A 55,797-nucleotide genomic window follows, 5' to 3' on the forward strand; every position below is an offset into this window, starting at 1 on the left:
CCCAACACTTTCCGAGAGTGCCCGTCCCGGATCGCACACAGGAACATCGCGCCCTCACCACACGTCAAATACGTGATGTCGGTCAGCCAGACCGCGTCCAGCCGGCCCCGGTCGAAAAGCCGGTCGACCAGATCCGGCGGGAACGACGCGGCCGGATCGACCACCGTCGTCTTCACCTTGAACGTGCGCGGGCTGATGCCCTCCAGCCCGATCGAGGCCATGATCTTGGCGACCGTCTTCGCTGTGACCACCTCGCCCTGGTCACGCAGTTCGGCGGTGATCCGCGGCGACCCGTAGGTTCCGCGGGAGTCCTTGTGCGCCTCGGTGATCTTCACCTCGAGGTCGGCGCGGCGTTGCTGCCGTGGCGTCAGCACCCTTGCCGCGGCGCGTTTGGCGTGCGCGTAGTAGCCGGCTCTCGACACGCTCAGCAGCCGCGCCATCCGCCGGACCGAGAACCGGGTGTGCTGCGGCGAGGTGGAGCCGGCCGTCTCGGCGAACTCGTCGGGGCCGGCGTACTTGGCCATCAGAGCGAACCGGGCCGGTTCTTCTGCATCGCGGCAAAGTACGCCGAAGCTTTTACCAGGAACGCGTTGTCCTTCTCCAGTTCGGCCACCTGCCCGCGCAAGCGCAGCAGCTCGGCCCGCTCGGCCGCCTGCAAGGGGTTGTCCCCGTGGACCTCAGCCGCGGTGATCCGGCGTCGTTCGTCTTTGACCCAGACACTCAACATGCCCGCGTCGATGCCCAGCTCGCGGGCGACCTCAGCGATCGTGCGGCCGGAATCGATCACACGGTGAGCAGCCTCGACCTTGTACTCAGCCGGGTACGACCGGCGCTTGCGAGCAGGCATGAGGACATCCTTTCAGCAGGACATCTGATCCTGCTAACTCGGTGTCCACTACCCGGGGTGAACCTCACACGGTTCCGGTGTTCCTGGTGTGGTTACTGCGGCGGCATGCCGCACTGCCGCTGTTCGCCTCGACCGGCCGGCGCGCTGAGGTTCCCTAGCCCAGAGTCGCAATGAGACACCGTCGCCCGTGCGACGACCGTTCCTAGTCTTTAGCCAAAGCCGTCGTCTAGTTCGTCAAGGACGCCCATCTCGCGAGCCAGCGGGCGTTTGCCCGCGTACTTCGAGTCCGAGCGATCCACTCGCTCACACTCCTTGGTCGTGACTGCAGGTAAGACCGCAGGCGTCAGTCTCTGACCAACCAGGAAATCTCGGGAGAGCAGTTCTGTTCACGCGGTGGCGCCGTGGCAACCAGCTTTACCTCCCCTACTCCGCGCAGCGGAACGTCCAGGTCGATCGACGATCCCGCATGCACGAAATCTCCACTGCGCCAGGGAACGCCGTCCAATGTGATCTCCCAACGGGACTTCAGGTCGCAGAGGGGTCCTGACCTGAGCGTGCTGCGGAACGTGTCTCCACCGGTCGCAGTGAAGGTAGTGCTCAAGCTTTCCTTGAACCAATGGAAGTTGCCGTCCTCGCTGCAGCTCGCTGCCCGACACGGCCGTAGGTCAGGTTTATCTCCGGACAAGTATTCGATCGGTAGGCTTGTGGCGGTCTGGTAGATCAGCGTCGCGGCGACGGCCACGACGACGATGGCTGCGCTGGCGATACCGCCGTAGCGCAGCCTCGTGCGGCGTTTGTCCGCATGTGCTCGCTTCGCCTGGTCCGCTACCTGGGCATGGCGTTCGGCCCTTTCGATCTTGACGATGGCCTCACCGATCTGAGCAGCAGTTTCTGCTGGATTGCCGCGCAAGGTTACGTGGAACACGCGGTCGTAGACTGCCGTGAACTGCCTGCCTTCGCAGGAAAAGATCGTCTCGATGCGTTCCTCGGTCGCACCGACGTTCCACTTCTCGGGTGTAGCCGGGCGGTAGACCGGAGTGACGTCGGTGAGGGTGACACCCAGTTTGTCTGCCCACTTGTCGAGCAACTCCCGGGATCGCTCGTACATCTCGATCACCCGTACATCGGTGTCGTCGGACTTCCCTTGTCTGTTCCGGTCCGCCGCCGCCTTACTGCGCTCCCATAGGTTCATGTCACCTACGTCGTCACCGCCAGTCTCGTTCACGGGTACTGCGTCGCGGCGCGAACGAAAGTCGTTACGACGCTGACCGCCTGGCTGGGGTCGACGAGACGGACGCCTGCCGCGGTGCTGGTCTGACGCACCAGCACCGCAGGTCAGTTGCTGGTGACGAGCGCCGACGACGGCGCGTATGAGAGACCCGTCTATGTCGGGTATGGGTCTGCCCAGACTTCGGTTGACACCGGGGGCTGACTGTTTCAGGCCGCTGACGCGGTGGTGTAGATGGTCTCAAACTCGACTGGGGTGAGTTTGCCCAGGGCGCGCTGGCGGCGTCTGCGGTGGTACTTCGTCTCGATCCAGGACACGATCGCCAGCCTCAGCTCTTCGCGGGTGCGCCACCGCTGCGTGTCGAGAACGTTCTTTTGCAGCAACGAAAAGAACGATTCCATCGCAGCATTGTCTCCGCAGGCACCGACTCGTCCCATCGACCCTGTCAGCCCGTGGGCGCGCAGCAGGCGCCGATAGGCCACCGACCGGAACTGGGCGAGTTCAATCGGTCGATGCAACACCGGGTGTTTGTAGTGAGCGTAGCTGCTCGGCGAAGACCTCGGCCGGGGTGCGCCAGCTGAGGATCTTGCGGGGCCGGTTATTGATCGTGAAGGCGATGGCCTCCAGCTCCTCGGCGGACCACCGGGAAAGATCGGTGCCCTTCGGGAAGTACTGGCGCAGCAGGCCATTGGTGTTCTCGTTCGTCGGTCGCTGCCATGGCGAGTGTGGGTCGGCGAAGAAAACCTTCGTCCCGGTCTCGAGGGTCAGCTGTGCGTGCCCGGACAGTTCTTTCCCGCGGTCCCACGTGATCGTCCGCCGCAACTGCTCCGGCAGTTGCGTGATCGAGGCAGCCAACGCGGCGTTCATCGCGACGGCGCCGTAACCGCCGAGCGACGGCCCGTTCTTCACCGGCGGGGTCTCACCCCAGCCCTCCAGCCTGGGCAGATGCACCAGAAGCGTGGACCGGCTGCTGCGCTCGACCAGCGTGCCGATCGCAGACCGGCCCGTCCCGATGATCAGATCCCCTTCCCAGTGCCCGGGAACGGCGCGATCGGCAGCCTCGGCGGGGCGTTCGCTGAGGACGACGTCCGCGCTGACATGCCCCTGCGGCTTGTTACGTGATCGGGCTCGCGGTTCCCGCAAGGCCCGACCGGTGCGCAGACACGCGACCAGCTCCCGCTTGAGCGCGCCGCGTCCCTCGATGAACAGCGACTGATAGATCGCCTCGTGGCTGATGCGCATGGACCCATCATCGGGGAAATCAACCGGGAGCCGGCGAGAGATCTGCTCCGGGCTCCACGCCATCGCCCACCGCCGATCCTGCCGATGCGGCTTGTTCAGCCCCTTCCACACAGGTGCCTCAGGCCCCGCGACGACCGTGCCGTCGGGTCGGCGGACGGCACCGTCCAACCGCTCTTGCACGTACTCACGGAGCCTGTCGTTGCCGGCCAGCTTCGCGGTCTTCGGGCGTTTCGCTGCCTGCTGCGCTTTCCACTGTGCGACCACGGCGCGGTAGACCTGCTTCCCGCTCCTGGTCGCCGCGTTGCGGCGCAGTTCGCGGGAAATCGTTCCCGGGTCGCGGCCGATGCGGCGGGCGATCTCGCGCACCCCGTGCTGCTGGGCACGCAACAGCGCGATCTCCTCACGCTCGGCGAACGACAGATACCGGCCCGTGGGCTCGGCCAGGCTGATCGGCGGCATGCCGCCAGCGTGACGGAACCAGCGGGCCGCGACCGGCCAGGACACACCGACATTCTCCGCCGCCTCAGCCGTCGTCACGCCCAACGCGATCTGTCGCCAAAAATCCCGCTGCACTGCCCGAGACGGCTCCGGCCGGCCCGGTGAACGCATCGGTGCCCGCAACGCCCGATCCGCTGCCCACTGCCGTCGCGCACCCACCGGCGCCTCCGGCACCTGCTTCCGACCGCGCCCCATCGCAAACCTCCGTGATGAAGGTGTTGCGACGACCAGTTGAATCCGCCCTGGGCTCCGCGGTCGGAGTGGACGACGGTGCCGGCCGGGTCGCGAAGCGCGATGGCGTTGCGCAACGCGCTGAGGGCGAGTGAGGCCCGCATGTGCGAGGCGATGGAGTATCCGACGATCTTGTTGGAGTAGCAGTCCTTGACCGCACACAAGTACAGCTTGCCCTCACCGGTGGGATGCTCGGTGATATCGGTCAACCACTTGGTATTCGGTGCGGTGGCGGTGAAGTCGCGACGCACGAGGTCGTCGTGCACCGGCGGCCCTGTTGTACGGGAACGACCTTTCTTCCTGGCGTGCAACGAGAAGATCTGCTGCATCGAGCAGATCCGCCACACCCGGTTCTCCGACGCGGTGAACCCGAGCCGGGCGAGCTCGTCGGCGATGAACCGGTACCCGTCGGCCGGGTCGTCAGCGTGGATCTCGAGCGCTGCGTTGATCAGATGAGCGTCGTCGAAGTCCCGCTGCGAGACCGGGGACGAACACCACTGGTAGTAGGCCTGCCGGGAGATGCCCAGCACCCTGCACGTCACCGCGACCGACACCCTGATCGGGGCGCCGGCCGCGGCCAGGTCACGGACGAGCGGGAAGGCTATTTTCCCGGCAGGTTACCCTGCGCCAGGTAGGCCGCGGCCTTGCGCAGGACCTCGTTCTCCTGCTCGAGCAGCCGGTTGCGCTTACGCAGTTCCCGCAGCTCAGCGGACTCCTCCCGGGTCACGCCGGGCCGCGCGCCGTCCTCGACGTCGGCGGCACGCAGCCAGTTGGCCAGGCACGACTCGGAGATCCCGAAATCCTTCGCGACCTGCTTCAACGGGGCCTCGCCGCGTCGGGCCACAGCGATCACGTCGTCACGGAACTCACGGGGATAGGGCTTGGGCACGGTGACATCCTTCCAGGCGAGGCCGGAGCCTCACAGGTGAGGTGTCAACCAAACCCTGGGCAGACCCTATTCACCTCATCTAAGGGTAGCCAGCGGCTCGCTGCGCGCAGGGCACCTTTGCCGCTGCGGGCACTAGCCCTACGTTGCGCAGCCTCAGACCTGGTCTCAAAACTTAAGGGTGTGTCACTGCGTAACCTGCCGGTCCTGGTCGTCGATCGTGAACAGTCGTGGCGAAGACGACGCAGCAGCGGCGGGTCGAAGACCGGCTCTGGGAGCTGATCGAACCCCTGATCCCGTCCCGACCAGCGCCGCGCGGTCCGGGTGGGCGGCCCCGGATCGATGACCGTGCCGCGCTAGAGGGGATCTTGTTCGTGCTCGACACCGGCTGCCGCTGGCGAGACCTACCCGAGCAGCTCGGATGCGGTTCCGGGCACACCGCGTGGCGGCGGTTACGTGAGTGGCAGGACGCCGGCGTGTGGGACCGGCTGCACCAGCTCGTGCTCGACGAGCTGTCCAACATCGACGAGCTCGACTGGACCAGAGGCTGCATCGACGCGGTGTCGGTGCGGTCGAAAAGGGGGGCGAGCTGACCGGCCGCAGCCCCACTGACCGGGGTAAAGCCGGCTCCAAGTACCACGTTCTGTGCGACGCGAACGGGCTACCGCTGCACATCATGTTGTCGGCGGCAAACACCCACGACAGTATGCTGTTCGAGCCGCTGCTGGACACGAACCCGACCGTGCGCGGCCACCACGGCCGGGCGGGCCGGCCACGATGCCGACCGGACAAGCTGCACGCCGACAAGGGCTACGACTACCGCCGCTGCCGCCGCTACCTGACCCGCCGCGGTATCAAGGTCCGTATCGCCCGGCGCGGGATTGAGGGCAAGTCCCGCCTCGGCCGGGTCCGCTGGGTCGTCGAACGCACCATCTCCTGGCTGCTGCGGTTCAAACGCCTCGGGCTGCGCTACGACCGGACCGAACGCACCACGCTGGCGCTACTCACGCTGGCCTGCACCGTGATCAACGTCCGCCGGCTCATCAAGATCGAGCTCTGCGACCAGGTCTAACGCATCCATTCACTCGTTTGGGATACATCGGTAGCCCCGTGTCGTTGGGTGGGGGTGACTGGTGAGCTTCTGAGCGCGGATCAGGTCCTCGGGTCGGCACGGGCCCAGCCGCGTTGCTGACGGCACCATCGACGGGGATGAACGAGCACTCTCGTCGGGAAGTGATCAGCCATCGGTGGGGCCGCCTCTTCAGAGGCGTTCGATGCGGTCGGCCTGCGGGCCCCGGTCGCTCTGACGCACCGCGTACCGGACCCGGTCACCCTTCTGCAGCGGCTCCGACCCCATGATCACGGACACGTGGGCGAAGAGATCGTCGCCGCCTGCGTCCGGGGTGATGAAGCCGAAGCCGCGGTCGCCGTCGTAGCGCGCGACGACGCCCTCGCCGCCTCGTACGGGCACGTCCCGCGCCGCCGGCCCTGCGGCCGCAGCAGGTGCCGACCGCTGCGGCGCCGTCTGGGGCTCGGCGCCCCGGACCAGGTGCACGTCGCGGGCCTGCGGGCCCTTGTCTCCACTAGCCACCTCGTAGGCGACGCGGTCGCCCTCCGCGAGCCACGTCAGCCCCTCGGCCAGGGCCCGGGCGTGAACGAAGACGTCCCCGGCGCCGGAGTCGGGGTTGATGAAGCCGAAGCCCTTGTCCTCGTCGTACCAGGCCACCGTGCCGTCGGCACCGTCCGCGATACCAGCCGCAGCGGGTGAGCCGGCCCCTGCTCCCAGCGGGATCACGTGCCCGGCCTGCGGGCCGCGCTCGCCTTCGACGATCAGGAAGGCCACCCGCTGCCCCTCGGTGACCACGCCGCCGGTCACGATGGCGGAGCTGTGCACGAAGATGTCGGCGCCGCCGCCGTCCGGCGACGCGAAGCCGTACCCCTTGCCCGGCTCGTACCAGTTGACGGTGCCGAGCAGGCCCACGGCGCTGCCGGTGGCCGCATCGGCGGTGACGCGAACGCGCAGCGCCTGGGGCCCGCGGTCGTTCTCGCCGACCTCGAACACGACGGCCTGACCCTCGCGGAGCACTTTCGCGCCGCCGTCCCCGACGATCTCGGAGGCGTGCACGAACACGTCCGGCGAGCCGTCCTCGGGCGCGAGGAAGCCGAAACCACGTTCGGCGTCGAACCAACGGACGGTTCCTTGCGGCATCAAAGGCTCCAGGTCGAGAGGGCGGGCACTGGCCCCCAGTCTCTCTGACAGACCTCCGGTCCGTCGGGCCGGGCCCACAGGCGGGCGGTGCGGAGCCAGGGGCGGGCCGTTGGTTCACCTAGCGACACGCGAGTTTTGAGACCAGGTCTCAGTCACGGACTCCGGAGACATCGCAGTGATCAAGCGGCGATGGTGAGTGAAGTCTCCATCTCTGCGGCGGCTGGGCCCTCGCTGAGCGAGTGGCCACCTGACTCAACTTCTTCGAGGCGGGTCTCGACGCAGTCGCAACGACGGGCGCCGCGCGGCTCACGTCCCATTGGGTACCTGGAACGAGCAACTCCGCCAGTGGACAGCTCCGCCATCTCGTTCAGCGAGCCCCGTACATAGCCTGCCGCTGCCTGCCGTCGAACCGTGCCTACCGGTCGATCCTCTCACCAATTTACTGGGGCACAGCTGGGGCAAACCCCTGTCACAACTGCACTCAACAACACACAGTTGCAAGCAACGACGATCAAGCGCATCATTTCACTAGGCGATTCTCGATCGCCGCAGGTCAGGGCCATGATCGGCCCCTGGCAGTGAGGGGGTCAGGGGTTCGAGTCCCCTTAGCTCCACATCGCAACGAACCCCTTCGCTTCAGCCGTCGTGGCTGGTCGGAGGGGTTTTCTGCGTTCCGGGTTCGATCTTCGATGATCGGTTTACCGTGCGATCTTGTGCTCCTGCTGGGGCAGAACTGGAGCACTGCCCCAGTCCCGGCATGGCGTCCGCGCGGTGTTCCCGCTGCTCCCGGGTCCGGCCGTCGGGCGACCTGTGGCGAAGAGGGGGACAACCGGCGCCATACGCCCACCGTCGGCCACACTCGGTGACGGCGGTGGCGGTGGCGCTCGAGGTCCTCCAGCAGCCGTTGCTCGACCTCCGGGCGACGTAGGAGTAGATCTCGGTGACCCGGTTGTCCAGGTGGTGACCGAGCCGGCGGGCCTGGGCGATCTCCGAGCGCCGCAGGCGATCAGCCGTGTCTTGTGGCTGTGCCGCAGCCCGTGGAAGGTCAGCCCTGGCCGGACCGCCGCGCAGTCCGCCTTCGCCCCTGACGCCTCGCTGCCGCGATCGTCCGCGCGGAGGCTCGGGTCTTCGGCGGCCCCAGCCACCGCATCGACCCCGACTCATGCAACGCCCCCCAGCGGATCGATCATCAGCAGACCACGCCGGAGATCGACATTGTCCCGATGCAGACCGGCCAACTCGCCCCACCGGCACCCGGTCCAGAAGCGGAGCTGCGCAAACTGGGGCACTCGACGACGCCGCGGCCAGATCTAACATCGCCACCTACGCGACCGCATCGCGGAGACTCGAATGAACGGCCGGCTTGGTACTCCAGCCGTAGATCGTGAACACGGATGGGAAGGTCAGTCCCGGGACGCTCCGAGGAACCGCAGCACGGCCAGGACGCGGCGGTGGTCCGCGTCGACCACGGGCAGGTCAAGCTTGGCGAAGATGTTGTTGATGTGCTTCGCCACGGCGCTCTCGCTGACCACCAGCGCCTGCGCGATGCCGGCATTGGAGCGCCCCTCGGCCATCAGGCCGAGCACCTCCCGTTCGCGGGGGGTCAGCCGCGCGAGCGGGTCGCTGTCGCGCCGCAGCAGCAACTGGGCGACGACCTGCGGGTCCAGGGCCGTGCCCCCGTCCGCCACTCGCCGGACCGCCGCCACGAAGTCGGCGACATCGGCAACCCGCTGCTTGAGCAGGTAGCCCACACCGCTGGTGTTCGCAGACAGCAGGTCAGCCGCGTACCGTTCCTCCACGTACTGCGAAAGCAGCACCACCGGCGTCCCCGGCCAGCGCCGACGGATCTCCATCGCCGCCCGCACCCCCTCGTCGGTGAAGCCGGGCGGCATCCGGACGTCGATCAAGGCGAGTTCGGGCCGGTGCTCCGCCACGGCCGCCAACAGCCCCTCCGCGTCGCCGGCTTCCGCGGCGACCTGGAACCCGCCCATCTCCAGCACCTTGATCAGGCCGACCCGCAACAACACCGAATCCTCGGCGATCACCGCGCGCACGGCAGCTCCGCGGTGATGGTGGTGGGCCCGCCAACGGGGCTGCTGACGTGGAAGGCCCCGTCGAGGGAGCCGACCCGCTTGGCCAGCCCGGTCAGCCCCGTGCCGGCGGCGTCGGCACCGCCCAGCCCGTCGTCGGTAACGCGCACTCGCAACACCTCGCCGACCTGACGGACTATCACCTCTGCACGCATCGCGTTGGCGTGCTTCGTTGCATTGGTCAGCGCCTCAGAGATCACGAAGTACGCGACCGACTCCACGTTGGGCGCCACCCGCTCCTCCAGATCGACCCGCAGCCGCACCGGCAGGGGCGTGCGAGCAGCCAGCCCGGACAACGCCGCGTCCAGACCTCGGTCTTCGAGCACGGCCGGGTGCAGCCCCCGCACCAGGTCATTGAGTTCGGCGATCGCCTCCTTCGCCTCCAGGTGCGCTCTCGCGATCACCTCGCGGGCATCACTCGGCAGGTCCGGGCGGGTGGCAATGGCCAGACCCAGGTTGACCGCGAGAGACACCAACCGCTGCTGGGTGCCGTCGTGCAGGTCGCGCTCGATCCGGCGGCGCTCCGCGTCGACGGCCTCGATCAAGTCGGTCCGGCTCACGGCCAGCTGATCGACCCGCTCCTGGAGCCGCTGCGCCCGGCTGGGCCCGAGCAGGCCCAACGCCAGCCGCGCCTCGGCCCGGGCTACTGCCCGCCCGGTCCAGGGCAGGGCGCACAGGAGGAGGAATCCAGCCGCTGTGTAAGCCGGCAGCTGGGTCAGGTAGCCGAACCAGTCCTGGCGGATTCCGGTCGGCAGCGCCCATGACCAGGCGTAGGCGGTGACGCCCGCCAGGCACGCGGCTGCCACCGCGAGCACCAGCAGCTCCAGCAGCGCGAGCAGCGGGCCCAGCAGGAGGTGGTAGCCGATCTTGCGCCAAGGCCGCGTCGCCGCGACCCACCGGGCGGTCGAGGCCCACGTCCATCGTTCCGGCGCGGTGGGGGTGAGCCGGGGGACGTCCACCCCGATGAGCACCCGGTAGCGAGCCCGCTGAACGGCCGTCAGCACCGGGGTGCCGAGCAGGGCCAGGGCGGACGACACGGAACCCGTGAGGAGCCAGTTCCCCGTCCTGGCGGTCGTCGTCGCCGCCCAGGCCCACACGGGCACCAGCGCCAGGTGCGGCAGCACACCAGCGGCAAGAAAGCCGGTGTCCCGCTGCGCCCGGAGGACCGTGCGTCTCAGTCCAGCTGGAATCGTCATGGCACGACGCTAGGGCACCGCAGGAGGACGGTGCCATGAAACCCGTACCCGATCTCATGGTGAACCTAGTACCAGCTGCAGATCTTGATCTCGGCCTGTGGGCGGACAGCATCTCAGGGCGGCAGGTCGGCTTCCTGGCACCGGACGCCGAAGCTGCCGCTGCTGTCGCGGAGGGTGGTCCCGACGGGGGTCTTCGAGTCCCTGACCTTCGGCAACTTCGATGTCGAGGAGGCTCTGATCGAGTGGGAGGGCATCTTCACCGGTCGGAGCTTTGAGGAAGTCCTTGACGACGATGTTCCCGAGACTGTTGTCGACCCGGACGACAGCGACGGTCCGCTCGTCCTCGCCGCCTGCCGGCACCTTTCGAGATGCCCTGTGCACTGCCGTCGAGCACCGGCTCGCTGAAGTCAGCCGGCTGTGGGTGGCCGAGCGGGCGGCAGACGGCGAGGTCTTCGACCTCGAGATCGCCGTGTGGATCCTGAGCGGCTTGGCGTGGTAGCCGAGCTGCCGCCCGGTCGCCGTGAGGCCGCGCCAAGTCCACCTTCTGGCGGTGACCGGCGGAGGTCCACGCCGAGCACGGCGCGCAGCCGGTTCCGCTGCACCACGGTCAGTACCGGGGACACGGCCAGCAGCACGAGAACCGTGAAGACCACGCCGCCCAAGACGATGTCCCGGGCGAACTTCACCTCGGTCAGGTGCAGGCCGAGCCAGAGTGCTGTGGTGATCCACAGGGTGGTCAGCTGCACGGACACCCCAGCCGCGACGAACCCGAAAGCCGCCGAACCACCGGCCCGCGTACGTCGCGGGCGTGTCCATGATCCAACGCTGATCGAGACCGGGCCGACGGCACCATCATGCAGGCACCCGGGTCGGTGCGGTAGCAGGCACCACCACGAAGTCGGAACCACGGGCTACTGATCTCGGCAGGCCGCGGCGGCAAGGTTTCGCCGCAGGGCCGCCGACGCCGGCGGCATCACCACGACTTCGGTGGAGGAATCCCATGACCGTTCGGACGATGCCCCGGCTGCCACGCACGGCGAGGACGCCGGATACGCGGGCGCGACCCCGCAGCAGCTGGGCGCCCAGGGTGCTCGGCGCGATCGCCGCGGGCATGGTGCCGTGGGTGTTCGTGCTGGGCCGGTCCCTGCCCGAGACCGCGCAGGTACGGCACTGGCCGGCCGTGTGGATCGGACTCGACCTGGCCACGGCGCTCGGCTGCGCGACCACCGCGCGCTTGGTCCACCACGGCGATGACCGCGCCCGCCTGTCGGCATCGGCCGTCGCGGCGCTCATGGTGATGGACGCCTGGTTCGACGTCCTCACCGCCCAGGCCGGCGCCGAATTCACCCAGGCCCTCGTCTGCGCGGTTCCGGAGCTGGCCTTGGCCGGCCTGTGTACATGGCTCGCCTTGCGCAACACTGAAAGGCTGTCATGAAAACAAGAACATCCGCGGCTGCGACGGCATACGTTTTCGCCGCAGTGATGTACGTTCCAGGAACCGCCGAAGCCATCGTCGGCGGTGAAGGAGCCGATCAGCTCCTACCCGGTCGGTTCGTTGCAGTACGACAACGGGACCGACCCGAACTGGCCCGCGTGTGGTGTGTGGATCCACGACGTCTGGCACGTCGCGACCAACGCGCACTGTGTGACGAACATGCCGGTGTCGGGCGTTCGAGCTCGGTCGGCACGTCTTGCGTACGGCGCCTGGGCGGCCACCGAGGCAGCAAGCCTGTCGATCACAGCGATCCGTCCACCTACCACATCCGGCTCGGCTCGCCGGACCGTACGAGCGGCGGGCAGGTCCATCACGTCCGGGCGATCGCCGTGCCGGACTCGTGGTCCTGGGGAATGCGGGATGCCGAGGGCCGGGTCGGCGACGTCGCCTTACTTACCCTCGACCGCCCGGTGCACGGCCTCGATCCTGCGCTGACACCAGCCATGCTGCGGCACTCGACAAGAAGGGGCTAGTCCGCGAGCTCGGCTGGGGAACCGCTGCGGACGACGCCGCGCCACCCGCACAGGTGCTCCGCCAGCTCGACGTCGCACCGCTCGCCTCCTCGGCCTGCGACAGCGGGCAGGCTCCCATCGGCATCGACGAGGTATGCCTCGACCACGCGCCCGGCGGAGGAGGCGCCTGCCACGGCGATTCCGGGACGGCGGCCTTCCAGCGCGTCGACGGCCGCCGATGGGCGGCGGGCGGCTCGGCCGGCCGCACAGGTGCCGGGAGGTCGGTGCCTTGTTCGCAGTCGCCCGCCGTCTATACGAACCTGGCCTATTACGCCGCCTGGTTTCGGCAGCACCAGCAGGTCGGTCAGTAGCTGAGGGTGATCTGTAGAGACTCCATGTCACCGGCGTACGCCTCCGCGCTCAAGCGGCTCGAGAACCCCGGCACCGACCCCACAGTCCCGTGCGCACGGCGGTACCGGACCCGCCACGAAACCTGACCCGTCTGCTCGACCCACTCCATGACGACCTCCACTCCACCAGATCCTGGACAAGGCCGTACCAGCATCACCCTCGAAGCGGGACAAACCGACATGTGAATACCGTGACCTTCCAACTTTCCATCCGGTCAAGTTGCAGGTGTCCGACATGCACCACGTCAGCTCACCCAGTCACCGGTCGCGGCCTCCCCTGGGAGGCGCGACTCGTCAATGCCGAAATGGCGCAAGAATGCCTGAACGAACTTCTGTGACTGAGCGGCCATCTGCGGGCTCTGGCTGCGAGCGAAGCCTGCGAACTCCGCCAGCGCGTCGATCGCATCCCTCTCCCGGTCGGCCAACGCCAGCGCGACCGCCAGGTGCCTGCTCTGCGCCTGGTACCTGTTCGGAACCCGCTCGAGCCGTTGGATGATGTCCTCGAGGGTCGACAAGGAGCGGAAGAACGGCATCGCGTACGTCGCGATGTCGTCGAGAAGTACTCCGACGACCGCAGCCACCTCCGAGGATTCGCGAACCAGCCAACGCTCCAACGGTGCGCGAGGAATCCCGTTCTCGTTGAGGACATCGGTCAGACCACGACCGAAGGACGCAGAGCCGGACTGCGGCCCTTCCGGAAGACCGCAGAACCTCGTCACCAGCCGGCTTGTTTCCGGATGCCAGACCCCCAGCGCCGGAAAGAGAGCGACCCCGTAATCCCGGGACATGTGGTTAAGACCGATATGAAAATGAACTTCATCGTTTTCCGCCAGCGAGAAAGCAGGCTCCTCGAAGTCAATCTGCTTCCACCCATCCGCCTGCAGCCGACGCGCGATCGCTTCGACCACTTCCTCTTCTAAGGGGTGCACGTCGGACATTCCCATGCGTCGATCTCGAGGTCCATCTGAACCAAACTGCCCTTCTGCAAGCCTTGATCACTCAGCTTGGTCGTGTCCAGCGTGGCGCCACCGGAAGTCAGTTCCGGGTAGCCGGCGGCCTGACCGGGAGTAATTTGCGCACCCCCACCGGTCTTCACCTCCACCGCGACCCACCTTCCGTCCGGATGTTGTGCCACGAAATCGGCCCGGAACCCGACGCCTCTGCTGTTCTTGAAGCGCAGTCGGGGGTGATGTTCGTCCACCCCTCCCTGATCAGGCGGTCAAGCGTCCCGGCTTCGCCCAGCTTACGGTGCGGAGGACCGTTCACCGGGCATTCCCCCACGTTGTGGACCAGCACCGGACTCTCACCGGCGACCACGTAGTAGGTGTGTATGGCGTCGACCGCGAGGTTGTATGTACGCAGGCCAGCAACGAAGTGCCGGGCCGAGACGACCGGAGCGCGACCTTCCCCAGGCGTGTCAAGCTCGTCACCGACATGAAGGTCAACGGCGTCGACCCAGTTGCCCAAGGACACGTCGTAGAACCGGTGGTGGGCGGTGGCGGTGATCGTGCGCGCTCCCGCCGGCGTCCCGATCACGAGCTCGACGAAGTCCCGGTCGGCATCGGTGACATGGACTGCCGTCACGACATGTTGCTCGGTCGCGGCCTTGCCCGGCACACCGGTCGTGACGCTGTCGCCGACCTTGACGGCTTCGATCGGTTCCTTCCGGTCACCTTGGACCAGCACTTCGGTGGATCCGACGAAGCTGTTCATGCATCCGGCGACGAGGCCGCCCGGCTCGGCGGTCTTGGCTTCGGCCAAGCCCTTGCCCACCGCGAGCGCGACGCCGGCAGCGGACTCGGCCGTCGCGAGGAAATCGGGACCCGCAGTGGCATAGTCGCCGTTCTTGACGTCGTTATACACCTGCCGCGCGCGCCGGACCGTGCTCTGACACAGTGAGGAGGTCAGGGGTTCGAGTCCCCTTAGCCCCATAGTCACGAACCACCGCACACCAGGACAGAAGTCCTAGGTTGGGCGGTTTTTCGCGTCGGCGAAGAGCCAGTGCTCCTCCTCGACGAGATCGGCCGCAAGCTCTGGACCCGCGAAAGCCGGTTCACCTAGCGCAGCCGTCATGATGAAGAACCAACGCGCCAACCGCACGGCGCAAAAGACTCCCAAGGCAGCGCATTCCGGTGTAAGCGAGGCCGTATCTGATGGCCGTTCGCGCTCGGCCTACACCGCGGCACTTGCCTTGGTGATGACCAAAGTCCCGCGCCCACAGCCGGAAGTCCGGTCCGGATCACCGTCGGACCGGTGACCAAAGGCCCTGCGGCCCGCCACGGTGCGGCTGGCATGGTCAAGCGGTGATCAGTTCTTCCGCCACCGTCACCGCTCAGGTCGGATCGGGTATCGACCCGTCTTTGCTCGACGACGCGATCGAGCGTGGCCGTGCCGCCTGCGCGCTGTACCCGGTCGGCACCCTCGACATCTCGGTGCGCCGGACCGGGCACCCCGCCATGCCGGACGCCGTGCTGGCTGACATCCGTGCCTCGATGCGCGGCCGTCGCTTCCGGTCCCGCGCCGTCGCCTCGACCTTCGACAGCGCCCTCGACCACGCCCTCGAGCGGCTCGCCGAGCAGCTCGACCGTCACGCTACACCCACCGCCGTCTGAGTCCCCGTAAGGATCGCCATGCTCGACACCACCCTCACCGGACAGCCGACCACCGAACAGCGACGCCTCGCCATGGCGGCCGTGAAGCGGCACGCCCACGACAGCCGGGACGAGACCGAACTGATGGCGATGCTCGGACTGGACCACGAACCCGCCGCACCGCACGACTCGCTGTCAGCTACCGAGTTGTTCGAGCTGTTCGCCCCGTTGGCCGACGAACGCGCCGACGCACTCGCTCACTGACCACTCGATCACCGCAGCGGCACGGACCAGCGAACCGCGCGATCGTCCAGTTCGGCAGCGCCGCCGCGGTGTCGGGCCCGCTCGGCCACCGCCGGCCACTCGGCGATATCGCCGCGGCGGAGGTCGCCGCCGCCGTGGTGCTCCATGACCAGGCTGACCTGCTCCTCGGTACAGGTCAGCACGAGATCCACGGCGGTCGCCGCGGCGTGCCGGACGATCAAGCCCAGTGTGTCGCGCAGAACGACGATCAGGTCGTCGGCGAGTTCGCCGGAGCCGATGACGTCGAGCTTGCCGGCGAACCGCGTCGACACCGACAGCCGGTGTTCGGCCGTGACGTCGGCGAGGACCTCCTCGATCCGCTCCCGCACGCCAGGCCGGTGCGCCGAGTCGGCCGCGTCGAGGCGGCGGACGGCGTCCTGGACGTGGGCGATCACGCCGTCGAGGTCGCGCACGGCCGCCCGGACCCGCTGCGCCACCGTCGGGGCCTTCGCCAGCCCGATGACCGTCTGCAGTGACAGGCTGACCGCGTACACGCGCTGGATCACCTGCTCGTGCAGTTCGGCGGCGATCTGGTCGCGTTCTTCGTAGAGTTCGTTCTGGTGCTGCTCCGCGCGGGCGTCGGCGATCTCGATGGACACCGACGCCTGGGTGGCGAACCCGGCGGCCATCTCCAGATCCTCCGCGGTGAACCGGGGACGGCCGGGCACCCGCGCGGCAGTGAGCACCCCGTTGATCTCCTGGGCGCCGGTCAGCGGCACCACCAGCACCGCGTCGACGTTGACCCGGCTCGCCACCGCCGGCTCCTGGTCCGGGTGGTCCTCCCACGAACCCAGATGTGGCTGCCCGCTGCGGAACACGCGGCCCGACAAGGTCCGGTCAGCGGGCGCTTCGAGCCCGATGACGTCCTCGGCGTGGGCGCCGACGGCGACTTCCACGCGCAGCCGGTCCTCGCCGGCGGGCCGGAGCACCGTGACCAGGTCGGCGTCGGCGAGGTCGCGGGTGTACTCCGCGATCAGCGCCAGGGCGCGCTCCGGGCCCGAACCCAGCAGTTCCCGGCTCACCACCGCGGAGGCGCGCAGCCATTCCTGCTGCTTGCGGGCGGTCTCGTACAGGCGCGCGTTGTCGATCGCCTGCCCGGCCGTCGCGGCCAGCGCGAGAGCCAGCTCCTCGTCCTCGGCGGTGAATCCGCCGTGTTCGCACTCGGTCAGGTAGAGGTTGCCGAACACGACACCGCGGACGAGGATCGGCACGCCCAGAAAGCTGTTCATCGGCGGGTGGTGGTCCGGGAACCCCGAAGACCGCAGGTCGTCGGCGATGCGGGAGAGCCGGATCGGCCGCGGGTCGTCGATCAGGGCGCCGAGCAGGCCTTTCCCCTCCGGGAGCCGCCCGACCAGGGCGACGGTCTCCGGGTCCATGCCGGTGTGCACGAACTCGGCCAGCTGCCGCCCGCCCGGAGCGATCACGCCCAACGCGGCGTACCGGGCGCCGAGCAGATCCCGGGCCGCTTCGGCGATGCGGCGCAGCAGCGTCGGCAGCGCCAAGTCGGAGGTCACCATGCGGCTCGCCCGCAGCAAGCCCCGCAGACGCCCTTGGGTGCCGATCACTTCCTGGGCGCGTTCGACCAGCTGCCCCAGCAGTTCGTCCAGCTCCATCCGCGGAAGATCCGGGAAAGTCAGCCGGCCTTCGTCGTGGTCGCTCATGTCCGAGCCCTCCGGCCCTCGCCCGCCTGCGTCGCCGCTTCACTCGGTAGTAGTTGTCTACCACAAATAGTGGGCGGCAAACGAGCTGCGACCGGAGCATCGCCTGCGGTGCCGGGCGAGCGGCTGCCGAGCCGGTTCGCTCAGTTGTCCGACATTTCGTCGACCTCGAGCCGGTACCCGGGCACCAGCCGGGCATGCCCGGGCGTGAATTCGACCCACACCGAGCCGGGCCGGAGATCAGGAGTGCAGTCCACGACGATCCCGGTCCGTCCGTCGAACTGACCGCTGTGCACGCGAACGTGCGTTCCGGCGGGGAATCCACCCACGCGAGCCGGCCCGGGGTCGCGGGTGCGATGAGCGAAAGTCATGTCGCCCTCCTCTCCGGAAGGAAGCTGCCGGTCTGCTGTCGGCTCTTCGATGGTGCCGCTCGCCGGGTCGACGCGGTCAGGGCCGAAAGCCAAGAGCCGCAGGGCCGATGCGCCCGTCCGCTCAAGCCGTTCGACCTCGCGGACAGTCCGGCCACGGTTGTGCCCCGGGTACCCGGCCGAAGCCGGGTACCCGGGGCACCGGCGGCGCTCAGTCCTTCCGCTCGGGGCGGACCACGAGCACGGGGCAGTCGGCGTGCTCGACCAGCGCCCGGCTGGTCGAGCCGAGCAGCATCCCGGTGAACCCGCCGCGACCGTGGCTGCCGACGACGACCAGCTGGGCTGCGCGGCTCGCCTCGAGCAACGCGTGACGCGGGCGGTCCCGGACCAGCTCCGGGCGGATCTCCACGTCGGGGAACTTCTCCTGCCACCCCGCCAACCGCTGCGAGAACAGCCGGTTTTCTTCCTCCTCGAGCGTCTCGGACGGGGTCAGGATCCGGGCGCTGCCGTAGGTCTCGGCGTAGCTGGCGTCGATCCAGGCGTGGACCGCGACCAGCGGCACGCCGCGCAGCGAGGCCTCCTCGAACGCGATGGCCAGCGCCTGCTCACTGTTCGGGCTCCCGTCGACACCCACGACGACCGGTCCCGCCTCGGGGACCTCCGCGGCCCCGGCCCGGCCGCGGACCACCGCGACCGGGCAGTGCGCGTGGGTCGCGACCGTGGCCGCGGTACCGCCGAGCAGTGCTTCGGCGAATCCGCCGGTGCCGGTCCGGCCCACGACGAGCATCCGGGCGTGCCGGGACTCGTCGATCAGCGCCGGCACCGGCGAATCGGTGAGCGCCTCGGTGGTGATGACCAGGTTCGGGCCGATCGACGCGGCCAGGGCGCGGGCATCGGCGAGGGCCCGTTCGCCGTCGGCCCAGACGGCTTCGAGCAGCACACCGGTGCCGACGCCGGAAAGACCGCCGCCGTAGTAATAACCGGCCACCTGGAGTCCGTGCACGATCCGCAGCTCCAGGTGCCGCGCGGAGGCGATCTTCGCGGCCCACGTGACGGCGGCGGCCGAACCCGCCGAGCCGTCCACGCCCACGGTGATCCTCGGGTCGATGGCGGTCATCGTGCCTGCTCCTCACCCGCGTACGCGGTGTCGGCGGCGACGACGCCGGGCACGGCCAGTGCCAGCAGCCGGGCGACGTGCCGGTCGGTGTCGTCGTCGAACTCGTCGGTGATGTGTGCGCAGCCGTCGCGGACGTCGACGTTCCAGCGGCCGCTGCCGCCGTAGATCTCCAAGCGCTGCTTGACGTCGCGGGCGATGTCGAGGTCGTCCCGCGCGAGCATCCGCACGAGGTCGCCCCGGGTCACGATGCCGACGACGGCCGACCGGACGACGATCGGCATCGCCCGGATCCGGGCCTGCACCAGCGTCTGGCACAGCTCGGCGACATCGGTGCCGGTGCCCATCGCGATGACCGGACTCGACATCAGGTCGCCGACCGTCTTGCCGGCGACGGCTTCGCGGGTGGAGCGCGGGCCGGCCGGCAGGCGACCGCGGATCAGGTCGGCCTCGGTGACGATGCCGGCCAGCCGGTCGTCGTCGTCCACCACCGGCAGTGCGGTGAAACCGTGCATCGACAGCAGCTCGGCCGCCTCCTTGGCGGACGTCCACGGGTGCACGGTGATCACCGGCGCGGTCATCAGGTCGCGTGCGCGCATCGGCTGGTCCTGCCTCTCCTGTCACGTCCCAACCTACGAAGGCGGCGGCCCGGAAACCGTTGGCGTCGGTCACCGGTTACGGGGCCTTACGTCCTCGCGTGCGGACGCCGGGTCACGCGGGCTTGCACGATGGGGACTCCGCGGCCGACGGTCTGCTGAACCAGGCACCGAAGGACACCCCGGACGAGGACCTTCGGCACCAGATGCGCCGGCGTCACCCGCCGAGACTGGCCGCAGCACACCTTGGAGGTTGTCATGTCCATCCGACCGGATGAGAAGAAGACCAGCACGACCCAGGTTCCGGTCCAGCGGACCACTGAACCGGCCCCGGTGCCCGACCTCGTCGCCGAGCCCACGGCCGCCGGGAAGACCCTGGCCGTCCTGCGGGTCGTCACCGGGTTCGTGTTCCTGTGGGCGTTCCTGGACAAGCTGTTCGGCCTGGGCTACGCGACCCCGTCGAAGGGCGCCTGGATCAGCGGCGGCTCGCCGACCAAGGGCTTCCTGAGCGGCGTGCACGTCGGCCCGTTCGAGTCGATGTTCCACTCCTGGGCGGGCACCTGGTGGGCCGACTGGCTGTTCATGCTCGGCCTGGGCGCCATCGGCATCGCCGTGATCGCCGGAGTCGGGCTGCGGCTGAGCGCCGCCGCCGGCTCGCTGATGATGCTCATGATGTGGGCCGCCGAATGGCCGTTCGCGCAGAGCATGAGCACCGGCGAAGCGACGCACTCCACCAACCCGATCATCGACTACCACATCATCTACGCCCTGATCCTCATCGTGCTCGCCGCCGCGTCGGCCGGGCACACCTGGGGACTCGGCCGCCGCTGGGCCGACCTCGTCGGCGACCGCAAGTGGCTGCGCTGACAGCGATCCGCTCCACGGGCGCCCGCCGGCCGGCGGGCGCCCTTCCCTTGTCCCGGGAGACCGTTCACGGCGTCCCGGCCACCACGGCCGCACGGCGTTGCCGACCGCTTCGACCTGCTCGTCCGGCTGGGTCGGCACGGTGCCGATCGGGCCGGGGGTCCGGTCCGTCTCCCCGGACACGGTGCCCGCCCCCTCCGCATCGCTCGGATCGGGCGCACCGCTGGTGACCTTGTGCCCTTTCCGGGACCCGGTGACCCCAGGGATCCTCGCAACGAACCTTTCGATCCACAGTGTGCCGCGCCGCGGCGCGAGGGGAACCATGACGTCAGCCATCACACCGATCGGCCTGCTGGACTCCGACCAGGTGAGGTCCGTGATCGGTGCCGCCACGCTGGCCCCGTCGACGCACAACACGCAGCCCTGGCGGTTCCGGTGCACCCCCGTGGGCCTCGAGCTGCACGCCGATCCGGACCGCGCGCTCCCGGTCGTCGACGCCGACCAGCGGGAGCTGCTGCTCTCCTGCGGGGCGGCGCTGTTCAACCTCCGCACCGCGGTCCACGCGCTGGGCGCCCATCCGGCCACGACCCTGCTTCCCCGCCGTGACGTGCCGAACCTGCTGGCCGTCGTCCGGCCGTTCGCCGTCCGCAGTCCCGATCCCCGCCTGGTCGAGCTGGCCCACGCGATCCCGCGCCGCCACACGAACCGCACCCCGTTCCAGAAGGCCGTCGTCCCCGCGTCCGTGGTCACCCAGCTGCGCCACGCCGCCGAGGTCGAGCAGGCGTGGCTGCCCCGGCTGGACGCGGTCCAGCTGGAACGACTGCGTGAACTGGTCAACAAGAGCCACCACGCCCAGCTGGCCGATCCGGCGTTCGTCGCCGAGTGGCGGTACTGGACCGGCCGCGGCCGGGACAGCCGCGACGGCGTCCCCGACTACGCGGCCGGAGCGATGCCCGCCGACGACGGCGGCTGGATCCTCCGCGACTTCGGGACCCGGACCTCTGCCCGGCGCGGCCGCATCGACGAATCCGACCCGCTGGTCGTGGTCATCGGCTCCTTCGGCGACACCCGGCTCGACCAGCTCCGGGCGGGTCAGGCCATGCAGCGCGTCCTGCTGACCGCCACCGCCGCCGGGCTCGACGCGTCGTTCATCTCCCAGCCGGTCGAGGTCCCGAGCGTCCGAGACGAGCTGCGCGAGCTGCTCGGCGGCGGACTGTGGCCGCAGATCGTCCTGCGGCTGGGCCGGGGCCGGCCGGTGGCGTGGACACCTCGGCGGTCACTGGCCGATGTCCTGCTGGAGCCCGACCGGCACGGCGCCTAGTGTCGTGCGTCTGAGGTTCGTTGACAGCGGCCCGGCCCTGCGCGCCAAAGTGGCATCGGGTGCATCGGACCCGCATCTGCCGAGAGTCGCGGCGGCTGGTCCGGCGACATGAATGAGTCATTCATGTCGCCGGACGAGGTGAATGGGTCATTCACGGCATCGCGGCCGGGACTGCACGGACCGGGCTCTCATGACGCAGGCTCCCGCCGCCCCGAACGTCAAACACCTTGCCACGCGCGACACTAGTTTCCCCGGCAATCAGGGCGGTACTCACGCACGGTGGTGCTGGTGCAGCGAACGCCGGGCCACGGTCGTGGTGAACCCGAGGGCGGCCGCGGCGACCAGGGCCAGTGCGGCGAGGCCGAGGGCGTACGAGCCCAATTCGCCGTAGAGCGCACCCATCACCAGTGGTGGGACGAAGCCGCCCAGGCCGCCCGCGGCGCCGACGATGCCGGTGACCGAGCCGACCTTGTTCGCCGGGGCCAGCAGCGCGACGAGCGCGAACACCGCGCCGCTCCCGGCGCCGAGCGCCGCCGCCATGGCCAGGAACGCGACCGTGCCCAGGGGCATCAGGCCGGGGGTGAACGCCTGCACGACGGCGCCGGCGGTGACCACCCCGAAGACGCCGCCCAGCACCCGCACCGGTCCGAAGCGGTCCGACAGCCAGCCGCCGACCGGGCGCATCACCACGGCGAAGAGCACGAAGCCGGCCATGCGGTTGGCCGCGTCGGCCTGGGCGAGCCCGTAGCCGCTCTTGAGGTAGGCGGGCAGGTAGACCGAGAACGCGACGTAGCCGCCGAACGCGATCGCGTAGAGCGCCGACGCCTGCCACGTCACCGGGAGCCGGAGGGTGTCCCGCAGGCGACGCGCCAGCGGCTCGGTCGGCACCGTGCGACCGGGGGCGTCCCGCAGCACCACGGCCGCGAGGATCGCGTACAGCGCCAAGACCGCTCCGGTGAGGACGAACGGGGTCGCGATCGTGCCCGCCTTCACCAGCGGCACGGTGGTCAGCGCGCTGATCGCGGTGCCGCCCATGCCGGCACCGAAGATCCCGATCGCCAGGCCGCGCCGCTCGGGCGGGAACCAGGCGTTGACGAACGGGACGCCGACCGCGAACGACGTGCCGCCGAGGCCGAGGAAGAAACCCCCGACCAGGAGTGCGGTCAGGGAGGAATGACCGGCGAAGCCCAGGAACACCACGGGCAGGATGGTCAGCGCCGAGATCACGGGGAACATCACCCGCCCGCCGAACCGGTCGGTCAGCGCACCGACCGGGATGCGTCCCAGTGAGCCGACCACGACGGGCACGGCGACGAGGAGCGCCTGCTGGAACGCCGTCAGCTTCAGGGAGTCCTTGAACAGCGGGCCGAGCGGGCTCAGCAGGGCCCAGGCCCAGAAGTTGACCGCGAACCCGGCGGTGGCCAGGCTCAGCATCAGCGCCCGCCGCCCGGTGGTGACCGGGTGGTCCTGTGTCGAAGTCATCGCGTCTCATTCGTCGTGCCGCACGGCCCACCGGACGGCGAGCCGACCCAGCTTCGGTCACGCACCGAGGTCGCGGACAGAGCCGAAGTCCTCCCGGCGGGGGACCAAGGTCCATTCCGGACCGGAACGCCGGGAATGCCGGGAATGCCACAGTGGCAAAGGAAACCGGGCCCCACCGCGGTCCGCGTGCTCACGTGCCGCGGCCCGCGGCCCGCGCGGCGACGTCCGCGTCGCCGCAGAACCCGGTGAGCCGGCGCTTCAAGCACAACAGACCCAGCAGGACGCCGTCGTCGTCGACCACGGCGAGACGCCGCTGTCCCCTGCTCAGCATGAGCCGGCGCGCGTCCGTGGCGGACACGTCCGCGGGAATCGTCCGGCCGGCCATGTGCGAGTGGGCCAGGGCCGGGCCGCCGGCCGCCTCGGCCAGGTCGTCGCGCACCAGGGTGCCCAGCAGGCGCCCGGATTCGACGAGCAGGAGCAGCTGGACGTGGTCGTCGGCGAAGCAGCCCCGGGCTTGGGCGACGGAGGTGTCGACCGGCAGTGTCTTGGGCAGCCGCACCACCACGTCGCCGACGCTCGGCCCGGGCTCACGCACCGTTTCGCCCTTCGGCAACGGCTCGGTCGCGCACGACAGCGGGCGCGGGGGCCGGCGCGATCGGTGCTCCGCGGCGCGCGCGGTAGACCACGTACGGGCGCCACAGATACGCCAGCGGCGCCGACCACACGTGGACCAGGCGCGTGAACGGCCACAGCGCGAGGAACAGGAACCCGCCGATCGCGTGCAGCTGGTAGACCAGCGGCGCCTCGGTCATGAGGTGGCTTTGCGGGGACAACCAGAAGACGCTGCGGAACCAGACGGCGATCGTCTCGCGGTAGTCGTAGCCCTCGCCCAGCAGGTTCGTGCCGACCGTGGCGGTCATCCCGAGGAGCACCATCGCGGTCAGTGCCCCGTACAGCACCCTGTCCATCGTGGTCGTGGTGCGGCGGACGCGGCCCTTGACGAAGCGGCGGGCGATCAGCAGGGTCAGGCCGGCCACGAGCATGACGCCGGTGAGCGTGCCGCCCCACACCGCGGTGGCGTGGTAAAGACCCTCCGGGATGCCGAGCTTCGCCGTCAGCGACGCCGGGACCAGCAGGCCCATGGCGTGGCCGCCGATGACGCCGAAGGCGCCGAGGTGGAACAGCGGCGAGCCCCAGCGCAGGATGCGGCTCTCCAGCAGCTGGCTGGTGTGGGTGGTCCAGCCGAACTGGTCACGGCGCCACCGCCACACGTGACCGCCCACGAACACCGCCAGGCAGGCGTAGGGGACGACGATCCAGACGAACGTGCTCACGGGGCACTCTCCAGGGACGGGCACGAGCCGGGACTGAGGTCGGGGCCGAAGCCGATGGCGTCGGCATCGGTGCCGTAGGGCGCGAGACCGACCGACTCCACGGGCGGGCCGTCCACCGCGAGCGCCCGGACCGCGTCGCGGTCGGCCTCGGTCAGCGGCGGCAGCGCGGCGACGACGGCGTCGAGCAGGTGGCGGTAGGGCGATCCCGTTTCCGCCAGCGCGAAGCGCAGCAGTTCCAGGCCGCGGCGGTGCTGACGCAGCGGCGCTTCGCCGTCACCCGGTCCCGCGACGGCGGCGAACTCCAGCACCACCGGCAACAGGTCGGGCAGTTCACCGTCGGCCAGGCGCAGGCCGTGGACGCGGTAGCGCTGCTTGAGGGTGAGCAGCGCGATGCCGCGCTTGCGGGTGTCGCCGTGCAGGTAGTACGTGAGGTACAGCCCGCAGCGACGGCGCAGGTCGAACGTGCGCACGTAGTGGGCTTCGACGTCCACGGAATCGGTGCTGAGGAACCAGTCGAGGAACGCCGTGAGCTGCTCGCGCACCTCGGGGTCGGCGATGTCGCCGACGGCGGCGCACAGCTCCTCCTCCGCGCCGGACAGCCGGGCGTCGGGGTAGGTGAGCAGCACGGAGGCGAGGTCGAACAGCCGGGTCCGGTCCGCCGGGGACACGGTCATGACGCGCCTCCCGCCGGGTCGATGGTCAGGCCGAGCCGGCCGTCGGACCGGCGGCTGAAGAGGCTCCGGCGGCCCGGGCGGACCCGCTGGTCGTCGGCCACGAGGTGGAACCGCTCGCCGGTGGCCGCTTCGGTCATGCCGGGCCCGCCCGCGCAGTCCAGCGAACAGTCCGATGTGGACGCCGCCTGCGCTTCCAGCGCCGCCGCGTCCTTGCTGTAGGCGGCGGGGATGACGTAGCGCTCGTCGTACTTGGCGATCGCCAGCAGCCGGTACATCGCCTCGATCTGCTTCCCCGACATGCCGACGGAGTCGCAGAGTTCCTCGGCGACGGTGCCGTCGAGGGTGCGGGCCCGCATGTAGGAGCGCATCGCGGCCAGCTTCATCAGCACGCCGGCCACTGCGTCGGCGTCGCCCGCGGTGAACAGCTCGGCCAGGTACTCCACCGGGATGCGGAGGTCCCGGATGGTGTGGAAGACGTCGTCGGCGTCGGTGTCGTCGCGCCCGGCCGCGCCGACGGCGTCCAGCACCGGCGAGAGCGGCGGGACGTACCAGACCATCGGCAGGGTGCGGTACTCCGGGTGCAGGGGCAGGGCGATCCGGTAGTCGCTGATCAGCTTCCACACCGGGGACGCCTGGGCGGCGAGCACCCATTCTTCGGGCAGCCCGGCCTCGGTGGCCAGCCGCACCGTTTCGGGGTCGTTCGGGTCCAGGAACACGTCCCGCTGCGCGGAAAGCAGCTCCCGCTCGTCCTCGACCGAGGCGGCGGCGAGCACGGCGTCCTCGTCGTAGAAGACCAGGCCCAGGTAGCGCAGGCGGCCGACGCAGGTCTCCGAGCAGATCGTGGGCTGCCCGGCCTCGATGCGCGGGAAGCAGAAGGTGCACTTCTCGGCCTTGCCGGTGGCGTGGTTGACGTAGACCTTCTTGTAGGGACAGGCGGAGACGCACATGCGCCAGCCGCGGCAGCGGTCCTGGTCGACCAGGACGATGCCGTCCTCCTCGCGCTTGTACATCGCGCCCGACGGGCAGGCCGAGACGCAGGCGGGGTTGAGGCAGTGCTCGCAGATGCGCGGCAGGTGGAACATGAAGGTCTTCTCGAACTCGAACTTCACCCGTGCGGCCGCTTCGGGGTCCATCGCGGTGATGTTCGGGTCGGTGCCGGCGCGCTCGTGCGCGCCGCCGAGGCCGTCTTCCCAGTTGGCGCCCCACTCCAGGCTCATCGGCTCGCCGGTGAGCGCCGAGCGCGGCTGCTTGACCGGGGTGTCGGTCAGTCCCGCGGGCGCGTTCACGAGGACGTCCTTGTCGAAGGTCGCGGGCTCGTAGTAGTCCTCGAGCGTCGGCAGGTCCGGGTTGGCGAAGATCCGCGACAGCCGCTTCACACGGCCACCGGAGCGCAGCACCAGCCGGCCCTTGGCGTCGAGCTGCCAGCCGCCCTTCCAGCGTTCCTGGTCCTCGTAGTGCTTCGGGTAGCCGATGCCGGGTTTCGTCTCGACGTTGTTGAACCAGACGTACTCGGTGCCCTCGCGGTTGGTCCAGGTCTGCTTGCAGGTGACCGAACACGTGTGGCAGCCGATGCACTTGTCGAGGTTCATCACCATCGCCACTTGAGCGCGGATGCGCATGTCAGTACTCCACATTCTGGCTGCGCCGCCGGATGACGGTGATCTCGTCGCGTTGACTGCCGATCGGGCCGTAGTAGTTGAAGGCGTAGGTCAGCTGGGCGTGCCCGCCCGCCAGGTGCGTGGGCTTGACCAGCAGCCGGGTCATCGAGTTGTGGTAGCCACCGCGCTTTCCCTTGCCCTTGCCGGTTTTCTCGGTCTTGGGGACGTTCACCGTGCGCTCGGGCGAGTGGTACTGGAACACCGTGCCCTCGGGCATCCGGTGACTGACGACCGCGCGCGCCACGACCACGCCGTTGCGGTTGACCGCTTCGACCCAGTCGTTGTCGGCGACGCCGATCTTGGCGGCGTCCTCGACGCTCAGCCAGATCACCGGCCCGCCGCGCGAGAGCGCGAGCATGAGCTCGTTGTCGTGGTACATCGAGTGGATCGACCACTTCGCGTGCGGGGTGAGGAACCGGACCGTGACCCCGCCGTCGGCGAGTTCGCCGGGCTTGCCGAAGTGCCGGGCCATGTTCAGCGGCGGCCGATAGCCCGGCAGGTGCTCGCCCAGCTCGGCGACCCAGTCGTGCTCGACGAAGAAGTGCTGCCGTCCGGTGAGGGTGTGCCACGGCTTGCGCCGCTCGACGTTGATGGTGAACGGCGAGTACCGGCGCCCGCCCTTCTCCGAGCCCGACCACTCCGGACTGGTGAACACCGGCTGCGGCGCCTGCTGGGTGGCCGCGTAGGTGACGTGGTCGGTCTCGTGGCCCTCGACGAGGTCGGTGAACGGCTGCCCGGTCCGCTTTTCCAGCTGCAGGAAGCCTTCATGGGCGACACGGCCGTTGGTGGTACCCGACAGCGCGAGGATCGCCTCGCACATCCGGTCCGCTGTGGACAGTGACGGCCGCCCCGCGAAGGGGCCGTCGGGCACGACGCCGTTGCGGCGGCGCAGGTACTCCAGCTCCGGGGTGACGTCGACGGTGATGCCCTTGGTCGTGGTCCCGAGCTTGTCCAGCAGCGGGCCGACCGCGCGCATCTTGGCGCCGATGAGGGTGTAGTCGCGCTCGACCTCGACCAGCTTCGGCATGGTCACGCCAGGGACCGGGTCGCATTCACCGTATTTCCAGTCGCGCACCCGGCCCGACGGCGTCGCCAGCTCGTCCGGGGTGTCGTGCTGCAGCGGCGCGGCCAGCACGTCCCGGCGGGTGCCGAGGTGGGTGACCGCGAGCTCGCTGACCTTGTCGGCGAGCGCGAGGAACGCGTCGTAGTCGGTGTGCACCTCGCCGGGCGGGGCGACGGCCGGCGAGAACGCGTGCACGAAGGGGTGCATGTCGGTGGTGGAGATGTCGTGCTTCTCGTACCAGGTGGCCGCCGGCAGCACGATGTCGGAGTGCAGGCCGGTGTTGGTCATCCGGAAGTCGATCGTGGTGAGCAGGTCGAGCTTGCCGGTGGGGGCCTCGTCGCGCCACGCGACGTCGCGCGGGCGTTCGCCCGGCCCGCACTCCTCGGCCGAGGCCAGTGAGTCGACGCCGAGCAGGTGCTTCATGAAGAACTCGTTGCCCTTGCCGGACGAGCCGAGCAGGTTGGCCCGCCACAGCGTCAGGCAGCGCGGGAAGTTCGCCGGGGCGTCCGGGTCGTCGGCCACCGCGTGCAGCCGTCCTTCCCGCAGTTCGTTGACGATGTGCTGGGCGGTGCTCACCCCGGCGGCCGCGGCCTCGTCGGGCAGGTCGAGCGGGTTGCGGTCGAACGCGGGGTGGCCCGGTGACCAGCCCATCCGCTGCGCGGCCGCGACGGTGTCGGCGAAGGTCATCCCGGCCAGCCGGCCCTGCCCCAGCGGGGACGCGAGCTCGTCGGCGGGCACCTTCTCGTAGCGCCACTGGTCGGTGTGCAGGTACCAGAACGGGGTGCTCGCCTGGTGGCGCATCGGGCGCTGCCAGTCGAAGGCGAAGCTCAGGTGCTGCTGCCCGGTGAGCGGCCGGGCCTTCTCCTGGCCGACGTAGTGCGCCCATCCCCCGCCGTTGACGCCCTGGCAGCCGGTGAGGGTGACCAGCGCGATGAACGCGCGGTAGGTCATGTCGGAGTGGAACCACTGGTTGGCGCCGGCGCCCAGCGCGATGAGGGACCGGCCGTGGCTGCGCTCGGCGTTGCGGGCGAACTCGCGCCCGATCTTGGCCGCCATCGCCGCGGGCACGCCGGTGATCCGCTCCTGCCAGGCGGGGGTGTTCGGGGCGCCAGCGTCGTCGTAGCCGGTGGGCCAGTCGCCGGGCAGGTCGCCGCGGCGCACGCCGTACTGGGCCATGACCAGGTCGAAGACGCCGGTCACCAGGTGGTCGCCGACGCGCACGACCGGGACGCCGCGACGCATCGTGGCGCCGCCCTCGGTCTCGCCCACGTCGAACCGGGCGAGGTCGACGGCGACCGCTTCGGTGGCGTGGTCGAGCACGCCGAGCGCGGGCACGACGTCGCCCAGGTCGAGGTTCCACCGGCCCTCGCCCTCGGCGCCGTAGCGGAACCCGAGGGAGCCGTTGGGCACCACGGGTCCGCCGGTCGCGTCGTCGAGCAGGACGGTCTTGTGCTGCGCGCTCGCGTCGCCGTCGCCGAGGTCGGCGGCGGTGAGGAACCGGTCGGTGGCGTACACACCCGGCTCGCGCTCGCGCAGCGTCACCAGGAACGGCAGGTCGGTGTAGGACCGGACGTAGTCGGTGAAGTACGGGACCGGGCGGTCGCGGAAGAACTCGGTGAGCACGACGTGGCCCATGGCCATCGCCAGCGCGCCGTCCGTACCGGGGTGCGGGGCCAGCCAGTCGTCGGCGAACTTGACGTTGTCGGCGTAGTCGGGGCTGACCGCGACGACCTTGGTGCCGCGGTAGCGGGCCTCGGCGAGGAAGTGCGCGTCCGGGGTGCGCGTGACCGGGATGTTGGAGCCCCACATGATCAGGTAGGTGGCGTTCCACCAGTCGCCGGCTTCGGGGACGTCGGTCTGGTCGCCCCACACCTGCGGTGAGGCGACCGGCAGGTCGGCGTACCAGTCGTAGAACGAAAGCAGTGTGCCGCCGAGCAGCGCGTGGTAGCGGGTGCCGGCGGCGAAGGAGGCCATCGACATCGCCGGGATCGGCGAGAACCCGACGACGCGGTCGGGCCCGACGGTCTTGGTGGTGTGGACGTGCGCGGCCGCCACCATCGTCGTCGCCTCGTCGAAGGTGGCGCGCACGAACCCGCCGCGGCCGCGCTGTCCTTTGTAGGCCTCGGCCTTGCGCGGGTCTTCGACGATGTCCGCCCACGCCGCGACCGGGTCGCCGAACCGCTTCAGGCCGGCCCGGAACATGGTGAGCAGCGAGCCCCGCACGTAGGGGTGCCGCACCCGCGAAGGCGAGTATTCGTACCAGGAGAACGACGCGCCCCGCGGGCAGCCGCGGGGCTCGTAGTCGGGGCTGTCCGGGCCCGTCGTGGGGTAGTCGGTGGCCTGGTGCTCCCAGGTGATCAGGTCGTCCTTGACGAAGACGTTCCACGAGCACGACCCGGTGCAGTTCACGCCGTGGGTGGAGCGCACGACCCGGTCGTAGCTCCACCGGTCGCGGTAGAAGGACTCCCAGGCACCGGAGTCGATCTGGTGCAGGGTGCGTCCGTGATCGCCGACCGTCTCCTTGGTGAAGAACCGGCGGGCGCCGAGCAGCGGTCCGTGGCCGGGAACGTGATCGTTCGCGGGGACTGGTCGAGTGGACAAGACGCGACTCCTCCGGGCGGTCCGGCTCGGCGACCCCGCCTCACCGCGACACCACCCTGGCGTCAGCCGCACGGCACCCAGCCTGCGTGACAGCGCCGGGACGATCACGATGCGAATGTCACCCCTCGCAGGGACCTTCGTCCTTCGCTCGCCCAGCCGGCACGGACGGCGTTACCCTCGACCGAGAACGAATCATCGCGGGACGAGGAGGTCACCGTGGCTGGCAAGTTCGAGGTGTATCGGGACAAGGCCGGAAAGTTCAGGTTCCGCCTGAAGGCCGGGAATGGTGAGGTCGTCGCCGTCGGCGAGGCCTACGAAAGCAAAACCGGTGCGAAGGCCGGCTGCGAAGCCGTGCAACGTGCCGCCGCCGGGGCGCCGATCGTCGAGACGGATTCCTGAGTAGACACACCGTCAGGCGAAGTGGTTGTCCTCTCTGGGTGGCGCTCGTCGAAGTCCGATCGGCACCACCCAGGGACGCCGGCGACCCCGATGACCCGCTCCCACGCGGAAAAGTACCGATCGACCTGGCCCGGAACCATCCGGAGAACTCCCCCTCGCCGTCGCCCTCCATGATGAACATCCAGTCGCCTGCCCGCCAGAGCAGGATGTCCCAGCTTTGCTCCGCGTCCGTGTACGGGTCCTCAACAGTTCCCGTTGGCACGTCGGAAATCGACCACGTGCGCAGGTCTCTTTCCACGTTCGTCCACCACGGGAACCCGGCGACCGAATCCAGCCCCGAGGCCACGACGTAACGGACCGAACGAAGGAGAAGTGCCTGCCGATGGTGCGGGTGCCGCTACGGCAGTGGCGCGGGATCGGGTGCGGATGCCGTGGCCAGGACGCGTCGCAGGCCGTCGAAGGTTGCCAGGACTCGTCGGGCCTCCTCTTGCATCGACTGCATCGCAAGGTCCTCTGCGGCGTCGATGGTGAGGGCCTCTTCCCACAGCGCTTGTTCGGCCAGACGCCAGGCCGGTTTGTCGGTGACCTCGACGTCCACGAATCCGGCGCGCGGTAGCTGCCTGAGCAGATCCAGCTGCCGCATTCGCGGGGACAGTCGCTCGTCGGTCGTGTCCAGGGCTTCCCAGCAGGTGATGACCATACGCCCGCCGGGGAGGAGAACCCGGCGGCACTCCCGCAGTGCGTCCAGCTTCGGCTCGGCGAACTGCAGGGAGTCGACGATGAGCACCGCGTCGACCGACGCCGGGCTCAGGCCCGTGCCGGTCAGCTCCCCCACCCGGAAGTCGGCCCGGTCCGCCAGCCCCAGCGCCTGAGCCCGACGCCGAGCCTGCTCGATCGCGACCGCCGAGAAGTCCACCCCGGCGACCCGGCAACCACTGCGCCGCGCGATCTCCAGCCCGTACCCGCCGCGACCGCACGCCAGGTCCAGCAACGCCTGCCCGTCGCGCAGGTCGAGCGCCGCCACCACCTCGTCGAGCCCGGCTCCGCTCAGCAGACTGGTGGACTGCAGGCCCGGCGGAAGGCCGAGCACGCGCCGCACGAGCTCGTCGGCAACCGGCGACTCGATCCGATCCGCGTACCAGCGGTCGAACTCCGCAGCGCTTCCCGTCACCCTCCGACCATCCCACATCGCCGCGGGCAGGAGCAGTTTTCGGAGCGGCCGGACTCAGCCGTGCAGGGCGCTGCCCGCCTGCCAGGCGTTCCAGCTGATGGCCCAGTCGCCGTGGCCGTTGTTGATGGTCAGCTGCGGGCCGCCCGAGTTGGTGATCTCGACGACGTCACCGACGTTGAAGTTGTCGAAGAACCACTTGGCGTTCTCGGTGTTCATGTTGAGGCAGCCGTTGGAGACGTTGTCGCTGCCTTGCACGCCGACCGTCTTCAGGTTCTCGTGCAGGTATTCGCCGTCGTTGGAGATCCGGACGTCCCAGTTCTCCGGTGCCTTGTAGTAGCCGGGGTCACCCTCGCACACGCCGTAGGTGCAGGAGTCCATGATCGTGTGGTCCACCTTCGACAGCACGGTGTGCGTGCCGTTGAACGTCGGCGTCGGGCCCCGCGGCGGGGTGTCGACGGTCTTGCCCATGCTGATCGGCGCGGTCTTCACCAGCTGCCCGTTGTGGAATGCCTTGATCTGGTGCGTCTTGCCGTCCGCCTTGGCGATCCAGGAGTCGTGCACCTTGTAGGTGGCCGAAACGTCCTGGCCGCCGTACACGCCGCCCCCGATCGGCATCCCGAAGGTCGTGGTCTCGAGCTTCACGGTCGAGCCGGCCTTCCAGTAGTCCTTGGGCCGGAAGTGCACTTCGCGCTTGCTCACCCAGTACCAGCCGCCGTCCTGGGCGGGCGTGGACGTCACCTTGAAGGACTTCTCCGCCGTGGCCTTGTCGGTGATGTCGTGGTCGAACTTCAGGCCGATGATCAGGCCGACGCCGAAATCGCCCGACGCCGGCTGGAAGAGCGAGGCCGTGGCGACCCCGGACGGCTTGAGCGTGTGCACTTCCCCGTGCTGCTCGGTCGCCGCGCCCGCCTGGTTCACCGCGGTGGCGGCCACCTGGTACGTGGCCCCGTATCGGAGGCGATCCTTGCTGGTCCACGTCGTCTTGTCCGGCGACAGGTCACCCTCGACGCCGTTGCCGGTCTGCGGGTTCGTGACCGTGACCGCCTGCAACGTGCCCCCCGATGCCTTGACGACGATCGGGTCCTTCGGGCTCAACTGGTCCCCGCCCTCGAAGGCCACCGTCGCAGCCGGCACCCCGGGCACCGTCGCCGTCCCGGCCGCGCCGGCTGCTCCCACCGCTTGCGCAGTCCCCGCGGTCTCGGTCTGTCCACTACATGCGGCCAGCAGTACGGCCACCAGGCCGAGCCCGGCGATGCGGATCGTTCTCACGATCCACAAGACGTGCCACCCCCGCCCCAAGTTGTGTAACGATCCGGTTTCTCGAGGACACGTCTCGCCCGAGGCCGGAGGTTGACCTATGTCAGGATCCTGACATACAGTGGCTCGTGTCAGGAACCTGACACGAAGAGAAGGAGCAGCACCATGCCCGCCACCGGTCCCGACTTCATTTCGCTCCAAGCGCGCGACCTCGACGCTTCGCAGGCGTTCTACGAGCAGTACCTGGGTCTCGTCCGCTCACCGGCCGGACCTCCGCACGCCGTCGTCTTCGAGACGAAGCCGATCGCGTTCGCGCTCCGGGACGTCGTTCCCGGCACCGATCTCGCCTCCGTCGCCCAGCCCGGCATCGGTGCCGCGATCTGGCTCCACGCCACCGACGTCCAGGCCATTCACGATGCGCTCGTCGCCGACGGTCACCCCATCGTCTCCGCACCGATCGACGGCCCCTTCGGCCGGACATTCACCTTCGCCGACCCCGACGGCTACCGGATCACCCTGCACGACCGCGCCTGATCAGCCGGCCACCCCCGCCGTCAGTCGCTCAGCCGCTCCGGATCGGCGTCGAGCGCGTCGAGCACCGCTTCGCCGTTCGTCCTCGCCCACTCGGTCAGCAGGTGGATCGGATCGATCAGCGTCGCCCCGAGCGGGGTGAGCTCGTACTCGACGCGGGGCGGCGCCTCGGCGTAGGCGTGACGGCGGATGAGCCCGTGCGCCTCGAGCCGTCGCAGCGTCTGGGTGAGCACCTTGCGGGAGACACCGCCGATCAGCTCGATCAGCTCGCCGTGGCGCACCGGGCCCTGGCTGAGGCCGTAGAGCACGACCGCCGTCCACTTGTCGGCGATCAGCTCGATCGTCAGACGCGCCGGGCAGTCGGCGAGAAAGGAACCGCCGGGACCGAAGCCGCTCATGGCACCCAAGGTACCTGCGGGTTCCTATCGGAAACCTAGCCTGGGGCTCTCCCCCCTTCGAAGCAGGAGAGTCATGCGAGCCATCACCCAGCAGGCATTCGGCGGTCCCGAGGTGCTCACCGCCGTGGACGCACCCGAGCCCCGGCCGCTGCCGACCGAGGTCCTCGTCCGGGTCGCGGCGATCGGGCTCAACCCACTGGAGGCGCGCCTGCGCGCCGGGGAGTTCCCGCTGCTCGGGCCGCCGCCGTTCGTGCTCGGCTGGGACATCAGCGGCGTGGTCGCCGAGGCGCCGCAGACGTGGCGGCTGCGGCCCGGCGACGAGGTGTTCGGGATGCCGCTGTTCCCGCGGGTGGCCAACGCGTACGCCGAGGTCGTGGCCGCCCCGGCGTTGCACCTGGCGCGCAAGCCCGCCTCGCTCTCGCACGCCGAAGCGTCGGCGCTGCCGAGCGTCGGGCTGACGGCGTGGCAGGGCCTCGTCGACCTCGGCGACGTGACCGAAGGCGACCGTGTCCTGGTCCACGGCGGCGGTGGCGGGGTCGGCCACGTCGCGATCCAGATCGCGAAAGCGCTCGGCGCGTACGTGATCACGACCGCCGGCGGAAGCAAGCGGGAGTTCGTCGAGGGGTTCGGCGCCGACGAAGTGATCGACTACACGGCGGTCGACTTCGCCGAGGCGGTCCGCGACATCGACCTCGTGCTCGACACGATCGGCGGCGACACCGTCGAACGCTCGCTCGGCGTGCTCCGCCCGGGCGGTCACCTGGTGACGGCGGTCGCCGAGGAGGGTTCGGAGCTCGCCGCGAAGTTCGAAGCGGCCGGTATGCGCTTCAGCGGCATCGCGGTCGACCCCGATCCGGTCGCCCTGCGCGGTCTCGCCGACCTCGTCGACCAGGGCAAGCTCCGGGTCCACGTGCAGGAGACGTTCCCGTTCGAGCGGGTCGCCGACGCGCACCGGCTGCTCGACCGCGGCCACCTCCGGGGCAAGCTCGTCCTCACCGTCTGATCCCTGCCGCCGCACCGAAGGACATGGCTAAGCTCGAATCCTCGGTTTCCCCTCTCGGAGGTTCTCGTGGAGCGCCTGGTTCCCGACGTCGCGGGCGTCGACGCGGCTCTCGCCCGCCGGATGCTGGCCACGGCCGGGTGCCCGGACGCGGATCGCATCCCCAAGGTCGGGCACGCCGGGGAAATCCGCGACCACGAAGGCGGCCGGGTGCAGGTCATGCACAACGGCCTGCTCGTCGAGGAGGGCGGCTACTACGGCGCCTGGATGACCGAGACCATCCGCGCCCTGTGTGGACACCACGAACCGCAGGAAGAGCTTGTCTACCACCGCATCGTGGAGCGGCTGGCCACCGAGGGCGGCGAACCGGTCATGATCGAGTTCGGCAGTTTCTGGACGTACTACGGTCTCTGGTTCTGCCACGCCATCCCGACCGGCCGGGTCGTCGCGCTCGAACCGGATCCCGCCTACCTCGATGTCGGACGCCGCAATGCCGGGCTCAACGGCTACACCCACCGCGTCCGGTTCGTCCAGGCGGCGATCGGTGACGAGCCCGGCGAATCGATGGACTTCGAGGCCGAGAGTGACGGCAGGACGTACCCGCTTCCCCAGCACGACCTCGCTTCCCTGATGAGCGAGGCGGACGTGGCCCGGGTGGACCTCGTCCTGGCCGACGTCCAAGGCGCCGAAACCATCCTGCTCGAGCGGGCGCGCGGCGACTTCGAAGCCGGCCGGGTGCGGTTCCTCGTCGTCTCGACCCACCACCACTCCATCTCCGGCGATCCGCTCACCCACCAGAACGCCCTTCGGCTCCTGCTCGACGCCGGCGCGCACGTCGTCGCCGAGCACACCGTCGGGGAATCCGTCAGCGGGGACGGCCTCATCGCGGTCTCCTTCGACGCGCGCGACAAGGATTTCACCGTCCCCGTCAGCCATGCGCGTTACCGCGAATCCTTCTTCGGCGAAACCGAACACGACCTCGCCACCGCGCTCACGGCGAGGGCCGACGCCGAAAGCGCCTGGAAATCCGCCGACGAATACGCCAAACGCCTCGAGCGGGAACTGGCCCGCGTCACCGCCGAACGCGACCACCTCGAAGCCGAACTCGACGCGCTTGGCCACCGGGCGACGCCGGGGCACCGGGTTTGAGGCGGCCGTCCCCGTGGTACTGACGGGGATCATGCTGTCCCGCTTTGGAGGGTGCTCGTGCAGATCCAGGTCAACACCGACCACAACGTCCACGGTGGCGAAGGACTGGCCACCTACGTGACCACCGACCTGGAGAACAGCCTGTCCCGGTTCGGCGGTTGGCTGACCCGGGTGGAGGTGCACCTGAGCGAGGACGGCGGCGGGAAACCGGACGACAAGAAGTGCGTGATCGAGGCGCGGCCCGGTGGCAAGCAACCGGTCGCGGTCACCCACCACGCGACCACTGTGGACGACGCCTACGCCGGAGCGGCGCACAAACTGGGGAGGGTGCTGGACTCCCGGTACACCCGCGCCCACGACCACAAGGGCAGCGACAGCATCCGGCACATGCCCGCGCCGGAGGACCCGGAGCAGGTCGGCGCGCTCGCGGACGAGCCGCGGGACTGAGCCCCGGGCGACGGCTCGGCCACCGCGCAGGAGCTTGGTCAGGAACCGGGTCGGCGCGGTGGCGCGGGCCGCGGAACGGCCCTTTCCAGCCACACGGAATCCGGGCCGCCGCCGGCGTCACTTTCCTTTTCAGGTAGGTGAATCCGTGGCGGACGTGGAACTTCGCCGCCCGGTCGTTTCCCGCCACGTGCCCCCTGTCCCCGGTGACCCCGCGACCGGATCACCGGCGCCCGATGGCGGTGCAGAGCCGGTCCCAGTTGCCCGAGGCGATCCTCAGCCGGTCCGCGTCGCTCAGCGGGGTCTGCGTCAGGAGGGCGCGTGCCCGGCCCGCGGTGCGGTGACGAAGGGGTAGTCGGTCGAGAACAGGCTGCGGTCGAAGACCCCGCTCAGGACGAGGTGGAGGATCTGCACGCCGCTGTGGTCACCAGGCCGCTGGTTGCGTCGCACGCACCGTATCGGAGGCCAGACGCCGAACCTCTGTCGGCAGCACCAGCATTTCAGTCCCTGCTCCGACTGTCACGAAGCCGCCGCCACACCAGTCCGACGCCGGCGGCCAGCGCACCGGCGACAAGCGGCCACCACGTCCGGAGCGGCTGCTGGTGGATCAAGGTCACCCCGGTGAACGAAATGACGAGAAAGAGAACGAAAGTACCGAGGAAGTCCTTTCCGTTCCACTTCGGCGGTTCACCTTCGGTCATTGCCAGCCTCACTGTCGAATCTTCATAACCGCGGGTTTGCCACCGCTTGCCCCCCGGGCTAGCCTGCCGGCCCTTGCTTCTTGAGTCCCCACGCTTCCCAGCGTCGTCCGTCAGGATCGAGTTGCTCGTACAGCGCGCTGGTGTGCTCCGCCCCGGTGAGCATCGCGACGGCGTTCTGCTGCTGCCGATTCAGCGCTTCCACCTCGGTGCGCAGTGCGGTGATCCGGCGGCGCAACCGCAGCCGGGTCCGCCACGGGTGCCAGAGCATCGCCAGCAGCAGACCGGTGGCGGCCGTCTGGTACTCCTGCGTCGCGCGGGCGAGCCGATCCGATTCGGCGCCGAGCACGCCGCCGATGCGGCGGTCGATCGTCGTCATCAGCGTGCTGTCGAGGAGGCGCTCGTGGGCGCCCCCGGCGAAGTCGGCCACCCGCCGGGGCATCCCGGCGACGAGGACCGCGGTCAGCAAGTCCGCGAGCGCGTCACGCAGGGCCTGATGAGCGTCGGCACCGTCGTCGAGGAGGGCGGCGACACCCAGTTCGACGGCGATGGACGGCCGGCGGTCGTTGCCGGACGGGTGCGGGGCCGCGCCGATCCCGATGCCGCGGACACCGCCGCTGATCTCACGCACCTTCGCCAGGTGGCGATGCACCTCGGCGCGCACCTGGCGCCGCTCCTGGATCTTGGTGAAGTAGTTGGTCAGCGCCGCACCGACGACGCCCCCACCGGTGGTGTAGGCCAGTTCGACCAGACCGGGCACGGAGACCGCCCTTCCCCCAGCGATGGGACAACGCCTCCGGACATCGTGTCAGAACAGGGTCGCGGGCTCGACCGGCTCCGGCTCGGGCAGTGGGTCGAGGCCGGGGACCAGCGCTCGCACGTCGTCGTGGAAGCGGCGGGCGAGGGACGGTGCGTCGTTGTTGTCGGGGGTGTGCACGAAAACCGTCGGCGACCGGCCCTCGCGCAGCCAGCCGGCGACCACTTCCGTCCACGGCCGCCACCCCTCGACCGTCTCCTCGACCGAGTCCCGGCCCAGGTAGCGGACGATCGGCTGGTCGGTCAGCGCCCGGGTGCGCCGCGGCAGCCGCGGTTTCTTGGCCCAGGCATCCTGCTCGGCCTCGCTGGCCGGCGGGCTCCCGAAGAAGACCGTGGTGTCGAACGGCACCCACTCGGCGCCCGCGTCGGCCAGCGCTCCTTCCAGCAGCGACGTCGAACCGGCGTCGGTGAAGAACGCGGGGTGGCGCACCTCCACGGCGCGCCGGCGGCCGGCGGGGAGCCGGCGCAGGAAGCGGCCGAGGGCATCGACGTCCGAGGGGCCGAACGAACCGGGCACCTGGGTCCACAGGACCGCCCGTTCGCCGAGGGGTTCGATCGCGTCCAGGAACGCCCGCATCTCGGTCTCGACCCCGGCGAACCGGCGCTCGTGCGTGACGACCTTGGGCACCTTGACCACGAACCGGAAGCCGGGGCCGGTCTGCTGCGCCCACGTCGCGACGGTCTCCCGGGCGGGGGTCGCGTAGAAGGTGGTGTTGCCCTCGACCGCGTTGCACCAGCCGGCGTAGGCCCGCAGGCGCTCCTTGGCCGGCAGCGACGGCGGCAGGAACCGCCCGGCCCACGCCTTGTGGGTCCACATCGCGCAGCCGACATGAAGACGTGCCACTCCCTCAGCTCCCCTCGATCGAAGTCACCACACGTGCGGGATGAGCCGGGCGCGCTTCGCCGCGAACTGCCGGTAACGGTCGCCCAGCGCATCGTCGAGGGCGCGCTCCTCGAGGCGGATGCGGTGGATCAGGGCGATCAGCACCACGCCGAGCGCGCCCGCCACGCTGACCCAGTTGTCCACGACCAGGCCGCCTCCGGCGAAAGCGAGGAGCAGGCCGGCGTAGCCCGGATGCCGCAGGACGCGGTAGGGACCGCGGTCCACGACGGGCTGATCTTCGCTGGTCCGGACCGTCACGGTGAAGTACTTTCCCAGACTGGCGAAGGACCACCAGCGCAGCAGCAGGCCGAGCCACCCGATCAGGATGCCGAGCGTGAACCGCCACGCCCCTCCGCCGATCGCGGCGGCCGGGACGACCGCGCGACCGATCGGCCACAGCAGGATCGCACCGAAGAACACCAGCCTGAAGACGATCTCGGCGCGCAGGTCGACGAGTTCGGCGCCGCGGCGCGTGCGGAACGCCTGGACGAGCTCGCCCGCCGCGAAGGCGCCGACGCTGATGACCACGACCACCAGGGCCACGGTCGGCAGCTCTCCGGAAGGCGCAGGCACACCGCCATTGTCGCCGAACCGGCGGACACCGCGTCGAGCCGGCGGGCGCTACCGCAGCCGGTCGCGGCGGCGGGTCAGGGAGGCGGTCTCGGCGGTGTTGCCCGCCAGGTCGATGGCCTTGTCGTACGCCGCGCGCGCCTGCCCGCTCCGGCCCAGCCTACGCAGCAGGTCGGCGCGGGTGGCGTGGTAGGCGTGGTAGCCGGCCAGCTTGTCCTCGAGCCGGTCGACGGCCGCCAGTGCCACCTCGGGTCCGTCGAGCTCGGCGACCGCGATCGCCCGGTTGAGGGCGCTCATCGGCGAGGGGTCGACGCGGACGAGCTGGTCGTAGAGCGCGCGGATCTGCGCCCAGTCGGTGTCGCGGATGTCGCGCGCGGAGGTGTGCACGGCGTTGATCGCGGCGAGGATCTGGTAGCGCCCCGGAGCCACCCCGGCGGCGGCCGCGGCGAGGCGCTCGCGCACCAGCCGGTGCCCCTCGGCGATCAGTTCCGCGTCCCAGGCCCCCCGGTCCTGCTCGTCGAGAGCGACGAGTTCGCCGCCGGCCGAGACCCTGGCGGAGCGACGGGCCTCGACGAGGAGCATCAACGCCAGCAGCCCGGTCACCTCACCGTCGTCCGGCAGGAGGGCACGGATCAGGCGGGTCAGCCGGATCGCCTCGGCGGTCAGGTCGTGCCGCACCGGGTCGGTGCCGGGGCCGGTCGCCAGGTAGCCCTCGTTGAACACGAGAAAGAGGACGGCGAGCACGCCGGAGACGCGGGCCGGGAGGTCCGCCGCGGACGGCACCCGGTACGGGATCCGCGCCGCCTTGATCTTCGCCTTCGCGCGGGTGATCCGCTGCCCCATGGTGCTCTCGGCCACCAGGAAGGCGCGGGCGATCTCGGGCATCGTCAGGCCGCCGACCATCCGCAGCGTCAGCGCCACGCGGGTCTCCATCGCCAGCGCCGGGTGGCAGCAGGTGAAGATCAACCGGAGGCGGTCGTCGTCGATGGCGCCGAGAGGCTCGGGCAGGGCGTCGTCCAGCATCCGGGCCTCCTTCTGCTTGTCGTCGCGCTTGTTCTCGCGGCGGATCCGGTCGATGGCCTTGCGGGTGGCGGTGGTGGTCAGCCAGGCGCCGGGGTTGGGGGGCACGCCGTCGGCCGGCCACCGCTCGACGGCGGTCGCGAACGCTTCGGCGGCCGCTTCTTCGGCGATGTCGAGGTCACCGAAACGCCTGGTCAGCGCGGCCACCACCCGGGCCCACTCGCCGTGGTGGGCCCGGGTGACCGCCTCTTCGACGTCGCTCACCGGAACGGCCGCACCTCGATCTTCCGGTCGCAGACCTTCGACGCCTCGGTGGCGAGCTCGAGCGCCACGTCCAGATCGGGGGCCTCCCACACCCAGACGCCGGCGAGGTACTCCTTCGACTCCACGAAGGGCCCGTCGCTGAACACCGCCTGCTCACCCCGGTTGTCGACGACCGTGGCCGCGTCGGTGTCCGCGAGCCCGCCCGCGAAAACCCAGTAGCCCTCGGCGATCAGGCGTTCGTTGAACGCGCTGATGGCGGGCTGCCGGTCCGTGCTGCCGGGATGGGTCTTGTCGTCGATCACGGAAACCAGGTACTGCATCCGGAGATCCTCTCCTGTCGAGTCGGGCTGCGTGCGGGACTTCAGGCAGGTGCATACCGCGGACGCCCCGCCGGCCGGAAGACCTGGGTCGTCACGCCCTTCGAGTCGACCCGCGACTCGACCAGGTCGAGCGCGAGATCCGGGCCCGTCTCCGGGAACAGTCTCGCGCCCTGGCCGAGGATCACCGGGACCACGAGCAGGATCATCTCGTCGACCAGGCCGTGCTCCAGCAGCCACCGGGTCAGCGTGCCACTGCCGTGCACCTGCAGCTCACCCCCGGGCTTGGCCTTCAGCTCACCGATGGCCGCCGCGAGGTCACCGCCGAGAACGGTCGTGCCCGCCCAGTCCGGCGCGGTGAGCGTGGTCGAGGCGACGTACTTGGGGGTCTCGTTCAAGGCCACGCCGATGGGGTGCGTGCGCGCCGGTCCCCAGGAGCGGGCGAACAGCTCGTAGGTGCGCCGGCCGAACAGGAACGCGTCGGCGCGCTGGTAGGTCTGGGTGATGAACGTCCTGGTCCCGTCGTCGCCCGCACCCCGTGCCCATCCGCCGCGGTCGAATCCGTTCCTGCGGTCCTCGTCCGACGCACCGCCGTTCCCCTGCGTCACTCCGTCGATGGTGACCTGGGTGATGGTGGTCAGCTTCATGGTCGCCGCTCCTTTGCCTCGACGACGCCCCTCGTGGGCGGCCTCACCCCTGCTACGAACGCCCACTCCCCGATCCGACAGCCCCTCCCGGATTCTTTCGGGAGGGGCTGTCGGGGAGGCCGACGGCTCAGGGCCGTTCGGCGGCGCAGGGGGCGCAGGGGGCGTAGAGATGGAGCAGGCAGGTGCTGCCGAGGGCGGCGGTGAACCGGAGCCTGAGGACGGTCGGAAGCGGGCGACGCGGTCGCCGTGCTGGATGATCTGCCTGCGGACGAGAGCCGCGTTTTCGGCCTGGACCACCCGAGCACCCTCGAGACGCGGGGCGAGCCGGAGCGGGCGGGCGACCTCGCGGGAGCAGTTCTTGCCCACGGCGGGTTGCCGGCCGACCAGCAGCGGATACTCGGGCTCGACCACCCCACACGATCGCCACCCACAGCAACTGGCGGCTCGCCAGGCGGAGCGGGAAACCGGATCGGCGCGCGGTCACCGCGTACCAGGGGTTCTCGCCCAGCGCCTGCAGGTACCGGCGCGGCCGGATCTGACGCTGTGCCGCTACGGCACGGAGGTCACCGGTGGGCGCGGCGACCGGACGGGTCGTGTGCCCGCGAGCCGGGGCGCCGGTTCGGGGTGGGCTCGGTCTCGCTGTCGGCGGGGGACGCCGGGGTGTACACCGGCTGGCGGAACAAGCTTCCGTACCGGCTGTCCTGGGGCGTCGCGAGCGTTCCGGGACGGGGCTGCTCGGCGATGGGGTGGCTGAACAACGAACTGTCGATGGTGGGAGTACTGATCGGGAGATCCTTTCGTGGAGACCGCCGGAGAGGCGGCGTCGGTCATACGGGCTGCGGTACGCCGGCCTGGTGTTCGGTGGCCGGGCCGCGGTCCGCGAGCAGGTGCGTGCTGTCTTCGGTGGTGCCTTCGTCCGCCGCGGTCGTGAGGGCGTGCTCCGCCGCGTCCGCGCCGGTTTCCGGCGGGACGACGAGCAGGGTCAGCCGGCGGCGGTCCCAGCTGATCACCGTCAGGCTGCCGGCCCGTTGCGATCGGAACCCCTCGAGCCGGACGACGTGCCCGTCGACGGTGAGGCGGCGAGCGGGTGCCGGCCACTCACCGAGCTGGTAGGTGACGCGGTCGATCCGCCCCAGCCGGGAGCCCAGCGCCGCGAGCAGCGAGGGCAGCTCGGCGGCCAGGTCACGGGTGCGGGGCCACCACGCGCCGTCGGCGTGCCCGGTGGCGGGTGCCGCAGGCTTCAGCCGCAGACGTGGTTCGGTGGCCGGTACGGAGGTAATGCGGGTGTTCGAGTCCGACGCCATGTCGGTGCTCCCGTCCCCGGCTGTGAAGATCGGCCGGATTGGGACCGAGGACGGCGCAGGTTCGATCACTCGCGCACGAAATGCTCTCGGACACCACCCAGCGTACACGACGCTATCGCTGAGTGTGTTAAGACTGGCTTCTAGCAAAGGGGCCCTCGTGGACCAGCTCAGTCTCGGCGTCATCGCGCACTCCCGCAAAGAGAACGAACGGCGCCTGCCGATCCACCCGCACCACCTCGCCCGGATCGACGCCGATCTCCGGAAGTCCATCTACCTCGAACACGGCTACGGCGAACCCTTCGGCGTGCCCGACGAGCGTCTCGCGGGCGCCGTCGCGGGGCTGCGCACGCGCGAGCAGCTCATCGCCGAGTGCGACGTCGTCCTGCTGGCCAAGCCGCTCGCCGAGGACGTCGCCGAACTGCGGCCCGGCCAGGTGCTGTGGGGCTGGCCGCACTGCGTGCAGGACGTCGAGCTGGCCCAGCACGCCATCGACCGGCGGCTGACCGTCATCGCCTTCGAGGCGATGAACCACTGGCGCCGCGACGGGTCGTTCGGCCTGCACGTCTTCCACAAGAACAACGAGCTGGCCGGCTACTGCTCGGTCCTGCACGCCCTGCAGCTGATCGGGTCGACCGGCGACTACGGCCGCCGGCTGCGGGCCGTGGTGATCGGCTTCGGCGCGACGGCCCGCGGCTCGGTGACCGCGCTCAACGCCCACGGGATCCACGACGTCGACGTGCTCACCGCCCGCGGCCTCAGCGCGGTCGGCTCGCCGATCCATTCCGCGACGATGGTGCACATCGACCACGACGCGAACAACCCGGGCGACCTGCGACGCAGCCACGCGATCACCGACCACGGCCGGGTACCGCTGGCCGGGTTCCTCGCCGAGCACGACATCGTCGTCAACTGCGTGCTGCAGGACACCGCCGCGCCCCTGACCTTCCTCATCGAAGAAGACCTCGCCGCCTTCGCCCCCGGCAGCCTCATCGTCGACGTCTCCTGCGACGAAGGCATGGGCTTCAGCTGGGCCCGGCCCACGACCTTCACCCGGCCGACCTTCCCGGTCGGGGACGGCATCACCTACTACGCCGTCGACCACAGCCCGTCCTACCTGTGGAACTCCGCGACCTGGGAGATCAGCGAAGCCCTGCTGCCGCACCTGCGTCCGGTCCTTTCCGGACCGTCCACATGGGACGATCACGAGACCGTCCGGCGCGCCGTCGAGATCCGGGACGGCACGATCTGCAACCCGGCCATCCTGTCCTTCCAAGGGCGTTCACCGGACTACCCGCACGAACGCCGCTGAGGGTCAGGGCACCGCGACCGTCCACACCAGACGAGTGCCGCCGCCCGCCGGGCTTTCCAGCCGCAGTGAGCCGCCCGCTTCCGCGGCACGCTGCTCGAGGTTGCGCAGCCCGCTGCGCGCCACGGCTTGCGGCATCCCGACCCCCGTGTCCGAGACCTCGACGACCAGGTCGTCGTCCAGGGACACGGTGACCGCGACCTCGGCCGCACGCGCGTGCCGGAGCACGTTGCTGACCGCTTCGCGCACGACCGCCTCGGCGTGCTCGGCCAAGACGGCGGGCACCCGGTCGAAGGCTCCCGACAGCCGCACCGTCGTGTGGATCGCGGAGTCGGCGGTCGTGTCGGTGATCGCGTTCCGCAGGCGGGCCCGCAGGCCCCGGCCGGCTCCCGGCCGGACGTGCAGGGCGAAGATCGCGCTGCGGATCTCCTCGATGACGTCCTGGAGCTGGTCGATGTGCTGGGTGAGCCGGCCGGTGACCGCGGGTGCGTCCGCCCGGCGGCGGGTGCCCTCGATCCCCAGGCCGACCGCGAACAGCCGCTGGATGACGTGGTCGTGCAGGTCGCGGGCGATCCGGTTGCGGTCCACCGCGATGTCCAACTCCCGGCGGGCGGCCTGGCTTTCGGCGTCCCGCAGCGCCAGCGCGGCCTGGTCGGCGAAGGCGGACACGAGCTGCAGCTCGTGCTCGTCGAACCGCGCCGCGCCGGGAGCGCGGATCGCCAGGAGCACTCCCGCGGTGGACTCGCCGGAGCGCAACCGCACCGCCATCGCCGGCCCGAGGTCCACGCCCAGGCCGTGCGCCAGGTTCGGCACGCTGCGCGGGATGTGGTCACGCAGCACCGCGCCGGAGGTCGATCCGTCGAGCGGGATCCGGCGGCCGGTGAGCTCCCCGGCGTCGGGGCCGGCGCACACCGTGACGACCAGTGCCCCACCGGGCGACCCGGGCAGCGCGATGAGCGCGTCCTCGGCGCCGGTCAGTTCGGCGGCCCGGCTCGCGACCAGGCGCAGCACCGCGTGCACGTCGGCACCGCCGAGGAGCTCGGCCGAGATCTCCCCGGTGGCTTCCAGCCACCGCTGTCTTCTCCGGCTCTCCTCGTAGAGCCGCGCGTTGTCCACGGCGATCCCGGCCGCCGCCGCCAGCGCGACGATCGCCCGTTCGTCGTCGGCGGTGAACGGCTGTTCGCCACCGAGGTACAGGCGGCCGAGGACCGCGCCCCGCACCAGGAGCGGGACGCCGAGGAAGGCCCGCATCGGCGGATGGCCCGGTGGGTACCCGCGGCTGCCCAGGTCCGGCAGGCGCACCGGAGCCCGGCCGTCCACCAGGGCGCCGAGCAGCCCGTGACCGTCCGGTGGCGGGCCGATCCGGTCCCGGGTGGCGTCGTCGACGCCGGTGACGGCGAACGCGGTCGTCCGGCCGTCCTCGTCGAGCAGGGCCAGTGCGCCGTAGCGGGCGCCGACCAGGCCGGCGGCGGCGGTCACGATCCGCTGCAGCGTGGTCTCGAGCTCCAGCCCGGCGGAGAAGGCGAGGACGGCCGCCGGCAGCGCGTCCATCCGGTCCCGGCCCGACAGCGTTTCCTCGGGCATGTCACCACAGTGGCACAGCGGTCCGGCCCGCGGCGGGATCCGGCCGAACCGAACCGGGTTCGCAACCGACGACCTTCGCCCGGCGGCGGAGGCCGTTCGGCACTTGGCGGAGCGCGCGGGCCGGGCGGACGGTGGAAGCGCATCCAGCAATCCACAGTTCGGAGCCGTCCATGAAGACCGGTGTCATGCCCGTCGGGGACCTCAGCGCGAGCCAGATGCGGTCCGTCCTCCTCGCGGCCACCGCTCCCCCGCCGCTGCGGACCGCGCGACCGTGGCGGTTCCAGTGCACGCCGGACTCCATCGAGCTCTACGCGGATCCGCTCACCACCGGCACCGACAGCGAGCAGCGGGAACGGCTCCTGGACTGCGGCGCCGCCCTGCTGAACCTCCGGCTGGCGATCAAGGCGCAGGGCAGCCACGCCGACGTGCGGCTGCTGCCCTCCGCGGGCCGGCCCGACCTGCTCGCCGTCGTGCGCCCGAACGGGTACGAGACGATCACCCCGCACGACGGGGAACTCGTCGCGGCCATCGCCGACCGGCAGAGCAACCGGCGGCCGTTCACCTCCGCCGACGTCCCCGCCGCGGTGCAGCGGCAGCTCCGACGCGCGGCCGAAGTGGAACGCGCCTGGCTGGCCACCATCACCGACGAGCAGGTGCCGCAGCTGCGCGAAATCATGCGCCACGCGGAAGTCCCGCAGGCGACGCCCGGACCCGGCGGCGGGGACGACCTCGACGTCGAACCCGACCGGCTGGTCGTGGTCATCGGCTCGCTGCACGACACCGCCCTCGCCCGGCTCCAGGCCGGGCAGGCCATGCAGCGGGTCCTCCTGACGGCCGCCGCGGCCGGACTCTCCGCGTCACTCTCTTCGCAGGCGATGGCGGCGCCGGCGACCCGGCGCGAGCTGCGGCAGCTGGTCGGCGGCGGGCTCTGGCCCCAGATCATGCTGCGCCTCGGCCACGGCACGGCGGTGCTGTCCCCCACGCGGGCCCGCCTCGAGGACGTCGTGATCAGCGACGAGCACCCCTTCGCCCGCTAGTGTCGCGCGTCCGAGGTTCGTTGACAGCGGCCCGGCCCTGCGCGCCAAGGTGGCATCGGACCCGGATCTGCCGAGGGTCGCGGCGGCTCGTCCGGCGACATGAATGAGTCATTCACGTCGTCGGACGAGGTGAATGGGTCATTCACTGCATCGCGGCCGGGGCCTGCACGGGCCGGGCTCTCATGACGCAGGTTCCCGCCGCCCCGAACGTCGAACACCTGGCAACGCGCGACACTAGCCGCCCGGACGGCGGTGCGCGCCGTGGATCCCGGTGACCAGCACCGCCGCCTGGGATCGCCGCTCCAGCCCGAGCTTCGCCAGCAGCCGGGACACGTAGTTCTTGACGGTCTTCTCGGCCAGGAACATCCGCTCGGCGATCTGCCGGTTCGTCAGGCTTTCCCCGAGCAGGTCGAGCAGGACGAGCTCCTGCTCGCTCAGCCCCGCCAGCGGGCCCGGCTCGCCGGTGGTGGTCCGCAGCTCGGCCACGAGCGCGGCGACCGCCCGGCCGTCCAGCAGGGTTTCGCCCGCCCCGACCCGGCGGATGGCGTCGACCAGCTGGAGCCCCTTCACGTCCTTGATGACATAACCCTCGGCGCCGGCCAGGACCGCTTCGACCATCGAATCCTCGTCGGTGAAGGAGGTCAGCATCAGGCACCGCAGGCCGGGCAGCGCCGCGCGCAGGTCCCGGCACAGCTCCACGCCGTTCCCGTCGGGCAGCCGCACGTCCAGCACCGCCACGTCCGGGCGCAGCGCGGGCACCCTGGCCAGCGCCTCCGCGACCGAGGACGCCTGCCCGACGACGGTCAGGTCGGCTTCGTCGTCGATCAGCTCGGCGACCCCGCGCCGCACGAGTTCGTGGTCGTCGACCAGGAAGATCGTGATGACGGGCGCGTTTTCGTCCACGGCTTCAGGCTACGCCCGCGCACGCCGAACGACCCCGGAAGAGAGGTCCCGCGCCTCTAGGCCGGACGGTGCGCGGCGGCCACAGTGGGGGGATGACAGAGATCCAGCACAGGCCCGATCACCAGCTCAAGACCGCTGTCACCGAGGAACTCGCCTGGACCCCCAGCGTCAACGCCGAAGAGATCGGCGTGACCGTCACCGACGGTGTCGCGACGCTGTCCGGGCACGTCGGCACCTACCCCGAGAAGGAAGAGGCCCTGCGCGCCGCGACCCGGGTCCACGGCGTGACCACCACCGCGGACAAGATCCTCGTCCGGCACGGCCACGACGTCCCGTCGGACGTGGATCTCGCCCGCGAAGCCATGATCGTGTTCGACCGCCGCACGGTCGTCGTGCCGAAGGATTCGGTACAGGTCGACGTGCGCGACCAGGTGATCACGCTGCGCGGCTCGGTGGACTGGAACCACCAGCGCGAAGCCGCCCGCCGGGCGGTGGCCGCGCTCCCCGGGATCAGCGGGGTGCGGAACCTGATCACCCTCAGGCCGCCGACCGGGATCAGCCCGGCCGACACCACGGCGAAGATCACCGCGGCGCTGGCCCGGCACGCGCCCGGGTTCGCCCAGCACGTCGAGGTCGGCTTCGAAGACGGCCAGGTCACGTTGACCGGCGAAGTCCTCACCCCTGCCGAACGCCGTTCGGCCGAGCAGACCGCGTGGTTCGCCCCCGGCGTGGTCGCGGTCGACAACCAGGTGAAGCTCGCCGGCTGACGCGCCGCGAAGACGCGGCCGCGGCCGGCCCCCGGGCTCCACAGTGTTCTGTCCGAAAAGGACAGAACACTGTGGACCGGGCCGTGCACCCGATCCGTGAGGAGACCCCATGACCACCGTCACCCCACCGGCACGAGCCCTGCTCCCCGACGGGGAGGTCGCCTGGGTGCGCAAGCTGGAAGCCCGCGACGCCGCCGCGGTCCTCGCGCTGCGGGCCCGGCTCGCCGGACGGGACCGGCACCTGCGGTTCGGTCCCGGCGTGGCCGGGCTGGCCGAGCTCTCGGCGCAGCTGTCCCACGGCTCCGGCGCCGGGAACACCGCGGTGGGGTGCTTCCGGCGCTCCCGCCTGGCCGGCGTCGCCCGCTACGACATCCTGGCCGACCCCGCCGAAGCGGAGGTCTCGCTGGTGGTCGACGGCCGCGGCCCGGCGCTCGGCGTGGCAGCCCTGCTGCTCGAACAGCTCGCCGTCGCCGCGGACCACGAAGGCGTGCGGATGCTCGTCGTCGACGCCGGCGCGGAAAACGCGAAGATGCTGGGCGTCTTCGCGGCCCTGGGCATCCCGTTCCGGCGCGGGCCGAAGCCGGAATCCCGCGCTGCCGGAGAGTAGACCCGAAGCGTCGAAGAGCCGATCAGCCGTCCGCTTCGCCGGGCGCCGGTGGCGTGGCGCCGAGGCGGGCGTGCAGCCGTTCCCGGACCTCGTCCGGGGTGTAGGCCCGCCGGCGGCGTTCCTCGCGTGCGATCACCACCCCGGTCGCGGCCACTCCGACGATTCCGGCCAGTCCCAGTGCCTTCCACCAGCGCATCGGCCTAGGCTACTGCCGTGCCGGGGAACGAGCTGGATCTGGACGAAGCCGCGCGCACGACGCGCACGGGCGACCTGTGGCTGTTCCGCGGGCGGTCCGCGGCCGACCGCACGATCCGCGTCGTGACGAACAGCCCGGTCAACCACGTCGGCATGGCGGTGGTGATCGAGGACCTCCCGCCGCTGATGTGGCACGCGGAGCTGGGCCGGGCCCTGCCGGACGTCTGGTCGGGCACGCACCAGCGGGGCGCGCAGCTGCACGACCTGCGCCGGGCGGTGCTCGTGTGGGCCGAGAAGTACCACCAGCAGGTCTGGCTGCGCCAGCTCGACCACCCGGTCACCGGGGAGATGGAGGACGCCGTCCTGCGGACGATCGCGCGGCTCGACGGCACACCGTTCCCGTCGACCGCGCGCCTCGCGTCCCGCTGGCTCGGTGGCCGGCTGCCGATCCGGAAGCGCGACATCCCCGGCGCCGGCCTCGAGACCGGCTACTGCGCCGAAATCGTCGCGCTGACCTACGAAGCCATGGGCCTGCTGCCGCCGGGCCGCCGGCCGAACTGGTACGACGCGGGCCGGTTCTGGAGCGGCGACCACCTCGAGCTGGCCGGCGGCGCCGCGCTGGGCGACGAGATCGCCGTGCGCCTCCCCGGCTGACCCTGGTGGTCCACTGTGGACTTCACCGGGGCACCTCCGTCGGCAGGCGGGGTTCCCGGTGCAGCAGTGCGAGCGCCTCGGTGTCGGCCACCGCGGAGAACCTCCGGTAGCTGTTGCGCACCGCGTGCATCCACGGCACCGGACGCAGGCAGACGAACTGGTCCACCTCGCGGGAGAGCCGGTCGAGGACACCCGCCTCGGCGACCGGGACCGCGAGCACGATCCGGCCGGCCTGGCGGGCCCGCAGGACGCGGATGGCCGTGTGCGCGGTCGTGCCGGTGGCGGCGCCGTCGTCGGCGAGGACGACCGTGCGGCCGGCGATGGGGATCGGCGCCACCGTGCGCCGGTAGACGGCGACCTGCCGGGCCAGTGCGGCCTGCGCCTGCTCGGCGAGCCGCGTGAGCTGCTCCGGCTCGATGTCGAACCGGCGGATGGCGCCGTGGTCCCAGACGATCAGGCCACCTTCGCCGACGGCGCCGAGCATCGTCGGCGGCGGCCCGGCGGACTCGATCCGCTGGGTGAGCAGGATGTCCAGGGGCGCACCGAGGACGTCGGCGATCTCGCCGGCCACCACCAGGCCGCCCTCGGACAGGCCGAGGACCACGGCCCGGTCGCCGCGGAGCGGACGCAACCGGAGTGCCAGGCGCTCGCCGGCTTCCCGGCGATCACGGAAGCGCATGGGAACTCCTGGGAGTCGGAAGCCGGTCGGCCGACTCCCAGCATCACCGCACCGCGTCCGGGGCGCGAGGGCCGTTGGTCACCGCGAGGCGGACCGTTCGGCACCTTCTTCCGGCGTCCACAAAGGACCGATCAGCGGGAGTGGGTCGTCGCCGAGGAGGCCAGCACGACCGTGGGGGCCAGCTCGCGGTCGGCCAGCTCGCGAGCGACATCGCTGAGCCGGCGGTGGTTCCGCCGGGCGAAGCCGCGCAAAGCCGTGAAGGCCGCGTCCATGCTGAGCTGCCCACTGACGGCGAGGACGCCCTTGGCCTGCTCGATGATCACCCGGCTGTTCAACGCCGTCTGGAGCTGCTCGGAGAGCAGTTCCCCCTGGCGGACGGCCCGTTCGTGGAGGATGCCGATGGTCGCGGTGTCGGCCAGGCCCTGCGCCAGCGCGATGTCGTCCGCCGACAACTCGCCCGGCTTCAGCCCGAACAGGTTCAGCGCCCCGATCGTCTGCTTGCGCAGCCGCAGGGGCACCGCGTGCACCGACGCGAACCCGTCCTTGGCCGCCTCGGCGGCGAACCGCGGCCACCGCGCCGCCTGCGCCACGATGTCGGCCACCAGCACCGGGGTGCTGGTCGTGAAGCACTCGACGCACGGGCCTTCGTCGATGTCGAGCTGGAACAGCTCGAGCAGCCGCGCCTGCTCGGTGGAGGAGGCGAGCACCTGCAGTCCGCCCCGTTCGTCGGCGAGCGTCAGCCCGGCCGCCGCGACGTCGAGCAGCTGCACGCACTGCTGCACCAGCGTGTGCAGCAGGTCGGCGACGTCGTAGTCGTCGACCAGGGTGTCCGCCAGCGCGACGAACGCCCGGATCACCTGTCGTTCACGGTCGGCCATACCCACCATCTCCCGGTTCGTCGGCTGTCTTCATGGTGGTCCTCACCGGAACTCCTCGTCCAGTCGCAGCCGCCCGGCCACGATGTCGCCGGCGACCTCCAGCAGGGAACGTCCCTGGCCGAACGCGTAGCCGCGCAACCGGGCCAAGGCGGCGGAAGCGGGCAGGTCCAGGTGCGCGATCAGCATCCCGGTGGCCTGGTGCACCTCCCGGTACCGCATCCCGGCGCCTTCCATCCACCGCCCGTCCCCGTCGAGCCACCGGCCGCCGTCGGCCCGCAACCCCGACAGCGCGAGCGCCGCGACGTCGGCCACCTGCAACGCCGTGGCCAGCTCATCGGGACTCAGCGAGCCCGGCGTCGACCGGTAGGTGTCGAGGGTCGCCACCCGGACCGCCCCGATCTGCACCGGGAAGGTGAACAACGCCGCCACCGGCTGTGCCGCGGCCTCCGCGGCGAACACCGGCCACGCCGGGGGCGGCTCACCGGCCAGATCCGGTACCAGGACCGGGCCGCCCAGGGTGTACGCCTCGAAACACGGTCCCTCGCCGAGGGAAAACTGCAGCTCCGCCAGTGCCGTGCTCACCGCGTTGCTGGCGTAGACGACTTCCCGGTGCCCGGCGCCGACCATCACCGACACCGCCGCTCCGTCCACCGGCAGCAGGCGCACGCACGCCCGGCACACCCGGCCGACGACGTCGACCCCGCTGCCGCCACCTTCGCCCAGCGCGGCCAGCACGCTCGCTCGCAGGACCTCGACGTCAGCCACCGCGGATCCACACCCGACGGCCTTCACGTGCGGGCATCCGGTTCCCTCCGGGTCGGTGTTCGTCGTCGCCACACCAACGCGGGAGGGAGCAACCCCGGATCAGCTCCGCTGCCGCGGCTGCGTCGTCCGAGCCTACCCCCGCGCCCCGGGCGGCGGCGGTGTAACGGGCCCCTGCCACGCTCAGCTCCGGGTGGTCAGGTAGGGGCCGGGATCGCTGCCGGCTTCCGCGCCGCTGTCGAGCCATCGCAGGAACCCGCTGCGGTCCCGGCGTTCGAGCTCGTCGAGGAAGTCCTGCCGGCGCTGCACGACCAGCCGGTGCGCCGGCCCGCCGGAGGCGAGGGCCAGGAGGAAGTAGCTGCGCCGCCAAGCCGCGCACAGCTCTTCGGTCGCCATGTCGGCCACCGGACCGGGTTTCGGGGGATGCGGGACCACGACGCCGGGCGGCCCGGACGCAGCGGACGGCGCAGGCCGGCGGCGTCGAGCGGCCCCCAGCCCGCCGACGACGAGCAGGACCAGCAGGGCTGCCGTGACACCACCGCCCACCGTGGTCAGCAGGCCGGCGACCACGAGGCAAGCCGTGACGAACGCCGCCGCGGTGAGCGCGCCCAGGCGCAGGTCCGGCCCGCTCGCTGCGGCCCTTCCGCGGGCGAGCCGCGGAGCGCAGAAAGCGACGAGGATCCCGGCCCCGGCGCCGAGCAGGATCCAGCCGATCAGGACGTCCGCCGTCCGTGTCAGGGCACCGATCGTGGCCAGGACGCAGACGAGACCGACCAGACCGCCCACCGCCACGCGTCCCATGGTCGTTCGCCTCACCGTCCGGGCCGGGCGCCGGCCGTGGGCCGGTGCCGGGAAACCAGGTTCGCCGAGGTCCGGGGCGTCCACCCAGTCTAGTCCTCGGCCGCGGGCGAAGCGGGGTGGTCCACCCGGTCGGCGGCGGGGAAACCCTTCCCGGCGCCCGAGCCGGCCGTGCGGCCGGTTCCGGCGTCCCGGGCTCGTGGTCAGCCACCTTCCGGCCGGGTGGCGCGCCCACGGTGTGCGGGGTGGTGGCCGGGGTTGAGTTTGCGGTCGAGGCGGTCGGGTTTGGGCCAGCGGACGTCGGTGGCCCAGCCGAGTTTTTCGAATGCCCAGATGAGGCGGGCGGACATGTCGAGCTGGCCGCGGCGGACGCCGTGGCGGGCGCCGGTGGGGTCGGCGTGGTGGGAGTTGTGCCAGGACTCGCCCATGGAGGCGATGGCCAGGGGCCAGAAGTTGGTGGATTTGTCGCGGGCGGCGTAGGGGCGCTCGCCGATCATGTGGCACAGCGAGTTGACCGACCAGGTGACGTGGTGCAGGAGCGCGACGCGGACGAGGCCGGCCCAGAAGAACGCGGTGAGGGCGCCCCACCAGGACAGGGTGATCAGGCCGCCGATGAGGGCGGGGGCCAGGAGGGTGAGGACGGTCAGGGCGGGGAACCAGGTGTTGATGCGGGTGATGTCGCGGTCGGTGAGCAGGTCGGGGGCGAAGCGTTGGGCGTTGGTTTTCTGCCGGTCGAACAGCCAGCCGAGGTGGGCGTGCCAGAAGCCTTTGGCGAGGGCGGTGGGGGTGGTGCCGTAGCGCCAGGGGGAGTGGGGGTCGCCGTCGCGGTCGGCGTAGGCGTGGTGGCGGCGGTGGTCGGCGACCCAGCCGATGACGGGGCCTTGCATGGCCATGCTGCCGGTGGTGGCGAGGGCGATGCGCAGGGCGCGGTGGGCTTTGAAGGCGCCGTGGGTGAAGTGGCGGTGGAAGCCGATGGTGACGCCGAGGCCGGTGAGGAAGTAGAAGCCGGTGGCCAGGGCGATGTCGGTCCAGCTCAGGCCCCATCCCCAGGCGAAGGGCACGGCCACGGCCAGGGCCAGCAGCGGGACGACCGCGAACAGCTTGACCAGGAAGTTCTCGGTGCGGGTCTTCTCACCCGCGAGCATCGGTTCCGCGGCCTTCGGCGGCCGTTCCAACGTACGTGTCATGTCGATCGCTCTTTCCGTGACGTGACCTTCCGCCGAGGTCCGGGGCGATCAATCAGGGGGTAGCCCGCCGGCAGCGGTCTAAACGCGGCGGACTGCCGGACTGCTTCCCCCGCGAGGCGACTTCGCGTGCCGCCCCGGCCCGCCGGCCGGAGGCCCTCTAGCGTGGCGGATATGGAGCACCCCGAACCCGACACCCGAAGCCTCGAGCACAGCCTGGGCGAATACGTGCGGGCGGTCGCGGCCGTGGTCGGCGTCCCCGACGAAAGCACCACGGTGGAGATCAGCGACACGGCCACCGCCTACCTCGGGCTGCCCCACCGGTGGTTCGACCGGCCCGACCACGACGTCATGCTGGTGTGGAGCGAACGGCGGGGGTGGTCGCTCGCGGTGGAAACCGATCCCGCCGAAGACCCGGTCGTCCTCGCCCACCAGGGCGGCGACGACCTCGTGCCGCCCCCGCGCGCGGTCGCGCAGTTCGTCGCCGACACCGCCGCCGGACGCCACACCGGCCAGGAGCGTCCCGGCCCGGTCGGCGCCACGACCCGCCGGGCGCTGGCCGAACGGCTGAGCCGGTACGCCACCACCCACGGTGACTCCTCGGCACCGAGGTGGTCGTGATCGCGGCTGGAGCGATCGTCGTTTCGGCGGCGAAGTCCATTCAGGACGGGTTCCCGCCCGGCTGACCGGTCACCACGGCCGGGGAACCACTCGCCTGGGCGAACCGGTCCCGGCGCTCCCGATCTAAGGTGGAAGACCGCGCCCCGGTCCCCGGCGACCCATGACGGTGCACTCGGTGCACCGCGAGCGAAGGCGGGCTCCGGTGGACGACGAGCAGACCGATCCGCACCCGGCGGGAGGGACCGCGGGGAGCGCGTACCCGACCTGGCCCAGCCGCCACGGCGGTGGCTACCCGCCCGGCTGGGCCGTCCGCTACCGGTACCGCGGCCGCGCGGAGCGGTCCCGGCCGGCCTCGTGCGCGTCACCCGTGTGGCGCGAGCACGTCGGGACGGTCGCGGGCCACAGCCTGCGCGACGAGCACACGAGCACCACCTGGGTGCCCGTCCGCCCGCACGGCTCCGCGTCCGACGGCCCGGTCAGCCTGGTGCGGGCCACCGACATCCTCGACGCCCACCCGCCGGCGGGCCGCGCGGACGTGGCGCC

At 70.7% G+C, this 55,797-nt stretch carries 59 protein-coding genes and 3 pseudogenes (2 of these 62 only partly in view); 20 read left to right on the top strand and 42 right to left on the bottom strand.

From position 1 onward, the window contains the following. The 6 genes and pseudogenes from QRX60_RS03465 to QRX60_RS03490 form a co-directional block, all read right to left on the bottom strand. Positions 1-524 carry the 5' portion of an IS3 family transposase gene (locus tag QRX60_RS03465; protein ID WP_285994935.1) on the bottom strand. Its footprint begins 391 nt before the window's first position, so only the first 524 of its 915 coding nucleotides appear in the window; its start codon is at positions 522-524; its stop codon lies off the left edge, out of view. Continuing rightward, complete coding sequence (locus QRX60_RS03470; RefSeq protein WP_285994936.1) at positions 524-847, bottom strand: transposase; 324 nt, start codon at positions 845-847, stop codon at positions 524-526. The genes QRX60_RS03465 and QRX60_RS03470 overlap by 1 nt, the downstream gene beginning before the upstream one ends. Before the next feature lie 343 nt (positions 848-1,190). Further along, a complete protein-coding gene (locus QRX60_RS03475; protein WP_285999352.1) occupies positions 1,191-2,072 on the bottom strand; it encodes a hypothetical protein in 882 nt (293 codons plus the stop codon). A 212-nt stretch (positions 2,073-2,284) separates the two neighbouring features. Continuing rightward, positions 2,285-2,572, bottom strand: a pseudogene (locus QRX60_RS03480) (integrase core domain-containing protein); the annotation flags it as partial. Between the two features lie 4 nt (positions 2,573-2,576). After that, positions 2,577-3,926: an IS30 family transposase gene (locus QRX60_RS03485; RefSeq protein WP_456298879.1), complete on the bottom strand. Its 1,350-nt coding sequence runs from the start codon at positions 3,924-3,926 to the stop codon at positions 2,577-2,579. A 131-nt stretch (positions 3,927-4,057) separates the two neighbouring features. Then, positions 4,058-4,935: pseudogene (locus QRX60_RS03490) on the bottom strand (IS3 family transposase); the annotation flags it as partial. 227 nt (positions 4,936-5,162) lie between these two features. On the opposite strand from QRX60_RS03490, the pseudogene QRX60_RS03495 reads away from it, so the two are divergent. After that, a pseudogene (locus tag QRX60_RS03495) lies at positions 5,163-6,004 on the top strand (IS5 family transposase). A 189-nt stretch (positions 6,005-6,193) separates the two neighbouring features. Here QRX60_RS03495 and QRX60_RS03500 read toward each other — a convergent pair. The 3 genes from QRX60_RS03500 to QRX60_RS03520 all read right to left on the bottom strand — a co-directional run bounded on the left by QRX60_RS03500 (position 6,194) and on the right by QRX60_RS03520 (position 10,427). Continuing rightward, positions 6,194-7,141, bottom strand: coding sequence for a cold shock domain-containing protein (locus QRX60_RS03500; RefSeq protein WP_441314535.1), 948 nt, complete (start codon positions 7,139-7,141; stop codon positions 6,194-6,196). 1,403 nt (positions 7,142-8,544) lie between these two features. Further along, on the bottom strand, positions 8,545-9,195 hold the full coding sequence (locus QRX60_RS03515) for a response regulator (protein WP_285999353.1): 651 nt from the start codon (positions 9,193-9,195) through the stop codon (positions 8,545-8,547). Further along, the gene (locus tag QRX60_RS03520; protein WP_285999354.1) at positions 9,183-10,427 is read right to left on the bottom strand and encodes a sensor histidine kinase; all 1,245 of its coding nucleotides are present in this window, start codon (positions 10,425-10,427) and stop codon (positions 9,183-9,185) included. Before QRX60_RS03520 ends, QRX60_RS03515 begins: the two co-directional genes overlap by 13 nt. A 283-nt stretch (positions 10,428-10,710) precedes the next feature. Here QRX60_RS03520 and QRX60_RS03525 point away from each other — a divergent pair, with 283 nt between their 5' ends. The 3 genes from QRX60_RS03525 to QRX60_RS51560 all read left to right on the top strand — a co-directional run bounded on the left by QRX60_RS03525 (position 10,711) and on the right by QRX60_RS51560 (position 12,745). After that, complete coding sequence (locus QRX60_RS03525) at positions 10,711-10,926, top strand: hypothetical protein (RefSeq protein WP_285999355.1); 216 nt, start codon at positions 10,711-10,713, stop codon at positions 10,924-10,926. A gap of 588 nt (positions 10,927-11,514) precedes the next feature. Next, complete coding sequence (locus tag QRX60_RS03530) at positions 11,515-11,862, top strand: hypothetical protein (RefSeq protein WP_285999356.1); 348 nt, start codon at positions 11,515-11,517, stop codon at positions 11,860-11,862. Positions 11,863-12,262: 400 nt separating this feature from the next. Further along, on the top strand, positions 12,263-12,745 hold the full coding sequence (locus QRX60_RS51560) for a trypsin-like serine protease (protein ID WP_408630201.1): 483 nt from the start codon (positions 12,263-12,265) through the stop codon (positions 12,743-12,745). A 284-nt stretch (positions 12,746-13,029) separates the two neighbouring features. On the opposite strand, the gene QRX60_RS03535 is transcribed toward QRX60_RS51560, so the two are convergent. Genes QRX60_RS03535 through QRX60_RS03545 form a run of 3 tightly spaced genes read right to left on the bottom strand, consistent with a single transcriptional unit; the run spans position 13,030 to position 14,734 of the window. Then, a complete protein-coding gene (locus QRX60_RS03535) occupies positions 13,030-13,692 on the bottom strand; it encodes a hypothetical protein (protein ID WP_285999357.1) in 663 nt (220 codons plus the stop codon). 8 nt (positions 13,693-13,700) lie between these two features. Beyond that, positions 13,701-13,886 carry a hypothetical protein gene (locus QRX60_RS03540; RefSeq protein ID WP_285999358.1) on the bottom strand — a complete coding sequence of 62 codons (186 nt, stop codon included), beginning with the start codon at positions 13,884-13,886 and terminating at the stop codon, positions 13,701-13,703. Continuing rightward, positions 13,877-14,734, bottom strand: a complete 858-nt coding sequence (locus tag QRX60_RS03545; protein ID WP_285999359.1) for a Hint domain-containing protein — start codon at positions 14,732-14,734, stop codon at positions 13,877-13,879. The genes QRX60_RS03540 and QRX60_RS03545 overlap by 10 nt, the downstream gene beginning before the upstream one ends. A 353-nt stretch (positions 14,735-15,087) precedes the next feature. On the opposite strand from QRX60_RS03545, the gene QRX60_RS03550 reads away from it, so the two are divergent. Continuing rightward, on the top strand, positions 15,088-15,396 hold the full coding sequence (locus QRX60_RS03550) for a hypothetical protein (RefSeq protein ID WP_285999360.1): 309 nt from the start codon (positions 15,088-15,090) through the stop codon (positions 15,394-15,396). Between the two features lie 18 nt (positions 15,397-15,414). Next, positions 15,415-15,639, top strand: a complete 225-nt coding sequence (locus QRX60_RS03555; protein WP_285999361.1) for a hypothetical protein — start codon at positions 15,415-15,417, stop codon at positions 15,637-15,639. A gap of 8 nt (positions 15,640-15,647) precedes the next feature. Here the strand turns inward: QRX60_RS03555 and QRX60_RS03560 are convergent, their stop codons facing one another. The 4 genes from QRX60_RS03560 to QRX60_RS03575 form a co-directional block, all read right to left on the bottom strand. Then, positions 15,648-17,339, bottom strand: a complete 1,692-nt coding sequence (locus QRX60_RS03560; RefSeq protein WP_285999362.1) for a sensor histidine kinase — start codon at positions 17,337-17,339, stop codon at positions 15,648-15,650. A gap of 140 nt (positions 17,340-17,479) precedes the next feature. Continuing rightward, entirely contained in the window at positions 17,480-17,707 is a 228-nt protein-coding gene (locus tag QRX60_RS03565; RefSeq protein ID WP_285999363.1) for a KOW domain-containing RNA-binding protein, read from the bottom strand. A gap of 208 nt (positions 17,708-17,915) precedes the next feature. Continuing rightward, the gene (locus QRX60_RS03570) at positions 17,916-18,821 is read right to left on the bottom strand and encodes a universal stress protein (protein WP_285999364.1); all 906 of its coding nucleotides are present in this window, start codon (positions 18,819-18,821) and stop codon (positions 17,916-17,918) included. Continuing rightward, complete coding sequence (locus QRX60_RS03575) at positions 18,818-19,417, bottom strand: CBS domain-containing protein (protein ID WP_285999365.1); 600 nt, start codon at positions 19,415-19,417, stop codon at positions 18,818-18,820. The genes QRX60_RS03570 and QRX60_RS03575 overlap by 4 nt, the downstream gene beginning before the upstream one ends. Before the next feature lie 255 nt (positions 19,418-19,672). Here QRX60_RS03575 and QRX60_RS03580 point away from each other — a divergent pair, with 255 nt between their 5' ends. Next, on the top strand, positions 19,673-20,281 hold the full coding sequence (locus QRX60_RS03580; RefSeq protein ID WP_285999366.1) for a DoxX family protein: 609 nt from the start codon (positions 19,673-19,675) through the stop codon (positions 20,279-20,281). Positions 20,282-20,600: 319 nt separating this feature from the next. Beyond that, positions 20,601-21,599: an Acg family FMN-binding oxidoreductase gene (locus QRX60_RS03585; RefSeq protein WP_285999367.1), complete on the top strand. Its 999-nt coding sequence runs from the start codon at positions 20,601-20,603 to the stop codon at positions 21,597-21,599. Positions 21,600-21,869: 270 nt separating this feature from the next. On the opposite strand, the gene QRX60_RS03590 is transcribed toward QRX60_RS03585, so the two are convergent. The 6 genes from QRX60_RS03590 to QRX60_RS03615 form a co-directional block, all read right to left on the bottom strand. Next, entirely contained in the window at positions 21,870-23,081 is a 1,212-nt protein-coding gene (locus QRX60_RS03590; RefSeq protein ID WP_285999368.1) for an MFS transporter, read from the bottom strand. Positions 23,082-23,271: 190 nt separating this feature from the next. Beyond that, a complete protein-coding gene (locus tag QRX60_RS03595) occupies positions 23,272-23,676 on the bottom strand; it encodes a CBS domain-containing protein (RefSeq protein ID WP_285999369.1) in 405 nt (134 codons plus the stop codon). Continuing rightward, entirely contained in the window at positions 23,669-24,415 is a 747-nt protein-coding gene (gene narI, locus QRX60_RS03600) for a respiratory nitrate reductase subunit gamma (protein WP_285999370.1), read from the bottom strand. Before narI ends, QRX60_RS03595 begins: the two co-directional genes overlap by 8 nt. After that, positions 24,412-25,089, bottom strand: coding sequence for a nitrate reductase molybdenum cofactor assembly chaperone (narJ, locus tag QRX60_RS03605; protein WP_285999371.1), 678 nt, complete (start codon positions 25,087-25,089; stop codon positions 24,412-24,414). Before narJ ends, narI begins: the two co-directional genes overlap by 4 nt. After that, positions 25,086-26,708 carry a nitrate reductase subunit beta gene (narH, locus tag QRX60_RS03610; RefSeq protein WP_285999372.1) on the bottom strand — a complete coding sequence of 541 codons (1,623 nt, stop codon included), beginning with the start codon at positions 26,706-26,708 and terminating at the stop codon, positions 25,086-25,088. Before narH ends, narJ begins: the two co-directional genes overlap by 4 nt. 1 nt (position 26,709) lies before the next feature. Beyond that, positions 26,710-30,411, bottom strand: coding sequence for a nitrate reductase subunit alpha (locus QRX60_RS03615; protein WP_285999373.1), 3,702 nt, complete (start codon positions 30,409-30,411; stop codon positions 26,710-26,712). Between the two features lie 216 nt (positions 30,412-30,627). Between QRX60_RS03615 and QRX60_RS03620 the strand changes: the two genes are divergently transcribed. Further along, entirely contained in the window at positions 30,628-30,810 is a 183-nt protein-coding gene (locus tag QRX60_RS03620) for a YegP family protein (RefSeq protein WP_285999374.1), read from the top strand. A 397-nt stretch (positions 30,811-31,207) separates the two neighbouring features. On the opposite strand, the gene QRX60_RS03625 is transcribed toward QRX60_RS03620, so the two are convergent. Both QRX60_RS03625 and QRX60_RS03630 read right to left on the bottom strand, forming a co-directional pair. Then, positions 31,208-31,981 (bottom strand): class I SAM-dependent methyltransferase, encoded by a 774-nt coding sequence (locus QRX60_RS03625; RefSeq protein WP_285999375.1) that lies wholly within the window; start codon positions 31,979-31,981, stop codon positions 31,208-31,210. Positions 31,982-32,035: 54 nt separating this feature from the next. Further along, entirely contained in the window at positions 32,036-33,208 is a 1,173-nt protein-coding gene (locus QRX60_RS03630; protein WP_408630253.1) for a L,D-transpeptidase, read from the bottom strand. Positions 33,209-33,403: 195 nt separating this feature from the next. On the opposite strand from QRX60_RS03630, the gene QRX60_RS03635 reads away from it, so the two are divergent. Continuing rightward, positions 33,404-33,772, top strand: coding sequence for a VOC family protein (locus QRX60_RS03635; RefSeq protein ID WP_285999376.1), 369 nt, complete (start codon positions 33,404-33,406; stop codon positions 33,770-33,772). Between the two features lie 20 nt (positions 33,773-33,792). Here QRX60_RS03635 and QRX60_RS03640 read toward each other — a convergent pair whose 3' ends face one another. After that, a complete protein-coding gene (locus QRX60_RS03640) occupies positions 33,793-34,167 on the bottom strand; it encodes a winged helix-turn-helix transcriptional regulator (protein ID WP_285999377.1) in 375 nt (124 codons plus the stop codon). A 73-nt stretch (positions 34,168-34,240) separates the two neighbouring features. On the opposite strand from QRX60_RS03640, the gene QRX60_RS03645 reads away from it, so the two are divergent. The 3 genes from QRX60_RS03645 to QRX60_RS03655 all read left to right on the top strand — a co-directional run bounded on the left by QRX60_RS03645 (position 34,241) and on the right by QRX60_RS03655 (position 36,763). After that, entirely contained in the window at positions 34,241-35,170 is a 930-nt protein-coding gene (locus QRX60_RS03645) for an NADP-dependent oxidoreductase (RefSeq protein WP_285999378.1), read from the top strand. 66 nt (positions 35,171-35,236) lie between these two features. Then, a complete protein-coding gene (locus QRX60_RS03650) occupies positions 35,237-36,316 on the top strand; it encodes an FkbM family methyltransferase (RefSeq protein ID WP_285999379.1) in 1,080 nt (359 codons plus the stop codon). Positions 36,317-36,373: 57 nt separating this feature from the next. Further along, the gene (locus QRX60_RS03655; protein WP_285999380.1) at positions 36,374-36,763 is read left to right on the top strand and encodes an HPF/RaiA family ribosome-associated protein; all 390 of its coding nucleotides are present in this window, start codon (positions 36,374-36,376) and stop codon (positions 36,761-36,763) included. Positions 36,764-37,069: 306 nt separating this feature from the next. Here the strand turns inward: QRX60_RS03655 and QRX60_RS03660 are convergent, their stop codons facing one another. From QRX60_RS03660 to QRX60_RS03700, 9 genes are all read right to left on the bottom strand, one after another. Beyond that, positions 37,070-37,210, bottom strand: a complete 141-nt coding sequence (locus tag QRX60_RS03660) for a hypothetical protein (RefSeq protein WP_285999381.1) — start codon at positions 37,208-37,210, stop codon at positions 37,070-37,072. Between the two features lie 50 nt (positions 37,211-37,260). Further along, the gene (locus QRX60_RS03665; RefSeq protein ID WP_285999382.1) at positions 37,261-37,461 is read right to left on the bottom strand and encodes a hypothetical protein; all 201 of its coding nucleotides are present in this window, start codon (positions 37,459-37,461) and stop codon (positions 37,261-37,263) included. A 58-nt stretch (positions 37,462-37,519) separates the two neighbouring features. Beyond that, positions 37,520-38,218: a hypothetical protein gene (locus tag QRX60_RS03670; protein ID WP_285999383.1), complete on the bottom strand. Its 699-nt coding sequence runs from the start codon at positions 38,216-38,218 to the stop codon at positions 37,520-37,522. Positions 38,219-38,266: 48 nt separating this feature from the next. Then, complete coding sequence (locus QRX60_RS03675; protein ID WP_286003490.1) at positions 38,267-39,091, bottom strand: DUF72 domain-containing protein; 825 nt, start codon at positions 39,089-39,091, stop codon at positions 38,267-38,269. Between the two features lie 51 nt (positions 39,092-39,142). After that, on the bottom strand, positions 39,143-39,730 hold the full coding sequence (locus QRX60_RS03680) for a methyltransferase family protein (protein WP_285999384.1): 588 nt from the start codon (positions 39,728-39,730) through the stop codon (positions 39,143-39,145). A 48-nt stretch (positions 39,731-39,778) separates the two neighbouring features. Next, positions 39,779-41,011, bottom strand: a complete 1,233-nt coding sequence (locus QRX60_RS03685; protein WP_285999385.1) for an RNA polymerase sigma factor — start codon at positions 41,009-41,011, stop codon at positions 39,779-39,781. After that, positions 41,008-41,331, bottom strand: a complete 324-nt coding sequence (locus QRX60_RS03690; RefSeq protein WP_285999386.1) for a YciI family protein — start codon at positions 41,329-41,331, stop codon at positions 41,008-41,010. Before QRX60_RS03690 ends, QRX60_RS03685 begins: the two co-directional genes overlap by 4 nt. Positions 41,332-41,372: 41 nt before the next feature. Then, positions 41,373-41,975 carry a dihydrofolate reductase family protein gene (locus QRX60_RS03695; protein WP_285999387.1) on the bottom strand — a complete coding sequence of 201 codons (603 nt, stop codon included), beginning with the start codon at positions 41,973-41,975 and terminating at the stop codon, positions 41,373-41,375. An 827-nt stretch (positions 41,976-42,802) separates the two neighbouring features. After that, entirely contained in the window at positions 42,803-43,279 is a 477-nt protein-coding gene (locus tag QRX60_RS03700) for a DUF5994 family protein (protein WP_285999388.1), read from the bottom strand. A gap of 157 nt (positions 43,280-43,436) precedes the next feature. On the opposite strand from QRX60_RS03700, the gene QRX60_RS03705 reads away from it, so the two are divergent. Further along, a complete protein-coding gene (locus QRX60_RS03705; protein WP_285999389.1) occupies positions 43,437-44,588 on the top strand; it encodes a N(5)-(carboxyethyl)ornithine synthase in 1,152 nt (383 codons plus the stop codon). Between the two features lie 3 nt (positions 44,589-44,591). Here the strand turns inward: QRX60_RS03705 and QRX60_RS03710 are convergent, their stop codons facing one another. Then, positions 44,592-46,169, bottom strand: a complete 1,578-nt coding sequence (locus tag QRX60_RS03710; RefSeq protein ID WP_285999390.1) for a GAF domain-containing sensor histidine kinase — start codon at positions 46,167-46,169, stop codon at positions 44,592-44,594. Positions 46,170-46,339: 170 nt separating this feature from the next. Between QRX60_RS03710 and QRX60_RS03715 the strand changes: the two genes are divergently transcribed. Next, positions 46,340-47,206, top strand: coding sequence for a nitroreductase family protein (locus tag QRX60_RS03715; RefSeq protein ID WP_285999391.1), 867 nt, complete (start codon positions 46,340-46,342; stop codon positions 47,204-47,206). Between the two features lie 234 nt (positions 47,207-47,440). Here the strand turns inward: QRX60_RS03715 and QRX60_RS03720 are convergent, their stop codons facing one another. Then, the gene (locus tag QRX60_RS03720; protein ID WP_285999392.1) at positions 47,441-48,109 is read right to left on the bottom strand and encodes a response regulator; all 669 of its coding nucleotides are present in this window, start codon (positions 48,107-48,109) and stop codon (positions 47,441-47,443) included. Positions 48,110-48,201: 92 nt separating this feature from the next. Here QRX60_RS03720 and QRX60_RS03725 point away from each other — a divergent pair, with 92 nt between their 5' ends. Both QRX60_RS03725 and QRX60_RS03730 read left to right on the top strand, forming a co-directional pair. Further along, positions 48,202-48,876 carry a BON domain-containing protein gene (locus tag QRX60_RS03725; RefSeq protein ID WP_285999393.1) on the top strand — a complete coding sequence of 225 codons (675 nt, stop codon included), beginning with the start codon at positions 48,202-48,204 and terminating at the stop codon, positions 48,874-48,876. A 109-nt stretch (positions 48,877-48,985) separates the two neighbouring features. After that, positions 48,986-49,483, top strand: a complete 498-nt coding sequence (locus QRX60_RS03730) for a GNAT family N-acetyltransferase (protein WP_285999394.1) — start codon at positions 48,986-48,988, stop codon at positions 49,481-49,483. A 22-nt stretch (positions 49,484-49,505) separates the two neighbouring features. Here the strand turns inward: QRX60_RS03730 and QRX60_RS03735 are convergent, their stop codons facing one another. Next, positions 49,506-49,679 (bottom strand): hypothetical protein, encoded by a 174-nt coding sequence (locus QRX60_RS03735; RefSeq protein WP_285999395.1) that lies wholly within the window; start codon positions 49,677-49,679, stop codon positions 49,506-49,508. Positions 49,680-49,696: 17 nt separating this feature from the next. On the opposite strand from QRX60_RS03735, the gene QRX60_RS03740 reads away from it, so the two are divergent. Next, positions 49,697-50,332 carry a hypothetical protein gene (locus QRX60_RS03740; protein WP_285999396.1) on the top strand — a complete coding sequence of 212 codons (636 nt, stop codon included), beginning with the start codon at positions 49,697-49,699 and terminating at the stop codon, positions 50,330-50,332. Between the two features lie 22 nt (positions 50,333-50,354). Here the strand turns inward: QRX60_RS03740 and QRX60_RS03745 are convergent, their stop codons facing one another. The 5 genes from QRX60_RS03745 to QRX60_RS03765 all read right to left on the bottom strand — a co-directional run bounded on the left by QRX60_RS03745 (position 50,355) and on the right by QRX60_RS03765 (position 54,636). Next, entirely contained in the window at positions 50,355-51,011 is a 657-nt protein-coding gene (locus QRX60_RS03745) for a phosphoribosyltransferase (protein ID WP_285999397.1), read from the bottom strand. Positions 51,012-51,142: 131 nt separating this feature from the next. Then, the gene (locus QRX60_RS03750; RefSeq protein ID WP_285999398.1) at positions 51,143-51,889 is read right to left on the bottom strand and encodes a GAF and ANTAR domain-containing protein; all 747 of its coding nucleotides are present in this window, start codon (positions 51,887-51,889) and stop codon (positions 51,143-51,145) included. 42 nt (positions 51,890-51,931) lie between these two features. Further along, a complete protein-coding gene (locus QRX60_RS03755; RefSeq protein ID WP_285999399.1) occupies positions 51,932-52,654 on the bottom strand; it encodes a GAF and ANTAR domain-containing protein in 723 nt (240 codons plus the stop codon). Positions 52,655-52,834: 180 nt separating this feature from the next. Then, on the bottom strand, positions 52,835-53,452 hold the full coding sequence (locus tag QRX60_RS03760) for a hypothetical protein (protein ID WP_285999400.1): 618 nt from the start codon (positions 53,450-53,452) through the stop codon (positions 52,835-52,837). Positions 53,453-53,652: 200 nt separating this feature from the next. Next, positions 53,653-54,636, bottom strand: a complete 984-nt coding sequence (locus tag QRX60_RS03765) for an acyl-CoA desaturase (protein WP_285999401.1) — start codon at positions 54,634-54,636, stop codon at positions 53,653-53,655. A 171-nt stretch (positions 54,637-54,807) separates the two neighbouring features. On the opposite strand from QRX60_RS03765, the gene QRX60_RS03770 reads away from it, so the two are divergent. Both QRX60_RS03770 and QRX60_RS03775 read left to right on the top strand, forming a co-directional pair. Then, entirely contained in the window at positions 54,808-55,254 is a 447-nt protein-coding gene (locus tag QRX60_RS03770) for a DUF6292 family protein (protein ID WP_285999402.1), read from the top strand. Positions 55,255-55,456: 202 nt separating this feature from the next. Continuing rightward, a protein-coding gene (locus tag QRX60_RS03775) for a hypothetical protein (RefSeq protein WP_285999403.1) crosses the window boundary here: on the top strand, positions 55,457-55,797 show its 5' portion. The gene runs 10 nt beyond the window's last position; the window shows 341 of its 351 coding nt (coding positions 1-341); it begins with the start codon at positions 55,457-55,459; its stop codon lies off the right edge, out of view.

The organism is Amycolatopsis mongoliensis, assembly GCF_030285665.1.
Lineage (GTDB): Bacteria > Actinomycetota > Actinomycetes > Mycobacteriales > Pseudonocardiaceae > Amycolatopsis > Amycolatopsis mongoliensis.

Bases quoted from the DNA above. Each gene is read 5' to 3' on its own strand.
- QRX60_RS03470 (WP_285994936.1), bottom strand. From the start codon at position 847: ATGCCTGCTCGCAAGCGCCGGTCGTACCCGGCTGAGTACAAGGTCGAG.
- QRX60_RS03485 (WP_456298879.1), bottom strand. From the start codon at position 3,926: ATGCGTTCACCGGGCCGGCCGGAGCCGTCTCGGGCAGTGCAGCGGGAT.
- QRX60_RS03500 (WP_441314535.1), bottom strand. From the start codon at position 7,141: ATGCCGCAAGGAACCGTCCGTTGGTTCGACGCCGAACGTGGTTTCGGC.
- QRX60_RS03520 (WP_285999354.1), bottom strand. From the start codon at position 10,427: ATGACGATTCCAGCTGGACTGAGACGCACGGTCCTCCGGGCGCAGCGG.
- QRX60_RS03555 (WP_285999361.1), top strand. From the start codon at position 15,415: ATGCTCGACACCACCCTCACCGGACAGCCGACCACCGAACAGCGACGC.
- QRX60_RS03560 (WP_285999362.1), bottom strand. From the start codon at position 17,339: ATGAGCGACCACGACGAAGGCCGGCTGACTTTCCCGGATCTTCCGCGG.
- QRX60_RS03565 (WP_285999363.1), bottom strand. From the start codon at position 17,707: ATGACTTTCGCTCATCGCACCCGCGACCCCGGGCCGGCTCGCGTGGGT.
- QRX60_RS03570 (WP_285999364.1), bottom strand. From the start codon at position 18,821: ATGACCGCCATCGACCCGAGGATCACCGTGGGCGTGGACGGCTCGGCG.
- QRX60_RS03575 (WP_285999365.1), bottom strand. From the start codon at position 19,417: ATGCGCGCACGCGACCTGATGACCGCGCCGGTGATCACCGTGCACCCG.
- QRX60_RS03580 (WP_285999366.1), top strand. From the start codon at position 19,673: ATGTCCATCCGACCGGATGAGAAGAAGACCAGCACGACCCAGGTTCCG.
- QRX60_RS03585 (WP_285999367.1), top strand. From the start codon at position 20,601: ATGACGTCAGCCATCACACCGATCGGCCTGCTGGACTCCGACCAGGTG.
- QRX60_RS03590 (WP_285999368.1), bottom strand. From the start codon at position 23,081: ATGACTTCGACACAGGACCACCCGGTCACCACCGGGCGGCGGGCGCTG.
- narJ (WP_285999371.1), bottom strand. From the start codon at position 25,089: ATGACCGTGTCCCCGGCGGACCGGACCCGGCTGTTCGACCTCGCCTCC.
- narH (WP_285999372.1), bottom strand. From the start codon at position 26,708: ATGCGCATCCGCGCTCAAGTGGCGATGGTGATGAACCTCGACAAGTGC.
- QRX60_RS03635 (WP_285999376.1), top strand. From the start codon at position 33,404: ATGCCCGCCACCGGTCCCGACTTCATTTCGCTCCAAGCGCGCGACCTC.
- QRX60_RS03640 (WP_285999377.1), bottom strand. From the start codon at position 34,167: ATGAGCGGCTTCGGTCCCGGCGGTTCCTTTCTCGCCGACTGCCCGGCG.
- QRX60_RS03645 (WP_285999378.1), top strand. From the start codon at position 34,241: ATGCGAGCCATCACCCAGCAGGCATTCGGCGGTCCCGAGGTGCTCACC.
- QRX60_RS03665 (WP_285999382.1), bottom strand. From the start codon at position 37,461: ATGACCGAAGGTGAACCGCCGAAGTGGAACGGAAAGGACTTCCTCGGT.
- QRX60_RS03675 (WP_286003490.1), bottom strand. From the start codon at position 39,091: ATGTGGACCCACAAGGCGTGGGCCGGGCGGTTCCTGCCGCCGTCGCTG.
- QRX60_RS03690 (WP_285999386.1), bottom strand. From the start codon at position 41,331: ATGCAGTACCTGGTTTCCGTGATCGACGACAAGACCCATCCCGGCAGC.
- QRX60_RS03695 (WP_285999387.1), bottom strand. From the start codon at position 41,975: ATGAAGCTGACCACCATCACCCAGGTCACCATCGACGGAGTGACGCAG.
- QRX60_RS03700 (WP_285999388.1), bottom strand. From the start codon at position 43,279: ATGGCGTCGGACTCGAACACCCGCATTACCTCCGTACCGGCCACCGAA.
- QRX60_RS03710 (WP_285999390.1), bottom strand. From the start codon at position 46,169: ATGCCCGAGGAAACGCTGTCGGGCCGGGACCGGATGGACGCGCTGCCG.
- QRX60_RS03715 (WP_285999391.1), top strand. From the start codon at position 46,340: ATGAAGACCGGTGTCATGCCCGTCGGGGACCTCAGCGCGAGCCAGATG.
- QRX60_RS03725 (WP_285999393.1), top strand. From the start codon at position 48,202: ATGACAGAGATCCAGCACAGGCCCGATCACCAGCTCAAGACCGCTGTC.
- QRX60_RS03730 (WP_285999394.1), top strand. From the start codon at position 48,986: ATGACCACCGTCACCCCACCGGCACGAGCCCTGCTCCCCGACGGGGAG.
- QRX60_RS03735 (WP_285999395.1), bottom strand. From the start codon at position 49,679: ATGCGCTGGTGGAAGGCACTGGGACTGGCCGGAATCGTCGGAGTGGCC.
- QRX60_RS03745 (WP_285999397.1), bottom strand. From the start codon at position 51,011: ATGCGCTTCCGTGATCGCCGGGAAGCCGGCGAGCGCCTGGCACTCCGG.
- QRX60_RS03750 (WP_285999398.1), bottom strand. From the start codon at position 51,889: ATGGCCGACCGTGAACGACAGGTGATCCGGGCGTTCGTCGCGCTGGCG.
- QRX60_RS03760 (WP_285999400.1), bottom strand. From the start codon at position 53,452: ATGGGACGCGTGGCGGTGGGCGGTCTGGTCGGTCTCGTCTGCGTCCTG.
- QRX60_RS03765 (WP_285999401.1), bottom strand. From the start codon at position 54,636: ATGACACGTACGTTGGAACGGCCGCCGAAGGCCGCGGAACCGATGCTC.
- QRX60_RS03770 (WP_285999402.1), top strand. From the start codon at position 54,808: ATGGAGCACCCCGAACCCGACACCCGAAGCCTCGAGCACAGCCTGGGC.